Annotated in this window: 46 protein-coding genes, 1 tRNA gene and 2 rRNA genes (1 of these 49 only partly in view); 28 read left to right on the top strand and 21 right to left on the bottom strand. The window is 71.8% G+C overall.

Annotation, left to right across the window (positions count from 1 at the left end; translation table 11 throughout):
• From EES41_RS26615 to EES41_RS26625, 3 genes are all read left to right on the top strand, one after another.
• Nucleotides 1-3,075: ribosomal RNA gene (locus EES41_RS26615) — 23S ribosomal RNA — on the top strand; it begins 48 nt to the left of the window's first position.
• Between the two features lie 73 nt (nucleotides 3,076-3,148).
• Nucleotides 3,149-3,265, top strand: a 5S ribosomal RNA gene (rrf, locus tag EES41_RS26620).
• Nucleotides 3,266-3,270: 5 nt separating this feature from the next.
• Nucleotides 3,271-3,346: transfer RNA gene (locus EES41_RS26625), tRNA-Thr, on the top strand.
• Nucleotides 3,347-3,389: 43 nt separating this feature from the next.
• On the opposite strand, the gene EES41_RS26630 is transcribed toward EES41_RS26625, so the two are convergent.
• Nucleotides 3,390-3,902, bottom strand: a complete 513-nt coding sequence (locus EES41_RS26630; RefSeq protein ID WP_123080609.1) for a DinB family protein — start codon at nucleotides 3,900-3,902, stop codon at nucleotides 3,390-3,392.
• 51 nt (nucleotides 3,903-3,953) lie between these two features.
• Nucleotides 3,954-6,473 carry a SpoIIE family protein phosphatase gene (locus EES41_RS26635; RefSeq protein ID WP_174261744.1) on the bottom strand — a complete coding sequence of 840 codons (2,520 nt, stop codon included), beginning with the start codon at nucleotides 6,471-6,473 and terminating at the stop codon, nucleotides 3,954-3,956.
• Nucleotides 6,474-6,733: 260 nt separating this feature from the next.
• On the opposite strand from EES41_RS26635, the gene EES41_RS26640 reads away from it, so the two are divergent.
• From EES41_RS26640 to EES41_RS43175, 9 genes are all read left to right on the top strand, one after another.
• Entirely contained in the window at nucleotides 6,734-12,268 is a 5,535-nt protein-coding gene (locus tag EES41_RS26640; RefSeq protein WP_174261745.1) for a HAMP domain-containing protein, read from the top strand.
• A gap of 274 nt (nucleotides 12,269-12,542) precedes the next feature.
• Complete coding sequence (locus tag EES41_RS26645; protein ID WP_123080611.1) at nucleotides 12,543-13,226, top strand: two-component system response regulator; 684 nt, start codon at nucleotides 12,543-12,545, stop codon at nucleotides 13,224-13,226.
• A gap of 111 nt (nucleotides 13,227-13,337) precedes the next feature.
• Entirely contained in the window at nucleotides 13,338-16,184 is a 2,847-nt protein-coding gene (locus EES41_RS26650; RefSeq protein ID WP_123082710.1) for a DNA translocase FtsK, read from the top strand.
• Nucleotides 16,185-16,401: 217 nt separating this feature from the next.
• Nucleotides 16,402-17,292, top strand: coding sequence for a helix-turn-helix domain-containing protein (locus tag EES41_RS26655; RefSeq protein ID WP_123080612.1), 891 nt, complete (start codon nucleotides 16,402-16,404; stop codon nucleotides 17,290-17,292).
• 126 nt (nucleotides 17,293-17,418) lie between these two features.
• A complete protein-coding gene (gene rimO / locus EES41_RS26660; protein WP_123080613.1) occupies nucleotides 17,419-18,906 on the top strand; it encodes a 30S ribosomal protein S12 methylthiotransferase RimO in 1,488 nt (495 codons plus the stop codon).
• The gene (gene pgsA / locus EES41_RS26665; RefSeq protein ID WP_008737758.1) at nucleotides 18,903-19,559 is read left to right on the top strand and encodes a CDP-diacylglycerol--glycerol-3-phosphate 3-phosphatidyltransferase; all 657 of its coding nucleotides are present in this window, start codon (nucleotides 18,903-18,905) and stop codon (nucleotides 19,557-19,559) included. The genes rimO and pgsA overlap by 4 nt, the downstream gene beginning before the upstream one ends.
• A 44-nt stretch (nucleotides 19,560-19,603) precedes the next feature.
• Nucleotides 19,604-20,125 (top strand): CinA family protein, encoded by a 522-nt coding sequence (locus tag EES41_RS26670; RefSeq protein ID WP_174261746.1) that lies wholly within the window; start codon nucleotides 19,604-19,606, stop codon nucleotides 20,123-20,125.
• Between the two features lie 109 nt (nucleotides 20,126-20,234).
• Entirely contained in the window at nucleotides 20,235-20,618 is a 384-nt protein-coding gene (locus EES41_RS26675) for a helix-turn-helix domain-containing protein (protein ID WP_037791103.1), read from the top strand.
• Nucleotides 20,619-20,759: 141 nt separating this feature from the next.
• Complete coding sequence (locus EES41_RS43175; RefSeq protein ID WP_123080615.1) at nucleotides 20,760-21,017, top strand: hypothetical protein; 258 nt, start codon at nucleotides 20,760-20,762, stop codon at nucleotides 21,015-21,017.
• On the opposite strand, the gene EES41_RS26685 is transcribed toward EES41_RS43175, so the two are convergent.
• From EES41_RS26685 to EES41_RS26700, 4 genes are all read right to left on the bottom strand, one after another.
• Nucleotides 20,965-21,729, bottom strand: a complete 765-nt coding sequence (locus tag EES41_RS26685) for an SDR family NAD(P)-dependent oxidoreductase (RefSeq protein WP_174261747.1) — start codon at nucleotides 21,727-21,729, stop codon at nucleotides 20,965-20,967. The genes EES41_RS43175 and EES41_RS26685 overlap by 53 nt on opposite strands.
• Nucleotides 21,730-21,761: 32 nt before the next feature.
• Entirely contained in the window at nucleotides 21,762-22,601 is an 840-nt protein-coding gene (locus EES41_RS26690) for a DNA-formamidopyrimidine glycosylase family protein (RefSeq protein WP_123080617.1), read from the bottom strand.
• A gap of 120 nt (nucleotides 22,602-22,721) precedes the next feature.
• Nucleotides 22,722-23,432: a hypothetical protein gene (locus EES41_RS26695; RefSeq protein WP_164495952.1), complete on the bottom strand. Its 711-nt coding sequence runs from the start codon at nucleotides 23,430-23,432 to the stop codon at nucleotides 22,722-22,724.
• 179 nt (nucleotides 23,433-23,611) lie between these two features.
• Nucleotides 23,612-28,201 (bottom strand): ATP-dependent helicase, encoded by a 4,590-nt coding sequence (locus tag EES41_RS26700; RefSeq protein WP_123080619.1) that lies wholly within the window; start codon nucleotides 28,199-28,201, stop codon nucleotides 23,612-23,614.
• Between the two features lie 80 nt (nucleotides 28,202-28,281).
• On the opposite strand from EES41_RS26700, the gene EES41_RS26705 reads away from it, so the two are divergent.
• From EES41_RS26705 to EES41_RS26715, 3 genes are all read left to right on the top strand, one after another.
• A complete protein-coding gene (locus EES41_RS26705) occupies nucleotides 28,282-29,115 on the top strand; it encodes an AraC family transcriptional regulator (protein WP_123080620.1) in 834 nt (277 codons plus the stop codon).
• Between the two features lie 122 nt (nucleotides 29,116-29,237).
• A complete protein-coding gene (locus EES41_RS26710) occupies nucleotides 29,238-29,936 on the top strand; it encodes an AzlC family ABC transporter permease (protein WP_123080621.1) in 699 nt (232 codons plus the stop codon).
• Nucleotides 29,933-30,241 carry an AzlD domain-containing protein gene (locus EES41_RS26715; protein ID WP_123080622.1) on the top strand — a complete coding sequence of 103 codons (309 nt, stop codon included), beginning with the start codon at nucleotides 29,933-29,935 and terminating at the stop codon, nucleotides 30,239-30,241. Before EES41_RS26710 ends, EES41_RS26715 begins: the two co-directional genes overlap by 4 nt.
• On the opposite strand, the gene EES41_RS26720 is transcribed toward EES41_RS26715, so the two are convergent.
• Nucleotides 30,210-31,163, bottom strand: a complete 954-nt coding sequence (locus EES41_RS26720; RefSeq protein ID WP_123080623.1) for a hypothetical protein — start codon at nucleotides 31,161-31,163, stop codon at nucleotides 30,210-30,212. The two genes, EES41_RS26715 and EES41_RS26720, sit on opposite strands and share 32 nt — an antisense overlap.
• 81 nt (nucleotides 31,164-31,244) lie before the next feature.
• Between EES41_RS26720 and EES41_RS26725 the strand changes: the two genes are divergently transcribed.
• Nucleotides 31,245-31,439: a DUF3046 domain-containing protein gene (locus EES41_RS26725; RefSeq protein WP_030154244.1), complete on the top strand. Its 195-nt coding sequence runs from the start codon at nucleotides 31,245-31,247 to the stop codon at nucleotides 31,437-31,439.
• 257 nt (nucleotides 31,440-31,696) lie between these two features.
• Nucleotides 31,697-32,797: an AI-2E family transporter gene (locus EES41_RS26730; RefSeq protein ID WP_174261844.1), complete on the top strand. Its 1,101-nt coding sequence runs from the start codon at nucleotides 31,697-31,699 to the stop codon at nucleotides 32,795-32,797.
• On the opposite strand, the gene EES41_RS26735 is transcribed toward EES41_RS26730, so the two are convergent.
• On the bottom strand, nucleotides 32,748-33,509 hold the full coding sequence (locus EES41_RS26735; RefSeq protein WP_174261748.1) for a Clp protease N-terminal domain-containing protein: 762 nt from the start codon (nucleotides 33,507-33,509) through the stop codon (nucleotides 32,748-32,750). The two genes, EES41_RS26730 and EES41_RS26735, sit on opposite strands and share 50 nt — an antisense overlap.
• A 297-nt stretch (nucleotides 33,510-33,806) precedes the next feature.
• Here EES41_RS26735 and recA point away from each other — a divergent pair, with 297 nt between their 5' ends.
• Nucleotides 33,807-34,916 carry a recombinase RecA gene (gene recA / locus EES41_RS26745; protein ID WP_037798238.1) on the top strand — a complete coding sequence of 370 codons (1,110 nt, stop codon included), beginning with the start codon at nucleotides 33,807-33,809 and terminating at the stop codon, nucleotides 34,914-34,916.
• A gap of 3 nt (nucleotides 34,917-34,919) precedes the next feature.
• Nucleotides 34,920-35,531 carry a recombination regulator RecX gene (recX, locus tag EES41_RS26750; protein ID WP_123080625.1) on the top strand — a complete coding sequence of 204 codons (612 nt, stop codon included), beginning with the start codon at nucleotides 34,920-34,922 and terminating at the stop codon, nucleotides 35,529-35,531.
• Nucleotides 35,532-35,573: 42 nt separating this feature from the next.
• Here the strand turns inward: recX and EES41_RS26755 are convergent, their stop codons facing one another.
• The 8 genes from EES41_RS26755 to EES41_RS26785 form a co-directional block, all read right to left on the bottom strand.
• A complete protein-coding gene (locus tag EES41_RS26755; RefSeq protein ID WP_123080626.1) occupies nucleotides 35,574-35,969 on the bottom strand; it encodes a rhodanese-like domain-containing protein in 396 nt (131 codons plus the stop codon).
• Nucleotides 35,966-36,493, bottom strand: a complete 528-nt coding sequence (locus tag EES41_RS26760; protein ID WP_123080627.1) for a cysteine dioxygenase — start codon at nucleotides 36,491-36,493, stop codon at nucleotides 35,966-35,968. The genes EES41_RS26755 and EES41_RS26760 overlap by 4 nt, the downstream gene beginning before the upstream one ends.
• Nucleotides 36,494-36,575: 82 nt before the next feature.
• The gene (locus EES41_RS44250) at nucleotides 36,576-36,662 is read right to left on the bottom strand and encodes a putative leader peptide (RefSeq protein ID WP_311318651.1); all 87 of its coding nucleotides are present in this window, start codon (nucleotides 36,660-36,662) and stop codon (nucleotides 36,576-36,578) included.
• 40 nt (nucleotides 36,663-36,702) lie between these two features.
• Entirely contained in the window at nucleotides 36,703-38,352 is a 1,650-nt protein-coding gene (locus EES41_RS26765; RefSeq protein WP_123080628.1) for an NAD(P)/FAD-dependent oxidoreductase, read from the bottom strand.
• A gap of 164 nt (nucleotides 38,353-38,516) precedes the next feature.
• The gene (locus EES41_RS26770) at nucleotides 38,517-39,410 is read right to left on the bottom strand and encodes an amino acid ABC transporter permease (protein WP_123080629.1); all 894 of its coding nucleotides are present in this window, start codon (nucleotides 39,408-39,410) and stop codon (nucleotides 38,517-38,519) included.
• On the bottom strand, nucleotides 39,407-40,081 hold the full coding sequence (locus tag EES41_RS26775; RefSeq protein WP_123080630.1) for an amino acid ABC transporter permease: 675 nt from the start codon (nucleotides 40,079-40,081) through the stop codon (nucleotides 39,407-39,409). Before EES41_RS26775 ends, EES41_RS26770 begins: the two co-directional genes overlap by 4 nt.
• 83 nt (nucleotides 40,082-40,164) lie before the next feature.
• Nucleotides 40,165-41,016, bottom strand: a complete 852-nt coding sequence (locus tag EES41_RS26780; RefSeq protein WP_123080631.1) for a glutamate ABC transporter substrate-binding protein — start codon at nucleotides 41,014-41,016, stop codon at nucleotides 40,165-40,167.
• Between the two features lie 118 nt (nucleotides 41,017-41,134).
• Nucleotides 41,135-41,920 carry an amino acid ABC transporter ATP-binding protein gene (locus tag EES41_RS26785; RefSeq protein WP_123080632.1) on the bottom strand — a complete coding sequence of 262 codons (786 nt, stop codon included), beginning with the start codon at nucleotides 41,918-41,920 and terminating at the stop codon, nucleotides 41,135-41,137.
• 340 nt (nucleotides 41,921-42,260) lie between these two features.
• On the opposite strand from EES41_RS26785, the gene EES41_RS26790 reads away from it, so the two are divergent.
• Together EES41_RS26790 and EES41_RS26795 are read left to right on the top strand one after the other, a co-directional pair.
• Nucleotides 42,261-42,983, top strand: coding sequence for a response regulator transcription factor (locus EES41_RS26790; RefSeq protein WP_123080633.1), 723 nt, complete (start codon nucleotides 42,261-42,263; stop codon nucleotides 42,981-42,983).
• An 11-nt stretch (nucleotides 42,984-42,994) separates the two neighbouring features.
• On the top strand, nucleotides 42,995-44,407 hold the full coding sequence (locus tag EES41_RS26795) for a HAMP domain-containing sensor histidine kinase (protein ID WP_123080634.1): 1,413 nt from the start codon (nucleotides 42,995-42,997) through the stop codon (nucleotides 44,405-44,407).
• Between the two features lie 22 nt (nucleotides 44,408-44,429).
• Here EES41_RS26795 and EES41_RS26800 read toward each other — a convergent pair whose 3' ends face one another.
• Nucleotides 44,430-46,604: an endo-beta-N-acetylglucosaminidase gene (locus EES41_RS26800; protein ID WP_254211573.1), complete on the bottom strand. Its 2,175-nt coding sequence runs from the start codon at nucleotides 46,602-46,604 to the stop codon at nucleotides 44,430-44,432.
• Between the two features lie 35 nt (nucleotides 46,605-46,639).
• A complete protein-coding gene (locus tag EES41_RS26805) occupies nucleotides 46,640-47,905 on the bottom strand; it encodes a glycosyl hydrolase (protein ID WP_123080635.1) in 1,266 nt (421 codons plus the stop codon).
• A gap of 387 nt (nucleotides 47,906-48,292) precedes the next feature.
• Here EES41_RS26805 and EES41_RS26810 point away from each other — a divergent pair, with 387 nt between their 5' ends.
• Together EES41_RS26810 and EES41_RS26815 are read left to right on the top strand one after the other, a co-directional pair.
• A complete protein-coding gene (locus EES41_RS26810) occupies nucleotides 48,293-49,321 on the top strand; it encodes a LacI family DNA-binding transcriptional regulator (protein ID WP_123080636.1) in 1,029 nt (342 codons plus the stop codon).
• Nucleotides 49,322-49,348: 27 nt separating this feature from the next.
• On the top strand, nucleotides 49,349-50,335 hold the full coding sequence (locus tag EES41_RS26815) for an ROK family protein (protein WP_254211574.1): 987 nt from the start codon (nucleotides 49,349-49,351) through the stop codon (nucleotides 50,333-50,335).
• Between the two features lie 43 nt (nucleotides 50,336-50,378).
• Here EES41_RS26815 and EES41_RS26820 read toward each other — a convergent pair whose 3' ends face one another.
• Entirely contained in the window at nucleotides 50,379-51,377 is a 999-nt protein-coding gene (locus EES41_RS26820; protein ID WP_123080637.1) for a TAXI family TRAP transporter solute-binding subunit, read from the bottom strand.
• An 82-nt stretch (nucleotides 51,378-51,459) separates the two neighbouring features.
• On the opposite strand from EES41_RS26820, the gene miaB reads away from it, so the two are divergent.
• Nucleotides 51,460-52,980, top strand: coding sequence for a tRNA (N6-isopentenyl adenosine(37)-C2)-methylthiotransferase MiaB (gene miaB / locus EES41_RS26825; protein WP_123080638.1), 1,521 nt, complete (start codon nucleotides 51,460-51,462; stop codon nucleotides 52,978-52,980).
• Between the two features lie 324 nt (nucleotides 52,981-53,304).
• Nucleotides 53,305-54,012, top strand: a complete 708-nt coding sequence (locus EES41_RS26830; protein WP_123080639.1) for a class III extradiol dioxygenase subunit B-like domain-containing protein — start codon at nucleotides 53,305-53,307, stop codon at nucleotides 54,010-54,012.
• A gap of 124 nt (nucleotides 54,013-54,136) precedes the next feature.
• Here EES41_RS26830 and EES41_RS26835 read toward each other — a convergent pair whose 3' ends face one another.
• Both EES41_RS26835 and EES41_RS26840 read right to left on the bottom strand, forming a co-directional pair.
• Nucleotides 54,137-54,382 (bottom strand): antitoxin, encoded by a 246-nt coding sequence (locus tag EES41_RS26835; RefSeq protein WP_123080640.1) that lies wholly within the window; start codon nucleotides 54,380-54,382, stop codon nucleotides 54,137-54,139.
• A 23-nt stretch (nucleotides 54,383-54,405) separates the two neighbouring features.
• Nucleotides 54,406-54,612 carry a hypothetical protein gene (locus EES41_RS26840; RefSeq protein WP_123080641.1) on the bottom strand — a complete coding sequence of 69 codons (207 nt, stop codon included), beginning with the start codon at nucleotides 54,610-54,612 and terminating at the stop codon, nucleotides 54,406-54,408.
• Nucleotides 54,613-54,820: 208 nt separating this feature from the next.
• On the opposite strand from EES41_RS26840, the gene miaA reads away from it, so the two are divergent.
• The 3 genes from miaA (at nucleotide 54,821) to dapF (ending at nucleotide 57,419) form a co-directional block, all read left to right on the top strand.
• The gene (gene miaA / locus EES41_RS26845) at nucleotides 54,821-55,759 is read left to right on the top strand and encodes a tRNA (adenosine(37)-N6)-dimethylallyltransferase MiaA (protein ID WP_123080642.1); all 939 of its coding nucleotides are present in this window, start codon (nucleotides 54,821-54,823) and stop codon (nucleotides 55,757-55,759) included.
• A 110-nt stretch (nucleotides 55,760-55,869) separates the two neighbouring features.
• Nucleotides 55,870-56,439, top strand: coding sequence for a hypothetical protein (locus tag EES41_RS26850; protein ID WP_123080643.1), 570 nt, complete (start codon nucleotides 55,870-55,872; stop codon nucleotides 56,437-56,439).
• Between the two features lie 104 nt (nucleotides 56,440-56,543).
• Nucleotides 56,544-57,419 (top strand): diaminopimelate epimerase, encoded by an 876-nt coding sequence (gene dapF / locus EES41_RS26855; protein ID WP_123080644.1) that lies wholly within the window; start codon nucleotides 56,544-56,546, stop codon nucleotides 57,417-57,419.
• The last annotated feature ends 68 nt before the right edge of the window (nucleotides 57,420-57,487 follow it).

Consider the following 57,487-nt stretch of genomic DNA (forward strand, 5'->3'; position numbering starts at 1 on the left):
ATGAAGGACGTGAGAGGCCGCGATAGGCCCCGGGGAGCTGCCAACTGAGCTTTGATCCGGGGGTGTCCGAATGGGGAAACCCGGCAGTCGTCATGGGCTGTCACCCACTGCTGAACACATAGGCAGTGTGGAGGGAACGAGGGGAAGTGAAACATCTCAGTACCCTCAGGAAGAGAAAACAACCGTGATTCCGGGAGTAGTGGCGAGCGAAACCGGATGAGGCCAAACCGTATGCGTGTGATACCCGGCAGGGGTTGCGCATGCGGGGTTGTGGGAATTCTTTTGATCGGTCTGCCGGCCGGTCGGCGAGTCAGAAACCGTTGATGTAGTCGAAGGACATGCGAAAGGTCCGGCGTAGAGGGTAAGACCCCCGTAGACGAAACATCAGCGGCTTGCTTAAGAATCTCCCAAGTAGCACGGGGCCCGAGAAATCCCGTGTGAATCTGGCGGGACCACCCGCTAAGCCTAAATATTCCCTGGTGACCGATAGCGGATAGTACCGTGAGGGAATGGTGAAAAGTACCGCGGGAGCGGAGTGAAATAGTACCTGAAACCGTGTGCCTACAAGCCGTGGGAGCGTCGCCGTTGTTCTTCGGAACAACGGTCGTGACTGCGTGCCTTTTGAAGAATGAGCCTGCGAGTTAGCGGTGTGTAGCGAGGTTAACCCGTGTGGGGAAGCCGTAGCGAAAGCGAGTCCGAATAGGGCGATTGAGTTGCACGCTCTAGACCCGAAGCGGAGTGATCTAGCCATGGGCAGGTTGAAGCGGAGGTAAGACTTCGTGGAGGACCGAACCCACCAGGGTTGAAAACCTGGGGGATGACCTGTGGTTAGGGGTGAAAGGCCAATCAAACTCCGTGATAGCTGGTTCTCCCCGAAATGCATTTAGGTGCAGCGTCACGTGTTTCTTGCCGGAGGTAGAGCACTGGATAGGCGATGGGCCCTACCGGGTTACTGACCTTAGCCAAACTCCGAATGCCGGTAAGTGAGAGCGTGGCAGTGAGACTGTGGGGGATAAGCTCCATGGTCGAGAGGGAAACAGCCCAGAGCATCGACTAAGGCCCCTAAGCGTACGCTAAGTGGGAAAGGATGTGGAGTCGCAGAGACAACCAGGAGGTTGGCTTAGAAGCAGCCACCCTTGAAAGAGTGCGTAATAGCTCACTGGTCAAGTGATTCCGCGCCGACAATGTAGCGGGGCTCAAGCGTACCGCCGAAGTCGTGTCATTGCAGCAATAGGGCCAACGCCCGCTGTGATGGGTAGGGGAGCGTCGTGTGCCGGGTGAAGCAGCAGCGGAAGCTAGTTGTGGACGGTTCACGAGTGAGAATGCAGGCATGAGTAGCGATACACACGTGAGAAACGTGTGCGCCGATTGACTAAGGGTTCCTGGGTCAAGCTGATCTGCCCAGGGTAAGTCGGGACCTAAGGCGAGGCCGACAGGCGTAGTCGATGGACAACCGGTTGATATTCCGGTACCCGCTTTGAAACGCCCAATATCGAATCAGGCGATGCTAAGTCCGTGAAGCCGTTCCGGACCCTTCGGGGAAAGGAAAGTGGTGGAGCCGACGAACCAGACTTGTAGTAGGTAAGCGATGGGGTGACGCAGGAAGGTAGTCCAGCCCGGGCGGTGGTAGTCCCGGGGTAAGGGTGTAGGCCGAGGGGTAGGCAAATCCGTCCCTCATTAAGGCTGAGACCTGATGCCGAGCCGATTGTGGTGAAGTGGATGATCCTATGCTGTCGAGAAAAGCCTCTAGCGAGTTTCATGGCGGCCCGTACCCTAAACCGACTCAGGTGGTCAGGTAGAGAATACCGAGGCGTTCGGGTGAACTATGGTTAAGGAACTCGGCAAAATGCCCCCGTAACTTCGGGAGAAGGGGGGCCATCACTGGTGATCGGATTTACTCCGTGAGCTGGGGGTGGCCGCAGAGACCAGCGAGAAGCGACTGTTTACTAAAAACACAGGTCCGTGCGAAGCCGTAAGGCGATGTATACGGACTGACGCCTGCCCGGTGCTGGAACGTTAAGGGGACCGGTTAGTGCGCTTTCGGGCGTGCGAAGCTGAGAACTTAAGCGCCAGTAAACGGCGGTGGTAACTATAACCATCCTAAGGTAGCGAAATTCCTTGTCGGGTAAGTTCCGACCTGCACGAATGGCGTAACGACTTCTCGACTGTCTCAACCATAGGCCCGGTGAAATTGCACTACGAGTAAAGATGCTCGTTTCGCGCAGCAGGACGGAAAGACCCCGGGACCTTTACTACAGTTTGATATTGGTGTTCGGTTCGGCTTGTGTAGGATAGGTGGGAGACTTTGAAGCGGCCACGCCAGTGGTTGTGGAGTCGTCGTTGAAATACCACTCTGGTCGTGCTGGATGTCTAACCTCGGTCCGTGATCCGGATCAGGGACAGTGTCTGATGGGTAGTTTAACTGGGGCGGTTGCCTCCCAAAGGGTAACGGAGGCGCCCAAAGGTTCCCTCAGCCTGGTTGGCAATCAGGTGTTGAGTGTAAGTGCACAAGGGAGCTTGACTGTGAGACCGACGGGTCGAGCAGGGACGAAAGTCGGGACTAGTGATCCGGCGGTGGCTTGTGGAAGCGCCGTCGCTCAACGGATAAAAGGTACCCCGGGGATAACAGGCTGATCTTCCCCAAGAGTCCATATCGACGGGATGGTTTGGCACCTCGATGTCGGCTCGTCGCATCCTGGGGCTGGAGTCGGTCCCAAGGGTTGGGCTGTTCGCCCATTAAAGCGGTACGCGAGCTGGGTTTAGAACGTCGTGAGACAGTTCGGTCCCTATCCGCTGTGCGCGTAGGAATATTGAGAAGGGCTGTCCCTAGTACGAGAGGACCGGGACGGACGAACCTCTGGTGTGCCAGTTGTCCTGCCAAGGGCATGGCTGGTTGGCTACGTTCGGGAGGGATAACCGCTGAAAGCATCTAAGCGGGAAGCCTGCTTCAAGATGAGTATTCCCACCTCCTTGAGAGGGTAAGGCTCCCAGTAGACGACTGGGTTGATAGGCCAGATGTGGAAGCCCGGTAACGGGTGGAGCTGACTGGTACTAATAGGCCGAGGGCTTGTCCTCAGTTGCTCGCGTCCACTGTGTTAGTTCTGAAGTAACGACCGTGTTGTCATCCGGTTGGTTAACTTCATAGTGTTTCGGTGGTCATAGCGTTAGGGAAACGCCCGGTTACATTCCGAACCCGGAAGCTAAGCCTTTCAGCGCCGATGGTACTGCAGGGGGGACCCTGTGGGAGAGTAGGACGCCGCCGAACAACCCGCCCTTTTAGCTCAGTCGGTAGAGCGTCTCCATGGTAAGGAGAAGGTCAACGGTTCGATTCCGTTAAAGGGCTCCAACAAAGAAGGCCCCCGCCATCAGGCGGGGGCCTTTTTGCGTTTCTAGAAGTAACCGGTCTCGCCGTCGAGGAGTTCGCGGATCGTGTCGAGGTGGCCGGCGTGCCGGGCGGTCTCTTCCAGCATGTGGAGCAGGATCCAGCGCAGTGAGGCCGCCCCGGGCTTGAAGTCGGGGTTGAGGCCGGTCCGGTCCAGGTCGTGGGCGGCGCTGACCTCGTTGGAGATCGCGCACTGGGCCCCGTACTCCTCCAGGAGCTGGGCCAGGGGGACGCCGTCGACCTTGAAGTCGCGGTCCTCCTCGTCGCCGAACTGGGGGTTCTCAAGGGCCCCCCGGTTCAGGAAGAGGACCTGGAACCAGCAGTGTTCCGTCCAGCGCATATGGGAGACGAGCCCGGCGACGGTCATCAGAGGGGAGCCGGGGAGGACGGCCCGGTGGGCGTCCTCTTCGGAGATCCCCTCGCATTTCCACTGGATGATCGACCGTTGGAGGTCGAGCCAGCCGATGAGCTGAGTACGTTCGTCCGCCGTGAAATCCGGGCGGTTGCGGGGTATGGGCATGAACGCCGAGGTTAGTTCGGGGACGTGCCCCACCGCACCGGGTTTTCGGGGTCAGTCGCCCTCTCGCTGCTGCGGGACGCGCAAGGCGAGGATGGCCATGTCGTCCGAGGCCGGTTCGGCCGCGAAGCGTTCCACGGCGCGCAGGACGCGGGCGGCGACGGCGCCCGCGGTGAGCCCGGTGCACGTCGTGAGGACCTCGGCGAGGCCGTCGTCGCCGAGCATGCGGGTGCCCTCGCGGCGTTCCGTCACCCCGTCCGTGACGCACAGGAGGACGTCGCCCGCGTCCAGGGTCACGGTCTGCTCGTAGAGGTCGAGGTCTTCGATCACACCCAGCAGGGGCTGCGGGTCGGCCGCGGGGACCACCTCGCCGTTCGGGCGCAGGCGCAGCGGGAGCGGGTGGCCGGCGCAGACGACCTTCATCAGGGCGCTGCCGTCCGGCTGGGGGTGGAGTTCCCCGTACAGGAGGGTGAGGAAGCGGCTGCGGGCGCCCTCGTCGAGGATGGCCGCGTTCAGGCGCTCCAGGACCGCGGGGCCGCCCAGGCCCTCGCGGGCCAGGAGGCGCAGGGCGTGGCGGGCGAGGCCGGTGACGGCGGCCGCCTCGGGGCCCGTACCGCAGACGTCGCCGATGGCGAAGCCGTACGCGCCGTCGCGGATCGGGAAGACGTCGTAGAAGTCACCGCCGACCTCGTTGCCCTCGCCGGCCGCGCGGTAGATGACCTCGACCTCCATGCCGGGGATGGCGGGGGAGCCGGGCGGGAGGAGGCTGCGCTGGAGGGAGCGGCTGATGGCGGTGCGCTCGGAGTAGAGACGGGCGTTGTCCAGGGCGAGGGCGGCCCGGCGGGAGAGGTCCTCGGCGAGTTCGAGGATCTCCTGGCGGAAGTGCTCCTCGGAGGGCTTGCCGAGGGTGAGGAGGCCGATGACGCGGTTGCGGGCCAGCAAGGGCAGGATCACGGTCTCGCCGCCGACGGCGAGGGCGGTCTCGTGCCAGGGGCGGGCGCCGGCCTCGCGGACCGGCTCCGGCGGGCTGACCCGGGAGAGGAGCTCCTTGAGGCCGTCGATGCGCTCCTCGTCCTCGTGCAGCACGTAGGAGAGGAAGGGGTCGGAGGACTGGTCGGCGATCGTGTAGACGGCGCACCAGGTCGCGAGGGTGGGGACGGTCATCTGGGCCATGAGTGCCAGGGTCTGGTCCCGGTCGAGGGTGCCGGCGAGCAGGTCGGAGGCTTCGACGAGGAAGGAGAGGGAGCCGCGGCGCAGTCGTTCCAGCTCGCCGAGGCGGGCGGATTCGACGGCGAGGGCGATGCGGTCGGCGGCGAACTGGAGGCGCAGGGCCTCCTCGTTGGAGTAGCGGCCGGGAACTTCGGCGGCGACTCCGAGCGAGCCGGTGAGGCGGCCCTCGACCTTGAGGGGGACGGTGATGACGGAGCGCATGCCGGTGGACTCCAGGAGCGGTACGGCTCCGGGGACGGCGGCGAGGTCGTCGTGGACGGCGGGCATCCGGGCGGAGCCGTAGCGGTTCGTGCCGGCTTCGACGGGGACGCGGGCGAAGCGCTGGCGGGTGGAGGGCAGGCCGGTGGTGGCGCGTACCTCCAGCTCCGTCTCGTCGTCGGTGGCCAGCAGGAGGAAGGCGGCGTCGGCTTCGAGCATGTCGCGGGCCCGCTCGACGGTGCGCTGGAGCAGCCCGTCGAGGTCGTCGGGGGCGGGGGAGCCGATGAACACCTCGAAGGGGTCCGCGGGGCGGGGCTCGCTGAGCGGGTCGGAGACGGGCACGCGTACGGGGGTCTGGAGGAGGGCACGCTCGTCGTCGTGGACGAGGAGGCAGACGATCGACGGTTCGCCGTGGGCGTCGCGGACCCGCAGGTGGGAGGCGTAGACGGGGATGACGCGGCCGTCGGCGCCGCGGATGCCGTAGCTGCCCTCCCAGCGGGACAGCCGCAGGGCCTCGGCGATCCCGGTGCCGGTGCCGGGGGTCTGCGGCCAGGCGGCGAGTTCGGCGAGGGGCCGGCCGACGACCTTCTCGGCGGCGTAGCCGAAGACGTGCTCGGCGTCCTCGTTCCAGGCGGACACGCAGTCGCCGGCGTCGACCTGGAGGACGGCGACGCGGACGCGGCTGTCGGCGAGCGGGAGGAGCTGGTCCGGGACGACGGGACCGGCGGACCGGGTACCGACCGGTCGGTCGGGCAGGTCGATGCGGAACCAGACGTGTTTGTGCGTGGCCGTGTACTCGACGCCCCAGCGGGTCGCGAGGGCGGCGCAGAGCATCAGGCCCCGGCCGCTCTCCCGGTCGGGGTCGGCGTACGGGCGCTCGCCGGGGTGCCGCAGCGGGAGTTCGCGCTCGGGGTACCGGTCGGCGACCTCGACGCGGACGCCGTCCTCGGCGCGCAGGCACAGCACCTCGGCCCGGGTTCCGGCGTGGACCACGGCGTTGGTGACCAGCTCGCTCGTGAGGACCACCGCGTCGTCGACGATGTCGGCGAAGCCCCAGCCTTGGAGGGTGTCGCGGACGAACGCGCGCGCGGCGGCGACCGACCGCCCGAGAGGGTCGAAACTGGCAGCCGCCCGAGCCGTGATCACAAATCTCCTTCGATGCGGTTGGACATCGGATGCCAGGTTACTTACCTTCGCGGTCGGCGTGGTGCGGTCGTCGGGGATTCCACCCGAGGGGCACGACGGGTGTGCGATGGTGCCGAAGTGTTATGGCCGGGTTCGGCCAGGATGAAACACTGGGCAGGCTTGCAGTGCCGGGCCGTGGAGTGTCGGGCCTTGGAGTGGTGTCCGGTCCTCGTGACCGGAAGTCCGGTGGAACAACGGTCGACCCTTTCGGGAGGGACACGGTGGAGTCTGGCGCAGCGGTGCGGCGTACGGGGACGCGCCCCAAGGGCGGGCGTTCCCGGCGGAACGGCACGACGGAAGTCGATACGGCCGCTCTGAACCGGCTGCTCGCGGCCCTGGTGTCGATGCGGGACGGGAATTTCCGCAAGCGGCTGACGGTGTCCGGCGACGGCGTGATGGCGGAGATCGCCGCCGTCTACAACGAGGTCGCCGACCGCAATCTCCACTTGACCGGTGAGCTGTCCCGGGTCCGGCGGATGGTGGGCCGGGAGGGCAAGCTGAGCGAGCGGCTGGAGACGGGGGCCTGCGAGGGTTCCTGGGCGGCCGCGATCGACGCCTCGAACCAGCTGGTGGACGATCTGGCCCGGCCGGTGTCCGAGGTGGGCCGCGTCCTGTCGGCGGTGGCCGAGGGCGACCTGGACCAGCGGATGGACCTGCGGACGCAGACGGCCGACGGGGCCGGGCATCCGCTGCGCGGGGAGTTCCTCAAGGTCGGCCGGACGGTCAACAACCTCGTCGACCAGCTCTCCGCGTTCACCGACGAGGTGACGCGGGTCGCACTGGAGGTCGGTACCGAGGGCAAGCTCGGCGGTCAGGCGCAGGTGCGCGGAATGTCGGGCTCCTGGAAGGACCTGACCGACTCCGTCAACACCATGGCGTACCGCCTCACCGCTCAGGTGCGTGACATCGCTCTCGTCACGACGGCGGTCGCGAAGGGCGATCTGTCGCGCAAGGTCACGGTGCACGTGGCCGGCGAGATGCTCCAGCTGAAGAACACCGTGAACACGATGGTGGACCAGCTGTCGTCGTTCTCCTCCGAGGTGACGAGGGTCGCCCGCGAGGTGGGTACGGAGGGCGAGCTCGGCGGCCAGGCGAAGGTGCCCGGGGTCGCGGGCGTGTGGAAGGACCTGACCGACTCCGTCAACACCATGGCGGGGAACCTCACCGCCCAGGTGCGCGGGATCGCGCAGGTGACGACGGCCGTCGCCAACGGCGACCTGTCGCAGAAGGTGCGGGTCAGCGCGCGCGGCGAGGTGGCGCAACTGGCCGAAACGATCAATCAGATGACCGAGACCCTGCGGACCTTCGCGGACGAGGTCACGCGCGTGGCCAGCGAGGTCGGGGCCAAGGGAACCCTCGGTGGCCAGGCACAGGTGCCGGGCGCGGCGGGGACGTGGAAGGACCTCACCGACTCGGTGAACACGGTCTTCCGCAACCTCACCACGCAGGTGCGGGACATCGCGACCGTGACGACGGCGGTGGCCAACGGGGACCTCTCGCAGAAGGTCACCGTCGATGTGGCCGGCGAGATGCTGGAGCTGAAGAACACCGTCAACACGATGGTGGACCAGCTCCAGTCCTTCGGCGCCGAGGTGACGCGGGTGGCCCGCGAGGTCGGCGTCGAGGGCGAGCTGGGCGGCCAGGCACAGGTGCCGGGCGCCGCCGGTACGTGGAAGGACCTCACCGACTCGGTGAACACCGCCTTCCGCAACCTCACCGGGCAGGTCCGCAACATCGCGCAGGTGACGACGGCGGTGGCCAACGGCGACCTGTCGCAGAAGGTCACCGTGGACGTCTCCGGCGAGATGCTCCAGCTGAAGAACACCGTGAACACGATGGTGGACCAGCTGTCCTCGTTCGCCGACCAGGTCACGCGGATGGCCCGGGACGTGGGTACGGAGGGCCGCCTCGGCGGCCAGGCACGGGTGGAGGGGGTCTCGGGCACCTGGAAGGAGCTCACCGACTCCGTCAACTTCATGGCCGGCAACCTGACCTCCCAGGTGCGCCAGATCGCCCAGGTGACCACGGCGGTGGCCCGCGGTGACCTGTCCCAGAAGATCGACGTGGACGCGCGCGGCGAGATCCTGGAGCTGAAGAACACCATCAACACGATGGTCGACCAGCTCTCCGCCTTCGCCGAGCAGGTGACCCGGGTGGCCCGGGACGTGGGTACGGAGGGCCGGCTCGGCGGTCAGGCGCAGGTCCCCGGCGTGGCCGGGGTGTGGCGCGACCTGACCGACTCGGTGAACGGCATGGCCGGGAACCTGACCTCGCAGGTCCGCAACATCGCGCAGGTCGCGACCGCGGTGGCCCGCGGCGACCTGTCCCAGAAGATCGACGTGGACGCGCGCGGCGAGATCCTGGAGCTGAAGAACACCCTCAACACCATGGTCGACCAGCTCTCGAACTTCGCGGAGCAGGTGACCCGCGTCGCCCGCGAGGTGGGCACCGAGGGCATCCTGGGCGGTCAGGCGGAGGTGAAGGGTGTCTCCGGCACCTGGAAGGACCTCACCCAGTCCGTCAACTTCATGGCGAACAACCTGACCTCGCAGGTGCGCAACATCGCCGAGGTGACGACGGCGGTCGCGATGGGCGACCTCTCGAAGAAGATCACCGTCGACGCCAAGGGCGAGATCCTCGAACTCGTCACGACCGTCAACACGATGGTCGACCAGCTGTCTTCGTTCGCGGAGCAGGTGACGAGGGTGGCCCGCGAGGTGGGTTCCGAGGGCATCCTCGGCGGTCAGGCGCGGGTGCGCGGGGTGACCGGCATCTGGAAGGACCTGACCGACAACGTCAACCTGATGGCCAACAACCTGACGTCGCAGGTGCGCAACATCTCGCAGGTCTCGGCGGCGGTCGCCAACGGTGATCTGACGAAGAAGGTCACGGTCGAGGCGCGCGGCGAGGTCGCCCAGCTCGCCGACACCGTCAACACGATGGTCAAGACCCTGTCCTCGTTCGCCGACGAGGTGACGCGGGTGGCCCGCGAGGTGGGCACGGAGGGCCGGCTCGGCGGTCAGGCGCACGTGCCGGGGGTGTCGGGGACGTGGAAGGACCTCACCGACTCGGTGAACTTCATGGCCTCCAACCTCACCGGCCAGGTGCGGCAGATCGCCATGGTCACGACCGCCATCGCCAAGGGCGACATGACCAAGAAGATCGACATCGACGCCCGCGGCGAGATCCTGGAGCTCAAGACCACCATCAACACGATGGTCGACCAGCTGTCCTCGTTCGCCGACCAGGTGACGCGGGTGGCCCGCGAGGTGGGTACGGAGGGCATCCTGGGCGGCCAGGCCCGCGTCCGTGACGTGGACGGCACCTGGCGGGACCTCACGGAGTCCGTGAACGAGATGGCCGGGAACCTCACCCGGCAGGTGCGGGCCATCGCGGCCGTCGCCACGGCCGTGACCCGGGGCGATCTGAGCCTGAAGGTCGACGTGGACGCCGCGGGCGAGATCCAGGTCCTCCAGGACAACATCAACACGATGATCGTCAACCTGCGCGACACCACCTTGGCCAACAAGGAGCAGGACTGGCTCAAGGGCAACCTGGCCCGGATCTCCGCCCTGATGCAGGGCCGCCGGGAGCTGGACGACGTGGCCTCGCTGATCATGAGCGAGCTGACCCCGGTGGTCTCCGCGCAGCACGGCGCCTTCTACCTCGCCCTGCCCGCGGGCGGCAGTCCCGAGATCGGGACGGACGGCGGCGCGGACGGCTCGTACGAGCTGCGGATGCGCGGCAGTTACGCGTACGCCGGCACCCAGATGCCCACGTCGTTCCGGCCGGGGGAGGGGCTGATCGGGACGGTCGCCGAGGAGAAGCGGACGATCCTCGTCGAGAACACCCCGCCCGGCTACCTGAAGATCTCCTCGGGGCTGGGCGAGGCCCCGCCGGCGCACGTGATCGTGCTGCCGGTGCTGTTCGAGGGCACGGTCCTCGGGGTCATCGAGCTGGCGTCGTTCACGCCGTTCACGCAGATCCAGAAGGACTTCCTCAGCCAGATCGCCGAGATGATCGGTACGAGCGTCAACACCATCTCCGTCAACTCCAGGACGGAGCTGCTGCTCAAGCAGTCGCAGGAGATGACCGAGCAGCTGCGCGAGCGCTCCGACGAGCTGGAGAACCGGCAGAAGGCGCTCCAGGCCGCCAACGCGGAACTGGAGGAGAAGGCCGAGCTGCTGGCCCAGCAGAACCGGGACATCGAGGTGAAGAACACCGAGATCGAGGAGGCCCGGCAGGTCCTGGAGGAGCGCGCCGAGCAGCTCGCGGTCTCGATGCGCTACAAGTCCGAGTTCCTGGCGAACATGTCGCACGAGCTGCGCACGCCGCTGAACTCGCTGCTGATCCTGGCCAAGCTGCTCGCCGACAACGCCGACGAGAACCTGTCGCCGAAGCAGGTGGAGTTCGCCGAGACCATCCACGGCGCGGGCTCGGACCTGCTCCAGCTGATCAACGACATCCTCGACCTGTCGAAGGTCGAGGCCGGGAAGATGGACGTCTCGCCGACCCGGATCGCTCTGGTCCAGCTCGTGGACTACGTGGAGGCGACCTTCCGGCCGCTGACCGCGGAGAAGGGGCTGGACTTCTCGGTACGGGTCTCCCCGGAGCTCCCGGCGACCCTGCACACCGACGAGCAGCGGCTGCTCCAGGTGCTGCGCAACCTGCTGTCGAACGCGGTGAAGTTCACCGACACCGGTGCGGTGGAGCTGGTGATCCGGCCCGCCGGTACGGACGTGCCGCCGGCGATCCGGGAGCAGCTGCTGGAGGCCGGTTCGCTGCGGGAGGCGGACGGGGACCTGATCGCCTTCTCGGTGACCGACACCGGCATCGGGATCGCGGCGAGCAAGATGCTGGTGATCTTCGAGGCGTTCAAGCAGGCCGACGGGACCACCAGCCGCAAGTACGGCGGTACGGGCCTCGGGCTGTCGATCAGCCGGGAGATCGCCCGGCTGCTGGGCGGGGAGATCCACGCGGCCAGTGAGCCGGGCCGCGGGTCCACCTTCACGCTGTACCTGCCGCTGCACCCGAGCGAGCTGCCTCCGCAGGGGTACGCGCCGCCGACGCCCGGTGGCGGGCGCGGCGAGCTGTACCGCAGGCCCGCCGAGGAGGCGCGGCCCGTGCTGCCGGCGGCCCCGGCGGCGCCGGTGTCCGTACCGCCCGCGCAGGCCCGGCCGGCGCTGCCCGCGACCCCGGCCCACGATCCGGTGGGTCAGGGGCTGGGCGGAGCCGCCGCGCTGTTCCGGCGGCGGCGCAAGTCGCTGAGTGACGCGGAGGCGCGGACGGCGGTGCCGGGGCAGTCGATGACGCACGGCCCCGAGGACGGCTGGGGCGGGGCGGACGAGGAACTGCCGGTGTCGCCGCGGACGTACGACTTCCACGGCGAGAAGGTCCTGATCGTGGACGACGACGTGCGCAACGTCTTCGCGCTGACCAGTGTGCTGGAGCAGCACGGACTGGCGGTGCTGTACGCGGAGAACGGCCGGGAGGGCATCGAAGTCCTGGAGCAGCACGACGATGTGACGGTCGTGCTGATGGACATCATGATGCCGGAGATGGACGGGTACGCGACGACCTCGGCGATCCGGCGGATGCCGCAGTTCGCGGGGCTGCCGATCATCGCGCTGACGGCGAAGGCGATGAAGGGGGACCGGGAGAAGGCCATCGATTCCGGTGCCTCCGACTACGTCACCAAGCCGGTCGAACCCGACTATCTGCTGTCGGTGATGGAGCAGTGGATGCGCGGAAAGTGATCACCGGGCGTCGGCGCGGGTGTCATTCGCTGACGCAGTGTGGCGGGTGCGGTGTGGGAGTGCTGGATTCGGGGAACCTTCTGCACCCCCACACCGTTTCCGTTTCGTGCACAGTGACATCCTGGTGACAGGGTGTGGCGATCTCGGGACTGGGGCTACGATGACCGGCACAAGGACGGACGGCGCAAGGATGCCGTCCTCTGGGGCGGGGCCCGGCGCACAGGCCGGAGCCAGGAGCCGGGGAGGCCCCATGCCGGGGCGAGGAGGACAGGGCATGGTGCAGAAGGCCAAGATCCTCCTGGTCGACGACCGGCCGGAGAATCTGCTGGCGCTGGAGGCCATCCTCTCCGCGCTCGATCAGACACTGGTCCGGGCGTCGTCAGGGGAGGAAGCGCTCAAGGCGCTGCTGACGGACGATTTCGCGGTCATCCTGCTGGATGTGCAGATGCCGGGAATGGACGGATTCGAGACCGCCGCGCACATCAAGCGGCGGGAGCGGACCCGGGACATCCCGATCATCTTCCTCACCGCGATCAACCACGGTCCCCACCACACCTTCCGCGGCTACGCGGCGGGCGCGGTGGACTACATCTCCAAGCCCTTCGACCCGTGGGTGCTGCGGGCGAAGGTCTCGGTGTTCGTCGAGCTGTACACGAAGAACTGCCAACTGCGGGAGCAGGCCGCGCTGCTGCGGCTCCAGCTGGAGGGCGGCGGTTCCACCGGTGTCGAGGGCAGCAAGGAGACGGCCGGACTGCTGGCGGAGCTCTCCGCGCGGCTCGCGGCGGTCGAGGAGCAGGCCGAGGCGCTGACCAAGCAGCTCGGCGAGGATTCGGCCGACGCGGCGGTGGTGGCGACCGCAGCCCATCTGGAGCGCAAGCTGACCGGACTGCGGCGGGCGCTGGACGCGCTGGAGCCCGGGACCGGCGGGGGCGCTCCGGTGCTGCCCGCACAGGGCTGAGCGTCCCGCCGGTCTGGCGGTCCGTCAAAGAGGCCGCCAGTACGGCGACACGAACGGGTGAAGGGGTGGGCACGCGTGTCCACCGGCGTGGACACCGGTAATCTCGGGCCCATGGCCTCAAGTACGTCCGGCAAGGGTTCCCAGAGCACCGCGGGTACCGCGAAGGGCCGCACCGGCCGTACGACGGCGCCGGCGAAGAAGGCGGCTCCGGCGCGCAAGCCTCCCGCGAAGAAGGCGGCTGCCGCCAGGCGCGCCCCGGTCAGGAAGGTCGCGGCCAAGCCCGCGCCGTCCCCGACCGGGGGAGTCGTACGGCTGGTGCGGGCCTGCTGGCTCGGGCTCGCGCACGCGGTCGGAGCGGTGTTCCGCGGGATCGGCAACGGTGCCAGGAACCTGGACCCCGCCCACCGCAAGGACGGCGTCGCGCTGCTGCTGCTGGCGCTCGCGCTGATCGTCGCCGCCGGAACCTGGTCGAACCTGAACGGGCCCGTGGGCGATCTGGTCACGATGCTGATCACCGGCGCCTTCGGACGACTGGACCTGCTCGTCCCGATCCTGCTCGGCGTCATGGCGGTCCGTTTCATCCGCCACCCCGAGCAGACCGACGCCAACGGGCGCATCGGCATCGGCCTGTCCGCGCTCGCCATCGGCGTCCTCGGTCTCGTCCACATCGCCTGCGGGGCGCCCGGCCGGGACGAGGGCACGACCGCCATGCAGAACGCGGGCGGGCTCATCGGCTGGGGCGCCTCGAAGCCGCTGATCTTCACGATGGGCGCGCCGCTGGCCGTGCCCATGCTGGTGCTGCTCACGGTCTTCGGGCTGCTGGTGGTCACCGCCACCCCGGTCAACGCGATTCCGCAGCGGCTGCGGGGGCTCGGCATCCGGCTGGGTGTGATCGCGCCGAACGAGTACGACGCCTACGACGCGTACGACGAGGAGGGCGCGGCGGCCGAGGGCGGTCCGGGGCGCCGGGTCCGGCCGGGCCGGCACGACCCCGAGCAGTGGCGGGCCCGGTCCGGGGCCGCCGGGGACGCGGCCGGGGATCCGGCCGATCCCGTCGACGCCGCCGAGCAGGAGGCGCTCGCCCGGCGCCGGCGCCCCCGGCGCGGCGCCGGCAGCCCCGCGCTGGGCCGGGAGATGGACGCCGTCGACGTGGCCGCCGCGGCCGCCGCCGCGCTGGACGGGGCGGTGTACGGCGGCATGCCGCCCTCCGCGCTGGTCGCCGACCTCACCCAGGGGATCTCCGCCGCCGAGCACGAGGGCGCGGAGCTGACCACCGCGGTGCCGCCCGCGCGCGAGGCCCCGGCCCCGCCGGCGGCTGCCGCCTCCGCCTCCGTGGAGGCCTCCCCGGCCGCCGAGGCCGCGGCGCCGCCGCACGACAGCACCGCCGCGGCCTCCGGGACGCTGGCCGTGCCGGATCTGACCAAGGCCCCGCAGCGCAACGAGTCCCTGCCGCCGCGCGCCGAGCAGCTCCAGCTGCGCGGGGACATCACGTACGCCCTGCCCTCGCTGGACCTGCTGGAGCGCGGCGGCCCCGGCAAGACCCGCAGCGCCGCCAACGACGCGGTGGTGGCCTCGCTGACCAACGTGTTCACCGAGTTCAAGGTCGACGCGCAGGTCACCGGCTTCACCCGGGGTCCGACGGTCACCCGCTACGAGGTCACCCTCGGCGCGGCGGTGAAGGTCGAGCGGATCACGGCGCTCGCGAAGAACATCGCCTACGCCGTGGCCTCCCCGGACGTCCGGATCATCAGCCCCATCCCGGGCAAGTCGGCGGTCGGCATCGAGATCCCGAACACCGACCGCGAGATGGTCAACCTGGGTGACGTGCTGCGCCTCGCGGACGCCGCCGAGGACGACCACCCGATGCTGGTCGCGCTCGGCAAGGACGTCGAGGGCGGCTACGTGATGGCCAACCTCGCGAAGATGCCGCACGTGCTCGTCGCCGGCGCCACCGGCTCCGGCAAGTCCTCCTGCATCAACTGCCTGATCACCTCGGTGATGGTGCGGGCCACCCCGGAGGACGTCCGGATGGTGCTGGTGGACCCCAAGCGCGTCGAGCTGACCGCGTACGAGGGCATCCCGCACCTGATCACCCCGATCATCACCAACCCCAAGCGGGCCGCCGAGGCGCTCCAGTGGGTCGTGCGCGAGATGGACCTGCGCTACGACGACCTGGCGGCCTTCGGCTACCGGCACATCGACGACTTCAACCAGGCGATCCGGGACGGCAAGATCAAACTGCCGCCGGGCAGCGAGCGGGAGCTGAGCCCGTACCCGTACCTGCTGGTGATCGTCGACGAGCTCGCCGACCTGATGATGGTGGCCCCGCGCGACGTCGAGGACTCGATCGTCCGGATCACCCAGCTGGCGCGGGCGGCCGGCATCCACCTGGTGCTCGCCACCCAGCGGCCCTCGGTGGACGTGGTGACCGGACTGATCAAGGCGAACGTGCCCTCGCGGCTCGCGTTCGCGACCTCCTCGCTCGCCGACAGCCGGGTCATCCTCGACCAGCCCGGCGCCGAGAAGCTCATCGGCAAGGGCGACGGCCTGTTCCTGCCGATGGGGGCGAACAAGCCGGTCCGCCTCCAGGGCGCCTTCGTCACCGAGGACGAGATCGCCGGGATCGTCCAGCACTGCAAGGACCAGATGGCGCCCGTCTTCCGGGACGACGTCACCGTCGGGCAGAAGCAGAAGAAGGAGATCGACGAGGAGATCGGCGACGACCTGGACCTGCTGTGCCAGGCGGCGGAGCTGGTGGTCACCACCCAGTTCGGCTCCACCTCGATGCTCCAGCGCAAGCTGCGCGTCGGCTTCGCCAAGGCCGGCCGGCTGATGGACCTGATGGAGTCGCGTGCCATCGTCGGCCCGAGCGAGGGTTCGAAGGCACGCGACGTACTGGTGAAACCGGACGAGCTGGACGGGGTGCTCGCGGTCATCCGGGGAGAGACCCAACCGTAATTCGCGGGCGGGCAACCGTTTCCCTTGGGCCCGCGTCAAGTTGAGGAAGGTGGCGCCGCCGTGCGCGGTGCCGGGCCGCCGCAGCTCCCGGACTTCCCACGCTGTTCGGATCACCATTCGAATGGCGTAGGAAGTCCACCCTCCGGTTGCTCCACCCTTTCGTCACCCCCCTAGACTGGACTTCCAGCAGGTGGCTACACGCTCGAAAGGCGCCCTCGTGTCCATCGGCAATGCCAACTCCCCCGAAGAAGAGCGGCCTTCGACCGACGACCGGTCCGAGGACCGCACCGTCGAACCTTCCGTCGAAGGCCCGTCCATCGGGACGGCCCTCAAGAAGGCCCGCATCGCCGCCGGGCTCACCGTCGACGAGGTCAGTTCCACCACCCGCGTGCGCATCCCGATCGTGCACGCGATCGAAGAGGACGACTTCACGCGGTGCGGCGGCGACGTCTACGCCCGCGGTCACATCCGTACCCTCGCCCGCGCCGTCCACCTCGATCCGGCCCCTCTGATCGACAGCTACGACGCGGCCCACGGCGGCCGGCCGGCGCCCACCCCCGCCGCGCCGATGTTCGAAGCCGAGCGCATCCGACCCGAACGGCAGCGGCCCAACTGGACCGCGGCCATGGTCGCCGCCATCGTCGCCGTGATCGGCTTCGTCGGCTTCACCGCCTTCAACGGCGGCGACACCGGCAAGCGGCCGGTGGCGGAAGGTTCCGCCTCCCCCAAGCCCGCGCCCAAGCAGACCGCGGGCAAGCCCGCCGCCCAGCCCCAGATCCCGCAGGCGCCCAAGCCGGAGCCCTCGGACAGCGCCATCGCCGCCGCGCCCAAGGACCTCGTCACGGTCGTCCTGACGGCCCACGACGGCGAGAGCTGGATCTCCGCGAAGGACCACAGCGGCCGACTGCTGTTCGACGGCACCCTCCAGGTGGGTGAGTCGAAGACCTTCACCGACAAGGAGTCCATCGACCTCGTCCTCGGTGACGCGGGCGCCGTCAACCTGTTCGTGAACGGCAAGGAGATCAAGGACGATTTCCGGTCGGGCCAGGTGGAACGCCTCACATACACCAAGGACGATCCGCGGCAGGGCCAGGCCCAGGCGGGCTGACGCCGCCCCGGCCAAGGGCTGAACAGGTAATTCCGGATCTCCGGGGTGCGGCGCCGCACCCCGGAGATCTTGCTGTAGTGGGACGTGCGGCGGGGGCCCGCGCCGGGACGAAGTAGTCTTGAGTCCATGCCCGAACGCCGTACCGTCGCCCTTGTCACTCTTGGCTGCGCCCGTAACGAGGTGGACTCGGAGGAGCTCGCAGGCCGCTTGGCGGCGGATGGCTGGGAGCTCGTCGAGGACGCCGCCGACGCGGACGTAGCCGTCGTCAACACCTGTGGCTTCGTCGAAGCCGCCAAGAAGGACTCCGTAGACGCCCTCCTGGAAGCCAACGATCTCAAGGATCACGGCAAGACCCAGGCCGTGGTGGCCGTCGGCTGTATGGCCGAGCGCTACGGCAAGGAACTCGCCGAAGCGCTCCCCGAGGCCGACGGCGTGCTCGGCTTCGACGACTACGCCGACATCTCCGACCGCCTTCAGACCATCCTCAACGGCGGCATCCACGCCTCCCACACCCCGCGCGACCGGCGCAAGCTGCTGCCGATCAGCCCGGCCGCCCGCCAGGACGCCGAGGTGGCCCTGCCCGGCCACGCGCAGGAGCCCGAAGCCGCCCCCGCCGACCTCCCCGAGGGCCTCGCGCCCGCCTCCGGGCCGCGCGCGCCGCTGCGCCGCCGCCTGGACAAGAGCCCGGTCGCCTCGGTCAAGCTCGCCTCCGGCTGCGACCGGCGCTGCTCCTTCTGCGCCATCCCGTCCTTCCGCGGCTCGTTCATCTCGCGCCGCCCCAGCGACGTGCTGGGCGAGACGCGCTGGCTCGCCGAGCAGGGCGTCAAGGAGATCATGCTGGTCTCCGAGAACAACACCTCGTACGGCAAGGACCTCGGCGACATCCGTCTGCTGGAGACCCTGCTGCCCGAGCTGGCCGAGGTGGACGGCATCGAGCGCGTCCGCGTCAGCTACCTCCAGCCGGCCGAGATGCGGCCCGGCCTGATCGACGTACTCACCTCGACCCCCAAGGTCGTCCCGTACTTCGACCTGTCCTTCCAGCACTCCGCTCCCGACGTGCTGCGCGCCATGCGCCGCTTCGGTGACACGGACCGCTTCCTGGAACTGCTGGACACCATCCGCGGCAAGGCCCCGCAGGCCGGCGTCCGCTCCAACTTCATCGTCGGCTTCCCCGGCGAGAAGGAGTCGGACTTCAAGGAGCTGGAGCGCTTCCTCACCCACGCCCGGCTCGACGCCATCGGCGTCTTCGGCTACTCGGACGAGGACGGCACCGAGGCCGTCACCTACGAGGGCAAGCTGGACGAGGACACCATCGCCGAGCGCCTGGCGCACATGCAGCGGCTCGCCGAGGAGCTCACCTCGCAGCGCGCGGAGGAGCGGATCGGGGAGACCCTGGAGGTCCTCGTCGAGTCGGTGGAATCGGTGGACGAAGACGCCGAGGGTGCTTACGGGCGCGCCGCCCACCAGGCTCCCGAGACCGACGGCCAGGTCGTCTTCACCGACAGCACGGGCCTGGTCCCCGGGCGTATCGTCACGGCGAAGGTGGTCGGCACGCTGGGTGTGGACCTGGTGGCCGAGCCCCTGGGCGCGGATCTTGAGGAGGCGGCCGGATGACCGGAGTCCCGGCATCTGCGGCGGGCGGGACCGGCCGCCGGCCCGTGCCCGGCGCGAAGCTCGGGGCTGCGGCCGTCAATCAGGCCAGCCTGTGGAACATCGCCAACATCCTGACGATGGTCCGGCTCGTGCTCGTGCCGGGATTCGTCCTGCTGCTGCTCGCCAACGGGGGCTATGACCCCGTCTGGCGGGCGTGGGCGTGGGCGGCGTTCGCCGTCGCCATGATCACGGACATCTTCGACGGGCACCTCGCCCGGACGTACAACCTGGTCACGGACTTCGGCAAGATCGCCGACCCCATCGCCGACAAGGCGATCATGGGGTCGGCTTTGATCGTTCTCTCCTGGCTCGGGGACCTGCCCTGGTGGGTCACCGGGGTGATCCTCGGACGGGAACTCGGGATCACGCTGATGCGTTTCTGGGTCATCCGGTACGGGGTGATTCCGGCCAGCCGGGGCGGCAAGATGAAGACCCTGGCCCAGGGCACTGCGGTGGGCATGTACGTGCTGGCTCTGACCGGGGCGCTGGCGACCATGCGTTTCTGGGTGATGGCCGTCGCCGTCGTGCTGACCGTGGTCACCGGTTTGGACTACATCCGCCAGGCCGTCGTCCTGCGCCGCCAAGGCATCGCCGCGGAGCGGGCCGCACGGTGACGCGGGGGGCGGGGGATCCGCCGGCCGGTGAAACGGGCGGTGCTGTGGGGGCCGGTCGCGCGGGAGTGGCCGCGGACGTGCTGCGCCTGCTCGCGGAGAGTGACCAGACCCTCGCCGTCGCGGAGTCGTTGACCGGCGGCCTGGTGGCCGCCGAGCTCACCGAGGTGCCCGGCGCCTCCCGCTCCTTCCGCGGCTCCGTCACGGCGTACGCGACGGAGCTCAAGGACCGGGTCCTCGGGGTGGACGCCGAGCTGCTGGCGACGCACGGCGCGGTGAACGCGCAGGTGGCCGAGGAGATGGCGGCCGGGGTGCGGCGCGCGCTGGGAGCCTCGTGGGGGATCGCCACCACCGGAGTGGCCGGTCCGGACCCGCAGGACGGGCAGCCGGTGGGCACGGTTTTCATCGCCGTCGCGGGTCCGGTGAGCAGGAAAACGGTCCGGCTGCGGTTGAACGGCTCCCGTGGGGAAATTCGTAGGGAGAGTGCACGGACAGTGCTCGCACTCCTGTCGAGCGAACTCCGCGAGAATCTGCGGGGGCAGGATACGGAACAGAACGGGGGGATTTGATGTTTGCAGCCCTGAGTGAACACGACATCGCTCCCCGCACGGCCGCGGCGCGAGGCGGTACGGTGGGGCGTGAAGGTTACGGCTACACGGTCAGAGGAGGGAGCCACCGATGATTCTGCTCCGTCGCCTGCTGGGTGACGTGCTGCGTCGGCAGCGCCAGCGCCAGGGCCGTACTCTGCGCGAAGTCTCCTCGTCCGCCCGAGTTTCGCTCGGCTATCTCTCCGAGGTGGAGCGGGGGCAGAAGGAGGCATCCTCCGAGCTGCTCTCCGCGATCTGCGACGCGTTGGACGTACGGATGTCCGAGCTGATGCGGGAAGTCAGCGACGAGCTGTCGCTGGCCGAGCTGGCACAGTCGGCCGCGGCGAGCGAACCGGTCCCGGCGCCGGTCCGCCCGATGCTCAATTCGGTCTCCGTGACTTCGGTCACGGGTGGACCGCCGGAACGGGTGACCATCAAGGCGCCCGTGGAAGCGGTGAATGTCGTAGCCGCGTGAGCGTGAGTGTGCGCTGAGGTGTGGCCGGAGCCCCGGTCGGTGCGTGATGCACCGGCCGGGGCTCCCGGCCGTTTCGGGTGCGGGCGCGCGGGGGGTGCGGGAGGATGGGGCCGTCCGGGTCCCCGCTCCTGGGAGGCGGCCGTGCGGCGGTCACTACGCATACCTGCGGCTTCGGCCTTCGCCGTGGCCGTGGGCGCGCTCTGGTGGTGGGCCGTGCTGCGGCTGGCCTTCGCGCCAACGGATGCCGGGCCCGTGGAGGGCGCGGTGGCCGTGGGCGGCTGGGGGCTGGGGCTGCTGCCGGTGCACTGCGTGCCCGGTCCGGTCCGCCGGGCCCGGCGGGAGGCCGCTACCAGGGCATCGACACTCCTCCGTTCGGGCGAAGAATCTGTCCGGTCATGAAGGACGAGGCGTCCGAGGCGAGATAGAGGACGGCCTGCGCGATGTCCTCGGGCTCGCCGACGCGGCGCAGCGGGGACATCCGGACCATCGCGGCCTCGGTCTGCTCCCGGACCTCGGGGGAGTGCCGGCCGGTCATCGGGGTGCGGATCCAGCCGGGGGCGACGGCGTTGACGCGGATGCCGTGCGGGCCGGTCTCGGTGGCGAGGGTCTTGGTCAGCTGGACCACGGCCGCCTTCGCGGCGCTGTAGCAGAGCAGGCCGGGCTGGGCGGCGTCCACGGCGCCGGACGCCATCGTGACGATCGCGCCGGGGCGGCCGGCGGCGATCATGGCGCGGGCCGCTTCCTGGCAGGTGCGCAGGACCCCTTTGAAGTTGATGTCGAGGACCCGGTCGAGGTCCTCGTCGGTGGTCTCCAGGACGGTGCTGGTGTGCATGACGCCGGCGATGGCGGCGGCGATGTCGAGGGGGCCGGCGGCCCGGACGGCGGCCCGGATCGCGGTGCGGTCGGTGACGTCGAGGGGATGGGCGGTGGCGCTGCCGCCGGCCTTGGCGATGAGGGCCGCCATCTCGGTCAGGCCCCGCTCGTCGCGGTCCGCGCAGTGCACGGCCGCGCCCGCCTCGGCGAGGAGCAGGGCGGTGGCGCGGCCGATGCCGCTGGCGGCGCCGGTGACCAGGGCGGTGCGGCCGGTGAGGTCGTACGCGGGTATGGGCATGCCGGGACGGTACGACCGGAGCTGACGGAGCGTCAACTGTCGGGCGGAGGCCGCCCGTGACACCCGGCCTGCGGTGTGGGCCCGGCCTGCGGCGCGGGCCCCGACTGGCAGTGGGGGCACCAGTACGTCGGGCGGTCCTCCTGCGGGGCCTCGCGCACCGGGGTTCCGCAGCGCAGGCAGGGCCGGCGGGCGCGCCCGTAGACGAACAGGTCCTGGCCGGGGCGGTGGATGCCGGTGGTGTTGCGCCGGCGGTCCTTGTTGGCGGCGAGCAGCCGCCGCGCGGCCCCGGCCAGCCGGGGGACGTCGGCCTCGGGGAGCGCGCCGACGGGGGTCCAGGGGGTCACCTGGGCGAGGAAGCAGAGCTCGGACTTGTAGATGTTGCCGATGCCGGCCAGGTTGCGCTGGTCCAGGAGGGCCTCGCCGAGCGGCCGCTCCGGGGCGGCCAGCAGGCGGGCGGTGGCCAGGGCCGGGTCCCAGTCCGGGCCGAGGAGGTCGGGGCCGAGGTGGCCGACGACGCGGTCCTCGTCGCGGGTGCGCAGGAGTTCGAGGACCGGGAGGCGGTAGCCGACGGCGGTGTGGGTGGCGGTGCCCAGCACGGCGCGGATCTCGTAGTCGGGGCCGCCGCGCCACTTCTCCCCGGCGGCGAAGACGTGCCAGGCGCCGTCCATCCGGAGGTGGCTGTGCAGGGTGAGGCCGCCCTCGACGCGGGTGAGGAGGTGTTTGCCCCGGGGGGTGACGTCGAGGGTGGTGCGGCCGGTGAGGTCGACGGTGGCGAGCCGGGGGACGCGCAGGTCGCTGCGCAGCAGTTCCCGGCCCGCCAGGGCGGCGTGCAGGCGGGCGGCCGCGCGCCAGATGCTGTCACCTTCGGGCATGGACCCATTGTGACCCCGGGGAACGGCGCGGGCCCCTGCGACGGTGTGCCGTCGCAGGGGCCCGGTCAACGGGAGCGGCGTCGGCCGGTGGGCCCGCCCGCCGCTTCCCGCCGCTTCCCGTTACTTCCAGTAGAGGCTCTTGCTGTCGTTCAGGCTGTTGTACGGGTCGCCCCAGTACTCGGCGCCGACGACCTTGGTCTGCGCCGACGGGGCCAGGGCGATCGCGCAGTTGGTCTGCGTCTTGCCGCCCGTGAAGCCGCTCGGCAGCGCGTCGTCCTTGCACTTCTCGAACTTGCCGATGACCGAGACGCCCTGCGCCTCGCTGCCGTCGGGGAGCAGGCCCTTGATGTGGCCGACGGAGGCGAACTCCAGGTTAGTGGTGCCGGCGTTCTTGACCGTGTAGCGGATGTAGTAGGGGACCATCCCCTTCACCTTGTCGCCGAGCTTGAGCGAATCCAGGTCGGCGGCCTGGCCCTGCTCGACCGCGGTGACGGTGAGGGCGATGGTGCCCTTGGTGTCCGAGCCGTAGGAGAACGGGACCGTGGCGGCCTCGCCGATCTTGAAGGTCTGGCCCGGCTTCGCCGCTCCGGCCGGCGCCCCGCCGGGGGCCGCGCCGTCCGCGCCGCCGCTCGTACCCGCGCTCGCGCCCGCGCTCGGGGCGGCCGGGGTGCCGGGCTGGTCCGAGGACTGGGAGGGCTGCGCCGCCGGGGAGCCGCTCTGTGCCGGGCCCGCCTCCTCGTTGCCGTTCTTGCAGCCCGTCAGGGACAGGGCGGCGGCCGCCGTCAGGCCGATGACGCCGAGCGTGGTGCGCTTCATACGGATGGTGCTCACTATCTCTCCCCCATGAATGTGCATCGTCAATTCAATGCCTGCGTGGAACTTGATAGTCCACAACTGGGGGTTCCGGCCAGGTCGGATGGGGTCACGCGGTCCTTCGTGACGCGCTCAGTACATAAGCGCAACGTAAGTGGAACAGTCGGCACCGCTCCGGTGTGCGGGGCGGGCGGCCGTCAGGAACGCATCCGCAGCCCCCGGGGCGTCGCGTGGAAACCCGCCGATTCCAGGGCCCGCCCCAGCGGCGAGGTCAGCGCCGGCGCGGCGTTGACCCGCTCCACCGTGAGGTCCGGGACGGTGCCCGCGCGGGAGGCCGAGGCCAGCGCCGCCATGGCCGCCGCCAGGCGCGGATCCTCCGCCGGCGGCCACGCCAACAGGGTCTTGCCGCCGCGCTCCAGATAGAGCGTCAGCTCACCGTCGACCAGCACCACCAGGGAGCCCGCCTTGCGGCCCGGCTTGTGGGTCGCGCCCGTCGGCGGCTCCGGCCAGGGCAGCGCCGCGCCGTACGCGTTCGCCGGGTCGGCGGCCGCCAGGACCACGGCCGCCAGCGGGGGCGGGTTCCGCTCGGCCGCCCGGAGCCGGTCCACCGCGCCGTCCATCGCGAACTGCGCGGCGCCCAGGCCCTCGACGACGTAGCCGCGCCGGGCCTGGCCGCTGTCCTCGAAGGCCGACAGCACCCGGTACACCGCGCTGAAACCGCCCTCGACGCCCTCCGCCGCGACCGCGCCCCGGGTGACCACCCCGTGCCGGTCCAGGAGCGTACGGGCCAGCGCGTGCGCCCGGTGCGTCGGATCCGGGGCATGGGCCGGGAGCAGCGACCAGCGCCCGGTCACCGTCGGCGGCCCGGTCCGGGAGACGGTCGCGCTGAGCGTGCCGTACCGGCCGCGCGGGATCGTCCGCCGGGCCCGGTGGGCGGTCGCCCCCGCCGTACGGCCGGAGCCCAGCAGGGAGCGGAGCGGGGCCAGCGTGTCGTTCGTCAGCCGCCCCGACCAGGCCAGGTCCCAGACGGCCGAGGCCAGCTCCGGATCGGTGACCTCCGGATGGCGCGCGCGGGCCGCCTCCGTGAGCTGGCGGAAGAACAGCCCGTACCCCCCGGAGAGGGTGTCGAGCACGGTCTGGTGGAGGCCGGTCAGCTCCAGCGGGTGCGGCGGCGGCAGCAGCAGCGGGGCCGCCTCCGCCAGATAGAGGGAGATCCAGCCGTCCTTGCCCGGCAGGGCCCCCGCGCCGGCCCAGACGACCTCGCCGGTGGTGGTGAGCTCGTCCAGCAGGGCCGGGGAGTACCCCGCGACCCGGGACGGGAGGATCAGCCGCTCCAGCGCCGAGGCCGGCACCGGGGCGCCCTGGAGCTGCTCGATCGCGCGGGCCAGCCCGTCGATCCCGCGCAGGGCGCCGCCCAGGTGCTGCCACTGCGGGAGGAAGGTCGCCAGGGAAGCCGGTGGGACCGGCTCCAGCTCCTGCCGCAGCGCGGCCAGCGAGCGCCGCCGCAGCCGGCGCAGCACCGTCGCGTCACACCACTCCTGGCCGATGCCCGCCGGGTGGAACTCGCCCTGGACCACGCGGCCGGCCGCCGCCAGCCGGTGCAGGGCGCCCTCGGTGACCGCCCCGCCCAGCCCGAAGCGGGCCGCCACGACGGCCGTGGTGAACGGCCCGTGCGTCCTGGCGTAGCGGGCCAGCAGATCGCCGAGGGGGTCCTTGACCGGCTCGGTGAACGCCTCCGGGACCCCCACCGGGAGCGCGGTGCCCAGAGCGTCGCGCAGCCGGCCCGCGTCCTCGATCGCCGCCCAGTGCTCCACGCCGCCGATCCGGACGCCGATCGCCCGGCGGGCCGCCGACAGCTCGACGGCCCAGGCCGGCTCCGCCCCGCGCGCGGCCAGCTCGGCCTCCGTCAACGGGCCCAGCAGCCGCAGCAGATCGGCCACCGACTCGGGGTCCTTGGCCCGCCGGTCCTCGGTCAGCCACTGGAGCTCCCGCTCCAGCTCCTCCAGCACCTGCGCGTCCAGCAGCTCGCGCAGCTCCGCCTGGCCGAGCAGCTCGGCCAGCAGCCGGGAGTCCAGCGACAGCGCGGCCGCCCTGCGCTCGGCGAGCGGCGAGTCGCCCTCGTAGAGGAACTGGGCGACGTACCCGAACAGGAGCGAGCGGGCGAAGGGGGACGGCTCGGCGGTGGTCACCTCGACCAGCCGGACCCGGCGCGCCTCGACGTCCCCCATCAGCTCGGTCAGCCCGGGCACGTCGAAGACGTCCTGGAGGCATTCCCGTACGGCCTCCAGCACGATCGGGAACGAACCGAACTCCGACGCCACCTGGAGCAGCTGGGACGCCCGCTGGCGCTGCTGCCACAGCGGGGTGCGCTTGCCGGGGCTGCGGCGCGGCAGCAGCAGGGCGCGGGCCGCGCACTCGCGGAACCGGGAGGCGAACAGGGCCGAGCCGCCCACCTGGTCGGTGACGATCCGCTCGATCTCGCCCTGCTCGAAGGCGACGTCCGCCGCGCCCAGCGGAGCCTGCCCGTCATCGAACTCGAACCCCCCGGTGTGCGCGGGGTCGTGGTCGAGGAGGTCCATGCTCAGCAGGTCCGCGTCCGGCAGGCGCAGCACGATCCCGTCATCGGCGTGCATCACCTGGGCGTCCATCCCGTACCGCTCGGCGAGACGGGCGCCGAGGGCCAGCGCCCACGGGGCGTGCACCTGCGCGCCGAAGGGGGAGTGGACCACGACCCGCCAGTCGCCCAGCTCGTCACGGAACCGCTCGACCACGATGGTCCGGTCGTCCGGGACGTGGCCGCACGCCTCGCGCTGCTCCGCCAGGTACGCCAGCACGTTCTCCGCGGCCCAGGCGTCCAGCCCGGCCGCCAGCAGCCGCAGCCGGGCGTCCTCGTCGGTGAGGCCGCCGAGCTCGCGCAGGAACGCGCCGACCGCGCGCCCCAGTTCGAGCGGACGGCCCAGCTGGTCGCCCTTCCAGAACGGCAGCCGCCCCGGCACGCCGGGCGCGGGGGAGACCAGCACGCGGTCCCGGGTGATGTCCTCGATCCGCCAGGAGGTGGTGCCCAGGGTGAACACGTCCCCGACGCGGGACTCGTAGACCATCTCCTCGTCGAGCTCGCCGACCCGGCCGCCGCCCTTCTTCGGATCCGCGCCGGCCAGGAACACCCCGAACAGCCCGCGGTCCGGGATGGTGCCGCCGGAGGTCACCGCGAGCCGCTGGGCCCCCGGCCGGCCCGTCACCGTACCGGCCACCCGGTCCCACACCACGCGCGGTCTGAGCTCCGCGAACGCGTCCGACGGATAGCGGCCGGCCAGCATGTCCAGCACCGCGGTGAACGCCGAATCGGGCAGCGCCGCGAAGGGCGCCGCCCGCCGCACCAGGGCCAGCAGGTCGTCCAGCTGCCAGGTGTCCATCGCCGTCATCGCCACCAGCTGCTGGGCCAGCACGTCCAGCGGGTTGGAGGGGACGCGCAGGGACTCGATCGACCCCGTCCGCATCCGCTCCGTGACCACCGCGGCCTGCACCAGGTCACCCCGGTACTTGGGGAACACCACCCCCGTGGACACCGCGCCGACCTGGTGCCCCGCCCGGCCGACGCGCTGCAGCCCCGAAGCCACCGAGGGCGGCGACTCCACCTGCACCACCAGGTCCACGGCGCCCATGTCGATGCCCAGCTCCAGGCTGGAGGTGGCCACCACCGCGGGCAGCCGGCCCGCCTTCAGGTCCTCCTCCACCAGCGCCCGCTGCTCCTTGGACACCGAGCCGTGGTGCGCACGGGCCAGCAGCGGCGGGGCACCCTGCGCGGCGCCCGACTGGGCCATGATCTCGGCCGGCGGGGACCCCTCCGGCAGCTTCTCGCCCATCGCCCGCTCGTACGCGATCTCGTTGAGCCGGTTGCACAGCCGCTCCGCCAGCCGCCGCGAGTTGGCGAACACGATCGTCGAGCGGTGGGCCTGCACCAGATCGGCGATCCGCTCCTCCACATGCGGCCAGATCGACGGCTTGTCCCCGCCCTCCCGGCCCTCGGTCGCGGGCGAGCCGCCCAATTCGCCCATGTCCTCGACCGGGACGACCACCGAGAGGTCGAACTCCTTCGTCGACGGCGGCTGGACGATCTCCACCTTGCCGCGCGGCGCGAGGTACCGGGCCACCTCCTCCACCGGCCGGACCGTTGCCGACAGGCCGATCCGCCGCGCCGGACGCGGCAGCAGCTCGTCCAACCGCTCCAGCGACAGCGCCAGGTGCGCCCCGCGCTTCGTCCCCGCGACCGCGTGCACCTCGTCCAGGATCACCGTCTCGACCCCGGCCAGCGCCTCGCGCGCGGCCGAGGTCAGCATCAGGAACAGCGACTCCGGCGTGGTGATCAGGATGTCCGGCGGCCGCGTCGACAGCGCCCGCCGCTCGGCCGGCGGGGTGTCCCCCGACCGGATCCCGACCCGGATCTCCGGCTCGGGCAGCCCCAGCCGCACGGACTCCTGACGGATCCCGGTCAGCGGGCTGCGCAGGTTCCGCTCCACGTCGACGGCGAGGGCCTTCAGCGGCGACACGTACAGCACCCGGCAGCGCTTCTTCGGATCGGCCGGCGGCGGGGTCGACGCCAGCCGGTCCAGGGCGGCGAGGAACGCCGCCAGGGTCTTGCCGGAACCGGTGGGCGCGACCACCAGCACGTCCGCCCCCTCCCCGATGGCCCGCCAGGCACCCTCCTGCGCGGAGGTGGGCGTACGGAAAGCCCCCGTGAACCACGAGCGGGTCGCGGGGGAGAACGAATCGAGCGCGGCAGTGGCCATGCCCCCATCGTGCACCCGGCCACTGACACCGGGCCGGACCTGCGCGAACACGCCCCCGGCCCGGGGCGCAGAATGGGGGAATGGGTGAGGAGGAGGGCCGCAAGGAGTGGGCGCGCCACTGGCAGTACGCGGAACTGCCCGGGCTGGACCTGCTGCGGGCCCACTACGTACGCCACACCTTCCCCCGCCACGCGCACGACGGGTACGTCATCGCGGCCGTCACCGGAGGCATCGAGCAGATCGGCCTGCCCGGCGGCACCCGGCGCGCCGGGCCCGGCAGCGTGGTCCTGATCAACCCCGAGGTGCCCCACAGTGCCCGCGCCGGGGTGCCCGAGGGCTGGGCGTACGCCACCCTCTACCCCTCCCGGGCGCTGATCACCGAGGTCGCCGCCGAGATCGGCACCCTGCGCGGGACCCCCGGATTCACCACCGACATGGTCACCGACCCGCAGACCTCCCAGGTGATCGCCGAGGTGCACCGGGCCGCCGAGGCCGGGAACGCGCTGGCCGCCGACACCCTGCTGCGCGGCGCGGTCGCGCGGATGCTCAGCCGGCACGCCGGCCCGCTGCCGGCCCGTACGGTACGCCGCGCGGGCGCCGCCGACGCCGAACGGGCCCGGGCCGTCCTGGCCGGCCGGATGAGCGACCCGCCCTCCCTGGAACAGCTCGCGGCGGAGCTCGGCACCGGCCCGTTCGCACTGCTGCGCGCCTTCCGCGAGCGGTACGGGATGCCGCCGCACACCTGGCTCACCGACGCCCGGGTCCGCCAGGCGCGCCGGCTGCTCGACGCGGGGACCCCGCCCGCCGAGGCCGCCGTCGCCGTCGGGTTCACCGACCAGCCCCACCTGAACCGGCACTTCACCCGGATCGTGGGCGTGCCGCCGGGCGCCTACCGGCGGGGCCGGGCCGGCTGACCCGCGGCCGCGGCCGCGGCCGGAGCCGAGCCGGAGCCGGATCGCGCCGACCCGCGCGCGCAAGAACGTACAAGACCGGCCCGGCCCGCCCCGCATACGTTCGCGGGGTGGGAGAACATCAGATGGTGATGCAGGAGACGCCCGAGGGGGCCGTCGGGCGGCCCCGCGCCGCCGTCGTACGGGACGCGCTCGGGGTCGGGGTGGCCGTCGGGCTGTCCGGATTCGCGTTCGGCGTGACCGCCGCCGGGGCCGGGATCAGCACGCTGCAAGCCTGTGTGCTGAGCCTGCTGGTGTTCACCGGAGCCTCGCAGTTCGCGCTGGTCGGGGCACTGGCCGCGGGCGGCAACCCGTTCACCGCGGCCGCCGGCGCCTTCTTCCTCGGCACCCGCAACGCCTTCTACGGGCTGCGGCTGTCCCAGCTGCTCGCGCTGCCCCGGGCCGTCCGGCCCCTCGCCGCGCACTGGGTCATCGACGAGACCACCGCCGTCGCCCTGGCCCAGCCCGACCGGAAGTCGGCCCGCCTCGGCTTCACCGTGACCGGGCTGACCCTCTACGTCCTGTGGAACCTCACCACCCTGCTCGGGGCGCTCGGCGCCGAAGCCATCGGGGACACCGATGCCTGGGGCCTCGACGCCGCCGGACCCGCCGTCTTCCTCGCGCTGCTCGCACCGATGCTGAAGACCTCCACCGAGCGGGCCGTCGCCGCGCTCGCCCTGGTCCTCGGACTGGGTCTGCTGCCGGTGCTGCCCGCCGGGGTGCCCGTGCTCGTCGCCGCGCTCGCCGCCCCCGCGGTGCTCTGGATGAAGGGACGCCGACCGTGAACGTCTGGATCGCCATCGGGATCACCGTCGTCGGCTGCTACGCCGTCAAGCTCGCCGGGCTGCTCGTGCCCGCCGGGGCCCTGGAGCGGCCGACGGTGCGCAAGCTCGCCGGGCTGCTGCCCGTCGCGCTGCTCGCCGCGCTCACCGCGCAGCAGACCTTCAGCACCGGGGACGCGCTCGTGATCGACGCCCGCGCCGTCGGGCTGGCCGCCGCCGCGGTGGCGCTGCTGCTGCGGGCCCCCTTCCTCGTCGTCGTCGCGGCCGCCGTCCTCGTCACCGCGGGGGTGCGGGCGCTGGGCGGTTAGCCCCGGCCGGCAGGCACCCGTACGCCCGCAGGGTCAGCAGCGCCTCCAGCGTGGCGATCGGCCGGCGCTCCAGCGAGCTGCCCGGCGCCCGGTCCCGGCGCGGCACCGGCCAGCCGCCGTCCGGGCGCTGCTGCGCGGCCAGGAAGGCCAGCGCCCGGGCCATCTCCTCGTCGGTGAACCAGCCGCGGGCCAGCGACTCCGGCCGACGGGCGAAGTCGTACGCGAACAACTGCTCGCCCGGCGCGTACCCGGGGAACACCGGGTACCGCGCGCGCCGCCCCGGGTCCAGCACGGCGAGGCCCCGCTCGCGCACCAGCCGCCCCAGCCGGTCCGCGGCCGCCGCGGCGCGGGCCCGGTCGGGGACGCCGTCGAGGAAGGCCACCGCGCTCTGGACCTCGTACGGATGTGAGTGGCGCAGGCCCTCGACCCGGTCCCAGCAGAACTCCGTGGCCCGGAACAGCCACGCGTGCCAGACCCGGTTGCGGTGCAGCACCCCGACGACCGGGCCCGTCGCCAGCAGCTCGCCCGGCGGTGCGTCCCCCACCGGGGGGTGCGGGGCCGGGAAGACCACCGGGAGCGCCCCGTCCGGGGCCGAGACGCGGGTCAGGTGACCGCAGAGCCGCTCGATCCGCTGCCCGGCGCAGCGGCCGAGGCTGTCGAGGACCCGTAAGGCGTGCGCGGTGTGCAGGGGCCGGCTCAGCGGACCGCGCAGGTCCGGGTCGAGCGCGTGCCCGTACCCGCCGTCGCCGCCCAGGTAGGCGCCGAGGGCCGCGTCCACCGGATCGGCGTCCCCGCCGAGGAAATGGAACGCGAACCGCCGCTGCTCCAGCACACGGGCCGTGAGCCAGATGAACTGCTCGGCGCGGGCCAGCACGGCCCCGCCGGTCGGCGGGCTCAGCGCGGAAGCTTCGTCTCCAGGCATGCGGGAAACCGTAGGACGCCGGGGCGCGGCCAGGTGGTGGGAACGGGGCCGGTGCACTCTCCGGAGCGGGATACTGGGGGCATGCGGTTGACGATTTTCTGGGAACGGATGGCCGAGCACTTCGGCGCGGGCTACGCGGATTCCTTCGCGCGCGACCACGTCATGACGGAGCTCGGCGGCCGGACCGTCCACCAGGCGCTGGACGCGGGCTGGGAGGCCAAGGACGTCTGGCGCGCGGTGTGCTCCGCGATGGACGTGCCGGCCTCGCTGCGCTGACGGCCCGCACCGCACCGGGCGCCTCTTGCGGGTGGCGGGTGGCGGTTGGCGGGTGGGACAGACTGGGGTGCGTGGCAGCGACTGAAGACACGACCGACCAGGCAGACGACGCGGCGGGGGCGGGCGGGGGAGCCCGGGTGGGTCCGCCCCGCCAGGAGACCGCCGGGAGACCCGGGCCCGCCGGGGCACCCGAGCCCGCGGGGGTCCTCGGGCCCCCGGAACCGCCCGACCGGGGCGGCGCCCCGACGGCGGCCCGGATGCCGCGCTGGCTGCCGCGCGCGGTGATCCTCGTCCTGGCCCTCTACGCCTGCTTCCAGCTCGGCAGCTGGGCGTTCCACCAGCTCATCGGGCTGCTGATCAACATACTGATCGCGTTCTTCCTCGCCCTCGCGATCGAGCCGGCCGTGGCCAGGATGGCGGCCCGCGGCATGCGGCGCGGGCTCGCCACCTTCGTGGTGTTCCTCGGGGTGTTCGCCGCGAGCGCCGGTTTCGTCTTCCTGCTCGGCTCGATGCTCGCCGGGCAGATCGTCGACATGGTGGGGGGCTTCCCCGGCTATCTCGACTCGGTGATCAGATGGATCAACGAGACCTTCCACACCAAGCTGTCCCGGCTGGAGATCCAGGACAGCCTGCTGCACTCGGACTGGCTGCAGAAGTACGTGCAGAACAGCGCCACCGGCGTGCTCGACGTGTCCGCCACCGTGCTCGGCGGGCTCTTCAAGCTGCTGACGATCGGCCTGTTCTCCTTCTACTTCGCCGCCGACGGGCCGCGGCTGCGGCGCGCGCTGTGCTCCGTCCTGCCGCCCGCGAAGCAGTCCGAGGTGCTGCGCGCCTGGGAGATCGCCGTCACCAAGACGGGCGGGTACCTCTACTCGCGCGGGCTGATGGCGCTGATCTCCGGCATCGCGCACTACGTGGTGTTCGTCGTCCTCAAGGTGCCGTACGCGCCCGCGCTCGCGGTGTGGGTGGGGATGGTCTCCCAGTTCATCCCCACCATCGGCACCTATCTGGCGGGCGCGCTTCCGATGCTGATCGCGTTCCCGCACTCGCCCTGGTACGCGCTGTACGTGCTCGGCTTCGTGGTGGTCTACCAGCAGTTCGAGAACTACGTCCTGCAGCCGAAGCTGACCGCGAGGACGGTCGACATCCACCCGGCGGTGGCCTTCGGGTCCGTCATCGCGGGCACCGCCCTGCTGGGCGCGGTCGGGGCGCTGATCGCGATCCCGGCCGTCGCCACGCTGCAGGCGTTCCTCGGCGCGTACGTGAAGCGGTACGAGCTGACGGAACGGGCGGCCGGGGCCCCGTCGGCTACTTCTCCCGGTCGGTTTCGGCGAGGAAGGCTGCCAGGGCCTCGGTGACGGTCGCCTCGACGGCGGCCTTGTCCACGCCGAGGCCGCTGAAGACGCCCTCGCCGTTCTCCAGTTCGAGGAGGGCGAGCAGGATGTGCTCGGTGCCGACGTAGTTGTGGCCGAGGCGCAGGGCCTCGCGGAAGGTGAGCTCCAGGGCCTTCTTGGCGGAGGCGTCGAAGGGGACGAGGGCGGGAAGCTCCTCCTCGGCGGCCGGGGGCAGGGCGGCGGTCGCGACGGCGCGCAGGTCGTCCGCCGAGACCTGCTGGGCCCGCAGGGCGAGCGCGGCGAGGCCCTCCGGCTCGGCGAGCAGGCCGAGGACGAGGTGCTCGGTGCGGATCTCGGTGTTGCGGGCGGCGCGGGCCTCGTTCTGCGCGGTGACGACGACGTTGCGGGCGCGGGGGGTGAAGCGGCCGAAGCCCTGGCCGGCGTCCATGCCGCCCTCGCCCTCCTTGTCGGCCTTGGGGACGAAGCGCTTCTGGGCGGCCTGGCGGGTGACGCCCATGCTGCGGCCGATGTCGGTCCAGGAGGCGCCGGAGCGGCGGGCCTGGTCGACGAAGTGGCCGATGAGGTGGTCGGCCACGTCGCCGAGGGACTCGGCGACGACGACGGCGCCGCTGAGCTGCTCCAGGGTGTCGGTGTGGATCTTCTTGATGGCCTCGATCAGGTCGTCGAGGCGTACCGGGTTGGTCATGCGAACGGGTTCCACCGAAGGGTTCGTCATGGGTGCAACCGTAGGTTGACAGTCAGGGAGGTGTCAACCCTGGGTTGTCAGTCGGGTGGGGTGCGGGCCCGGTGTGGGGTCCGGCGTGGGGTCCGGCGTGGGGTCCGGCGTGGGGTCCGGCGTGGGGCCTGACGAGGGGCCCGGTGTGGGGTCTGACGTGGCGCGCTTGACAGGGAAATCGAACATCTATTCTCATGAGTTATCCACAGCCGAAGCGGGCGTGGAAGCGCATTGTCAGTGGCAGGCGTTAGCGTCAATGGCGTGAAGCGATCGACTCAAGCAAATCGGGTGGAACCCATGGCAGGCACCGACCGTGAGAAGGCTCTCGACGCCGCTCTCGCACAGATTGAACGGCAATTCGGCAAGGGTGCGGTCATGCGCCTCGGCGACAAGCCGAACGACCCCATCGAGGTCATCCCCACCGGGTCGACCGCGCTGGACATCGCCCTCGGCGTCGGCGGGCTGCCCCGCGGCCGTGTGATCGAGGTGTACGGCCCGGAGTCCTCCGGTAAGACGACCCTGACCCTGCACGCCGTGGCCAACGCGCAGAAGGCCGGCGGCACCGTCGCCTTCGTGGATGCCGAGCACGCGCTCGACCCCGAGTACGCGAAGGCCCTCGGCGTCGACACCGACAACCTCATCCTGTCGCAGCCGGACACCGGCGAGCAGGCGCTGGAGATCGTGGACATGCTCGTCCGCTCCGGCGCGCTCGACCTGATCGTCATCGACTCCGTCGCGGCGCTCGTGCCGCGCGCGGAGATCGAGGGCGAGATGGGCGACTCGCACGTCGGCCTCCAGGCCCGACTGATGAGCCAGGCGCTCCGCAAGATCACCGGTGCGCTCAACCAGTCCAAGACCACCGCGATCTTCATCAACCAGCTCCGCGAGAAGATCGGCGTGATGTTCGGCTCGCCGGAGACCACGACCGGTGGCCGCGCGCTGAAGTTCTACGCCTCCGTGCGCCTGGACATCCGCCGCATCGAGACCCTCAAGGACGGTACGGACGCGGTCGGCAACCGCACCCGGGTCAAGGTCGTCAAGAACAAGGTCGCGCCGCCGTTCAAGCAGGCCGAGTTCGACATCCTCTACGGCCAGGGCATCAGCCGCGAGGGCGGCCTGATCGACATGGGCGTGGAGCACGGCTTCGTGCGCAAGGCCGGCGCCTGGTACACGTACGAGGGCGACCAGCTTGGCCAGGGCAAGGAGAACGCCCGCAACTTCCTCAAGGACAACCCCGACCTCGCCAACGAGATCGAGCGGAAGATCAAGGAGAAGCTGGGCGTGGGTGTCCGCAAGGACGCCGCCGCCGACGAGGCGGGCGCCACCGCGCCGGCCGATGCCGCGGCCGTGCCCGCCCCGGCGACGAAGGCCAAGACGACGGCCAAGGCCGCCGTGGCCAAGAGCTGATCCGTGCGGGAGCAGGAAAGGGGCGGCGCCGGCGGCCGTCGGGGCCGTCGCGAAGGCGGCGACCGTGAGGACCGTCGCGAAGGCGGCCGCGAGGGCCGCCAGGAGCTGCCGCCCCAGACTCCCGAGGAGCAGGCGCGGGCGATCTGCCTGCGCCTGCTCACGGGGATGCCGCGTACCCGGCGGCAGCTCGCGGACGCCCTGGAGAAGCGGGGCATCCCCGAGGAGGTGTCACAGGCCGTCCTCTCCCGGTACGAGGAGGTCGGCCTGATCGACGACGCCGCCTTCGCCGGGGCCTGGGTCGAATCCCGGCACCGTGGCAGGGGCCTCGCGCGCCGGGCGCTCGCGCAGGAGCTGCGCACCAAGGGGGTGCACGCCACCCTCGTACAGGAGGCGCTGGAACAGCTGGACTCCGAGCAGGAGGAAGAGACCGCGCGGGAACTCGTGGAGCGCAAGCTCCGCTCGACCCGGGGCCTGGAGCGGGACAAGAGGCTGCGGCGCCTCGCCGGGATGCTCGCGCGCAAGGGATACCCGGAGGGCATGGCCCTGCGGGTGGTCCGGCGCGCGCTGGAGGAGGAAGGCGAGGACGCCGACGAGTTGGGGTACCCGGGCTTCTGAGGGAAGGCCGGGCGCCCCGCTCCGGCCGGGGCGGGAGCCGTATCAGGGCGGGGGCGCCACCGGGAGGCCGGCGGACTTCCAGGACTGGTAGCCGCCTTCCAGGTCCGTCGCGTGGCGCAGGCCCAGCGCGTGGAGGGACGCCGCCGCCAGGGTGGAGGCATAGCCCTCGTTGCAGATGACGATCACCCGGAGGTCGTGGCCCGTGGCCTGCGGGACGCGGTGGGAGCCCTGGGGGTCCAGGCGCCATTCGAGTTCGTTGCGCTCGATCACCAGCGCACCCGGGATCAGGCCGTCCCGCTCGCGCAGAGCCTGGTAGCGGATGTCCACCAACAGCGCACCGCCCAGCGAGGCGGCGTACGCGGCCCGCGCGTCGACGCGGGCGTACGTTTCGCGGACCCGCTCGATGAGGGCGTCGATGCCGGTCGGGGCGGCGCTCACTGCCAGTCCGCCGGACGCTCGACGTGCTCCAGGGTGAGCGCGGGGCCGCTGCGGCTGAAGCGACGGATGAGCGGGAGCGGCGGGTAGTAGGCGTGCACGGAGACGGCGTGCTCGGCCGGGGACTCGTTGAGCACCTCGTGCACGTGGTGCTCGGGGAACGCGCGGCCCGTGCCCTCCGGCAGCGCCCGCTCCCGGTCCACGTCGGCGGCGAGCACCAGGCTCCGCCAGCCCTCCGCGGGCAGTCGTACGGTCAGCGAGTGCTCGGTGAGCCGCCCCCGGGCGGTGGCGAACGCGCCCCGCGATTCGGCGTGGTCGTGCCAGCCGGTGCCGGTGCCCGGCGGCCAGCCGATCAGCCAGGCCTCGCTCCCGCCCGGCCCGTCGAGCCGCATCCACGTACGGCCCTCCGGGTCGAGGGGCAGCGAGTCCACGATCTCGGGGTCCGCGGCGGTGCGCAGGGCGAAGGAGAGGAGTTCGGCGGCAGTGGGGCCCGCCGAGACACGGGTGGGCGCGGGGACAACAGACATGGAATGACCGTCCTGGGGGTTCGCGAACATGCGCGCGGGCCCGGCAGGGGCAGGGCACGGGGCGCGCGGAGGAGAAGGCGAATCAGCAGGAAGGGCGACACACGCAGCCCGCGTAGCGGAGCAGGTCCATGTGGACCCTCCGCCACAGGCGTACGTCGTTGCCGGTCATGTCCGCGAGTGAAGCACGAGACGCGGGACGGGTCAATCGATCAAGTGGTGGGCCTGCCCGAAGGAGTACTCGAAGGAGTGCCCGAAGGAGCGCCCGAAGGAGTGGTCGGAGGCGTGGGCGAAGGAGCGGCCGGCGCGAGGGCGGGGGTCCGGGACGCGGCGGAGTCCGGGGCGCCCGCGCGGACGCTGTCCGCCGCCTCGTAGAGCTCCGCCGGCCGTACTCCCGCGAAGGTGGCCGCCAGGTGCCCGTCCGGCCGTACGAGGAGCACGGTGTGGGCGGGGGCCCCCGGGTAGCTGTCCGCGACCAGGAGCTCCGCGCGGACCGGAAGCGCGCTGACCGCCGCCGCCAGCCGAGGCATCAGCCCGGCGCCCAGCCAGTGCCGCCGGTCCCAGACCCCGGTGCCCGGGGCGACGAGGAGCACCAGCAGCCGGCCCCGCCCCAGCAGATCGCGCAGCGGCACCGTGGCCCCGTCGGGCGCGGTCACCGCGACGTTCTCCACCGGGCCGCCCGGCTCGGTGGCGGTCGGTACCTCGCGCACCGCGACCGGCGGCCCGTACGTCGGAGCCGCGCCCAGCGGGCCGCGCCCCAAGTGGCCGTCGGTGAGCAGGGACTCCGCGGAGCGCGCGGCCCCGGGAAGGTAGGTCCGCAGCCCGCTGCCGCCGCGCAGGGCCGGCATCGCCTGGTCGGCGGCGCGCAGCCGGGCCGCGACCGCCCTGCGGCGCTCGTCCTCGTACCCGTCGAGCAGCGCCTCCGAGGCCCCCTGGTGCCAGGCCACCGCCAGCCTCCAGGCCAGGTTCTCGGCGTCCCGCAGCCCCTCCTCGACGCCCTGGGTGCCGAGCGCGCCCAGCAGGTGCGCCGCGTCGCCGGCGAGGAAGGCACGGCCGTCGCGCCAGCGCCGGGCGAGCCGGTGGTGCAGGGTGTGGACCCCGGTGTCGATCAGGTCGTACGGGGGAGTCGTGCCCCCGCACCACGCCGCCAGGGTGTCCCGGATGAGGGTGACCAGCGCCTCGGGGGTGACGAGCTCCCCGCGCGGCGGAAGCAGCCAGTCCAGCCGCCACACCCCGTCGGGCAGCGGCCGCGCGGTGACCTCGTCGGGGGCGCGGCGGTACAGCAGCGCCTCGCCGGGCCAGGGCAGTTCGGTGCGCAGCGCGGCCACGGCGTGGCGTTCCACGGCGGTGCGGCCGGGGAAGCGGATGCCGATCAGCTTGCGCACGGTGGAGCGGGCGCCGTCGCAGCCGACCAGGTAACTCCCGCGCCACCAGGTGGTCGCGGCGCCCTTGGTGTGCGCGGTGACCCCCCGGCCGTCCTGTTCCAGGGAGTCCAGCTTGCTGTCGGCGACCAGCTGGACGAGGGGGTGCGCGGCGGCGGCGTCCCGCAGCCCGCGCGTGAGGGCGTGCTGCGGCAGGTGCAGCGGCGCCGGGTGGTCCTCGAAGGTGACGCGCTGGGTGTCGCGGCCGCGCCGCAGGGTGCGCCAGGCCGCGTAGTACGCGCCCTCGTCGCGCAGCGTCGTACAGCCCAGCCGGTGGGCCATCGCCGCGGTGTCGGAGTGCAGGACGACGGTTCGGGCGGGCCGGGACTCCTCCTTGCCGGGGCCTTCGTCGAGCACGACGCAGGGCACGCCCGAGCCGGCCAGGGCCAGGGACAGGGAGAGTCCGACGGGCCCCGCGCCGACGACGATCACCGGGTCCATGACGCGGCTCCCGATGTCCGGTATGTGATCACAGGTGGTATGCAACCCACTGGAGGTGCCTGCGTCAAGTGACGCCGGTCGCGACAACGCCGTGTGGTGCGGCGGAAGAGTTCCGCCGCACCACACGTGCCACGCCAGTGTACTGACCGAGTGTCAGTAACCCGTCAGGGTGCCTTGCCCACGCCGGCCGCGCCGCCCGCGTCGACTTCGGCCACGTCGCCCTCGACGACCGCGCCGGTGCCCTTCTTCGAGCTGCGCAGGGTCCGCTCCAGCCAGGACGCGAAGGTGGTGAGCGCGAAGTTCACCGCGATGTAGATCAGCGCGATCACGATGAGTGTCGGGATGGTGTTGCTGTAGTTGGCCGAGATCTGCCGGTTCATCGACAGCAGTTCGCCGAAGCCCAGGAGCGCGCCACCGATGGCGGTGTCCTTGAGGATCACCACGAGCTGGCTCACCAGCGCCGGCAGCATCGCCGTGACGGCCTGCGGGAGCAGGACGTACGTCATGACCTGGCCCTTGCGCATGCCGATCGCCTTGGCAGCGTCGGTCTGGCCGCGCGGCAGCGTCAGGATGCCGGCCCGGACGATCTCGGCGATGACCGCCGCGTTGTAGAGGACCAGGCCCGTGACGACGGCGTACAGCGGGCGCAGCTCGGAGCTGACGCCCGAGAACTGCACGTACAGCGCGTAGCTGAACAGCATCAGCATCAGGACCGGGATGGCGCGGAAGAACTCGACGACCGCACCGACGGGGACGCGTATCCAGGCGTGGTCGGACAGCCGGGCGATGCCGAGGAGCGCGCCCAGCGGCAGCGCGATCACCATGGCGATCAGGCCGGCCTTGAGGGTCTCGCCGAGGCCCGGGAGGAGGAACGTCGTCCAGACCTGGCTGTCGGTGACGAACGGGCTCCACTTGTCGGCGTCGAGCTGGTTCTTGTCGGCCATGACGCTCAGCACCCACCACAGGGCCAGGCCGAACACCACGACGAAGACGCCCGAGTAGACCCAGTTGCGGGCCTTGGCCTTGGGGCCGGGGGTGTCGTACAGAACGGAACTCATCGCTTCACCGCCACTCGCTTGGACACCCAGCCCAGCAGGAGGCCGGTGGGCAGGGTCAGCACGACGAAGCCGAGGGCGAAGACCCCGAAGACGGCGAAGAGCGCGTCCGCCTCGTTCTCGATCATTTCCTTCATCAGCAGGGCCGCTTCGGCCACGCCGATGGTCGCCGCCACCGTGGTGTTCTTGGTGAGGGCGATCAGTACGTTCGCGAGCGGTGCGATGACCGCCCGGAAGGCCTGGGGGAGCACGATCAGCCGGAGCACCTGGAAGAAGCTCAGCCCGAGCGCGCGGGCGGCTTCGGCCTGGCCGACGGGCACCGTGTTGATGCCCGAGCGCAGTGCCTCACAGACGAAGGTGCCGGTGTAGGCGATGAAGCCGAGCACCGCGAGGCGGAAGCCGATCTCCTTGAAGTTGCTGCCGCCGAGCGTGACGCCCAAGGTCTGGTTCAGGCCCAGCGAGCAGCCGATGATCAGCACGGTCAGCGGGATGTTGCGTACGAGGTTGACGTACGCGGTGGCGAAGCCCCGCATCAGCGGAACGGGGCCGACCCGCATCCCGGCCAGGACCGTGCCCCAGACGAGGGAGCCGACCGCCGAGTAGAGGGTGAGCTGAACCGTCACCCAGAAGGCTCCGAGCACGTCGTACTGCCCGGAATTAAGAAAATCGAACACGATGCCCTGCGCTCTCCCCAGGATGGCCGGTGAGGTGCGCCGTCGCCCGCGGCAGGCGGATGGCGGCGCACCTCACCGAAGAATCAGCTGCCTTCGGTGATCTGCGGGGCCGGCTCCGCCTTGTAGTTCGCGGGGCCGAAGTTCGTGTCCACGGCCTTCTGCCAGGAACCGTCCGCGACCATCTTCTTCAGTGCGGCGTTGACCTTGGTCTGGAGGTCCTTGTCGCCCTTCTTCAGGCCGATGCCGTAGGGCTCGTCGCTCAGGTTCAGGCCGACCAGCTTGAACTTGCCCTTGTTCTTCTCCTGCGCGGCGAAGCCGGCGAGGATCGAGTTGTCCGTGGTCAGCGCGTCGATGGACTCGTTCTCCAGGCCGGTGAGGCACTCGGAGTAGCCCGGAAGCTGCTGGAGGTCGGCGTCGGGGGCCAGCTTGGTCTTGATGTTCTGCGCGGAGGTGGAGCCGGTGACCGAGCAGAGCTTCTTCTTGTTGAGGTCCTCGGCCTTGGTGATCGAGGTGTCTCCGGCGCGGACCAGCAGGTCCTGGTGGGCCACGAAGTACGGGCCGGCGAAGTCGACCTTCGCCTTGCGCTTGTCGTTGATCGTGTAGGTCGCGACGACCAGCTTCACGTCACCGTTCGCGATCAGGTTCTCGCGCTCGGCGCTGACGGCCTGCTTGAACTCGATCTGGTTGGGCTGGTAGCCGAGCTCCTTGGCCACGTACGTCGCCACGTCGACGTCGAAGCCCGTGAACTTGCCGTCCGGGTTCTTGAGGCCCAGGCCCGGCTGGTCGAACTTGATGCCGATGACGATCTTGTCCTTCTTGGCGCCACCGGAAGCGCCGCTGTCACTGGCCTTGTCGCTGCTGCCGCCGCACGCGGTGGCCGTCAGGGCGAGGACGACGGACACGGCCGCGGCCGCACCGGCCTTGAAAAGCTTCATGGTGAACTTCCCTCGGATGAGACGTAGTTGAAGGCTGAGCGGCAAGTGCGACAGGTGCGCCGCCGACCGCGTCGTTTCGGCAGTGATCCGCCAACGGACTCACTACCAGACGAAACCGTCAGTGGTGCAGGATCTTCGACAGGAAGTCCTTGGCGCGGTCACTGCGCGGGTTGCTGAAGAACTGCTCGGGCGTGGCCTCTTCGACGATCTTTCCGTCGGCCATGAAGACGACCCGGTTGGCCGCCGAGCGGGCGAAGCCCATCTCGTGCGTGACGACCACCATCGTCATGCCCTCCCGGGCGAGCTGCTGCATGACCTCCAGCACCTCGTTGATCATCTCGGGGTCGAGCGCCGAAGTCGGCTCGTCGAAGAGCATCACCTTCGGGTCCATGGCCAGCGCGCGGGCGATCGCCACGCGCTGCTGCTGGCCGCCCGAGAGCTGCGCCGGGTACTTCTCGGCCTGCGAGCCGACGCCCACCCGGTCCAGCAGTGCCTGCGCCTTCGCGTGGGCGGTCGCCTGGTCCGTCTTGCGGACCTTCAGCTGGCCCAGCATGACGTTCTGGAGCACCGTCTTGTGCGCGAACAGGTTGAACGACTGGAAGACCATGCCGACATCGGCACGCAGCCGGGCCAGTTCCCTGCCCTCGGAGGGCAGTTCCTTGCCGTCGACCGTGATGGTCCCCGAATCGATGGTCTCCAGCCGGTTGATGGTCCGGCACAGCGTGGACTTGCCCGATCCCGAGGGACCGATCACCACGACGACCTCACCGCGGGCAATGCTCAGATCGATGTCCTGAAGCACGTGCAGCGCGCCGAAGTGCTTGTTGACGTTGCTCAGCACGACCAGGTCGTCCGCGGCACCGGCCGCGTCCTGCACGTCCTTGGTCACTGATACTCCGCTCATCGGCTTCTTGCTCCGTCCTCCTCGGTTGGGAGGACAGTAGTGAGAGGGCGAGCACAGCGTCATCACATCTGAGGGAGAATTGAGCATAACGATACGGCCTCGCCCGGATACGCTCCGTGGGCGGGCCCGCCGCGGAGCCGCCCGGGTCGTACCGGGTGCGTAACGGAAGGCGCGCCGGGGCGGAACCCCCCTTGACGTGGGACTCTCCATCGGCGTGGATGCAGGGTGGCCTGTGAACGGAACGTAAACGGGCCGGAACGACGCACTCGCGGATCCCGGGGACCTCGAAGATCCGCAGACCTCGAAGAAGACTCGAAGAAGACCACGGAAGGGTGCCGCAGTGAGACTGCTGCTCGTCGAGGACGACGACCACGTCGCCGCCGCCCTGTCCGCGATCCTCGCCCGGCACGGCTTCCGGGTGACCCACGCCCGCAACGGCGAGGAAGCGCTCCAGGCCCTGCTGCCCGCCGACGCACCGCCCTTCGGGGTCGTCCTCCTGGACCTCGGCCTGCCCGACCAGGACGGCTACGAGGTGTGCGGCAAGATCCGCAAGCGCACCAGCACGCCGGTCATCATGGTGACCGCCCGGGCCGACGTGCGCTCCCGGATCCACGGCCTGAACATGGGCGCCGACGACTACGTGGTCAAGCCCTACGACACCGGTGAGCTCCTCGCCCGGATCCACGCCGTCGCCCGGCGCACCGGCGGCTCCGAGAACACCGCCACCGCCACCGCCGGCGCCGCCGGGACCGGCGGCGAACCCGGCGTGGTCCGGCTCGGGCCCGTCAGCATCGAGCTGCCCACCCGCCGCGTCAGCGTGGACGGGGCGGACGTACCCCTGACCCGCAAGGAATTCGACCTGCTGGCCCTGCTCGCGCAGCGCCCCGGCGTGGTCTTCCGCCGCGAGCAGATCATCAGCGAGGTGTGGCGCACCAGCTGGGAGGGCACCGGCCGGACCCTGGAGGTCCACGTCGCCTCGCTGCGCTCCAAGCTGCGCATGCCGGCGCTCATCGAGACCGTCCGCGGGGTGGGCTACCGGCTCGTCACCCCCGCCGCCTCCTAGCGGGCCCCGCCGTGCGCGCCCGCCTGCTGCCCCTGCTCGTCATCCTGATGGCGGGCGTCCTGGTCGCGCTCGGATTCCCGCTCGCCGTCGCGCTCGCCGCCGGCCAGCAGCAGCGGGTCGTCGTCGACCGGATCGACGACAGCGCCCGCTTCGCCGCGCTCGCCCAGTTCGTCATCGACGCCGAGAGCTCCGGCTCCTCCGGGGCCGACGGGCGCCGCCAGACCCTCCAGCTCGAACTCGCCCGCTACCAGGAGCTGTACGGGATCCGGGTGGGCATCTTCTACCGCGACGACAACGCCATGGCCCGGTCCCCCGGCTGGTGGGAGCTGCCCGCCTCCGGGGAGGGCCGGCAGGCCTTCGAGCAGGCCCTCGCCGGACGCCGCAGCCACGACCCCGCCCAGGTGTGGCCCTGGGAGACGCACGGCAAGCTCCTCGTCGCCTCCCCGGTCGTCCTCGACGGGGACGTGGTCGCCGTCGTCGCCACCGAATCACCCACCGATCAGATGCGCGACCACATCCTGCGGGGCTGGCTGCTCATCGCCGGGGGACTCGCCGCCGCGATGCTCCTCGCCTTCGGCGCGGCCCTGCGGCTCACCACCTGGGTCCTCAAGCCCGTCCAGACCCTGGACGCCGCCGCCCACGGCATCGCCACCGGGCGGATGAACTCCCGCGTCGCGGCCGCCGGCGGGCCGCCGGAACTCCGAAGCCTGGCCCGCTCGTTCAACGAGATGGCCGACAACGTCGAAGAGGTACTGGAGCAGCAGCGGGCGTTCGTCGCCGACGCCTCCCACCAGCTGCGCAACCCGCTCGCCGCGCTGCTCCTGCGCATCGAGCTGCTCGCCCTCGAACTCCCCGAGGGCAACGAGGAGATCGCCTCCGTGCGTACGGAGGGCAAGCGCCTGGCCCAGGTCCTCGACGACCTGCTCGGCCTGGCGCTCGCCGAGCACGCCTCCGCCGAGATCAGCCTCACCGACATCGGGGCCCTGACCACCGAGCGGGTGGCCGCCTGGCGGCCGTTCGCCGAGGAGAAGGGCGTACGGCTCACCGGGACGGGCCGGGCCGCCGTCACCGGCTGGGCCGACCCCATCGCGCTGTCCAGCGCGCTCGACGCCGTCATCGACAACGCCCTGAAGTTCACCCCCGGAGGGGAGGAGGTCGAGGTGTCGGTCTCCGGCGAAGGACCCTCCGTCCTCGTCGTCGTCGCCGACCGGGGGCCCGGTCTGACCGAGGAGGAGCTCCAGCGCGTCGGCGACCGCTTCTGGCGCAGCGGCCGCCACCAGAACATCAAGGGCTCCGGACTCGGCCTGTCCATCTCCCGCGCGCTGCTCGCCGCGGGCGGCGGATCCCTCTCCTACGAGAAGAACCCGCCGCACGGGCTGCGGGTGACGGTCTCGGTGCCGCGCACCGACCCGCACTCCGTCTGAGCCACGTCGGGTCCCGGGGCCGTCAGGTCCAGGCGAGGGTGGTGGCGGACGGGCCGGACAGCGCGTACAGCTCGTCCACCGCGCGGACCTCGAAGACGGCCGCGCGCTCCCCGGCGGCGCGTTCCACGGCGGGCAGGTGGAGCGCCGCGCCGCAGGTGCCGCCGAGGAAGCGGCGGGTGCCGTCGGGCAGGACGCGGGACACCTCGTAGTGGCGGACGGGCCCGGGCGAGCGCTGCCAGGCCAGCCGCAGCGAGGCCCTGCCGTCCGCCTGGGCCGAGGCGGTCACCGTCAGGGCACCCGGCGAGGCCGGTCGCCGCCGCGTGGTCGTGTCGTGCAACGACAGGGCTCCGAGCCGCCACGACACCGGTGCGTTCCCGCCCGGGGTGATCCGTACGGCCAGGCCGTACGCGGTCGTGCCCGGCGGGGAGGAGATCCGGACCCGGGAGGTCCGCCAGCCCGCGCCGCCGACGGTCTCCGCCTTCCGCCAGGTGTACGGGACCGGCCCGCCCGGGGCGGACGGCTCGCGGGTGGCGACGCCGACCTCCACGCCCACGGCGCCCGCCTCGCTCGCGTGGACCAGCTCCAAGACGGTGGTCGCCGGCAGCGGGATCCGGGTGCCGTGCAGCCCGACGACGGCCGGGGCGGTGAGCCGGCCCGCCACCAGCAGGCTGGAGCCGCCGCGCCAGGCCCGCGCGAAGTCCAGGGTGACGGCGGGGCGTTCCCCGGCCGTGTCCACCGCCCAGCGGCGGCCCGGCAGCCGGTCCTGGAGCCCGAGGTGGTTCCACGGGGCCTCGGAGGTGACCTCCCCGCCCTCGTACCAGCGCTCGCCGTGCCCGGTGTTGAACGCGCAGGCGAACGGCAGCGCGGTGACGGTCGAACGGTCGGCGACGGCGGTCGCGGGCGCCCGCCAGAGGGCCCCCGGCGCGGGGCGCGCCGGGTCCAGGGACTCGCCCGTCCAGAACCGGTCGTCGGCGCGGTGGAAGGCGCCCGGGGAGCGGTCGGTGAGGTGGTTGCGGGTCCACTCGGGGCGGTAGAAGCCGTAGCCGACGACGTGGTCGCGGTCGCGCGGAATGATGGCGTCCCAACGAACCCCGGAGTCCCAGCCGTTGGACTCGGTGTCCACGGCCGCCCACAGCTCGTACCGGCTCCGGCCGAGGCGCCCGGCGAGCGCGCCGGAGGCGGCCAGCGACTGCGGCGTCCAGCGGAAGTCCACGAACACGCTGTCCGCGACCCGGCCCGCCCGGTCCTCGAAGAACTCCTGGTTCAGCGAGTTCAGCGCGCCCTGCCAGCCGACCCGGCCGGTGCTGTTCATGGCGTCGTACCAGGTGATGCGCAGCCCGTGCGGGGCGCCGGCCGTCCGCAGGGCGCGCAGGAACTCCCGCATCCGGGTGGCCAGAGCGCTGTCCCCGCCGTCCGTCTCGGCGTTGACGAACCAGCCGTCGAACCCGTACGTCCGCGCGACCTGTACGAGTTTCTCGGCGACCGGGAACCGGCCCAGGGCGTCCCGCTGGACCAGGTCCCGGGTCCAGCGCAGGTCCCCGCCGTACGCGACGGGGGGCAGGAAGACGTTGCCGAGCACCGGGACCCCGTTGCGGTGCGCGGCGTCCACCACGGGGGCGTTCGGGGCGAGCACGATGCCCTCGCCGGCGGAGCCGCCCCAGAACACCAGCTCGTCGAGGTACGCCCAGTGCGTGAGCGCGTAGTAGTCGGCGGTCGGGGAACCCTGGGAGGGGTTCCGCGCGGTCGGCGCGAAGGAGACCAGCGAGGAGATCCTGGCCTGCCCGGCGCGGGCGCCGGGGTGCGCCGGAACGGGCGTGAAGCGCGGCGCGAGGGGGACGGTCGCGGTGTTGTGGGCGAGGTCGGGGTCGGACTCCGGGCTCCAGTCCACAAGGGAGCGCCACACGATGCCCGGGTCGGGAGCGCCGCCGGGGAGGGAGCCGGGGAACCAGTAGGAGGCGTACGGGGCCAGGTCGGGCGGGGTGGGCACGGCGGCCGCCGGGTCCGCGCCCGCCGGGGCCGCCGCCGCCCCGGCTCCGGTCGCGCCGAGCAGCGCGGCGGCGCCCGCCCCGGCCCCGGCGGCGAGCACCCCGCGCCGGGTCGGCGGCGTCACGGCCGCGGCGGGAGCCGGAGCCGTCGCGCGGGGCGGGCGTATCGAGCGGGCGGTGCGAGGGTCGGCGCCGTGGCCGGTCTCGGACATGCGGGCTCCTCGGTGAGGGGGGCGGGAGTGCGGGGTCAGGTGACGTCGGGCACGCGCAGCACCTCGGTGATGCCGCGCGCCGACAGGTGCGCGGGGTCCTCGGCGAGTTCGGCCAGCACCACCGCCGGGCGGATCCCCCGGCCGGTCAGCGCCGCCCAGGCCTCGAAGAACGCCCCGCCCGGGGCGCACACCGAGCGCCGGGGCGCCGCGTCCGCCCCGCCGACGTCGACGGCGAGCGCGGTGGACCGTACGGCGGGGCGGTGCTCCCGGCCGCGCCACTGCCCGGCGACGCGGGCGACGGCCGCGCCGGCCGGCTTGACCGCGCGGTCGTTGGTGAGCAGGCCGAGCCCGTACTCCAGCTCGGGGAAGTCCGCGAGCTCCCGCGACACGTCGTGCGAGCACCACCAGGTCACGCCCCACAGGTCCGGGCAGTCCAGGGCGCCGGCCAGGGTGGCCCGGGTGAACTCGGCGGCGTGTTCCGCCGGGATCAGCGGCGCGGGCGCCCCGACCTCCTGGAGCCACACCGGGCGGTGCGGGTCGAGCGCCCAGGCCTTGGAGAGCTCGATCAGGTACGCGGCGTGGTGCTCGGTCGCGGTCCCGGTGCGGCCGTGGCGCTGGGCGGTGCCGTTGAACACCCAGGAGTGCACGGCGGTCGCGGCGCCGAGCCGGGCCGCCTGGGCGACGGTGAAGGGGTGGCCGTCCCGGTACCAGGCGGCGTCGTACGCGGCGTGCAGGTGGAACCGCCCCGGGGCGCCCTTCTCGCAGGCGGCGAGCATCCGTTCGAGCCACCGGCCGGCCTGGGCGCGGGTGATCCGGTCCGGGGAGGGGTGCGGGGCGTCGGAGAACTGGTTGACCTCGTTGCCGACCGTCATGCCGAGGAAGTTCGGCCGGTCCGCGAGGGCGGCGGCGAGCGTGCGCAGGTACTCCTCCTGGCCCGCGATCACCTCCGGGTCGCCGAAGATGTTCCGGCGGTGCCAGGTCGTGGTCCAGGCGGGCAGGAAGTCGAAGCTCGACAGGTGCCCCTGCAGCCCGTCCACGGCGACGTCGAGGCCGCGTTCGGCGGCGGCGTCGGCCAGCGCCACGAGCTGTTCGACGGCGCGCGGCCGGATCAGCGTGCGGTTCGGCTGGAACAGCGGCCACAACGGGAAGACCCGGACGTGGTCCAGGCCGAGCGCGGCGACCGAGTCGAGGTCGGCCCGCACCTCGTCGAGGTCGAAGTCGAGCCAGTGGTGGAACCAGCCGCGGGTCGGCGTGTAGTTGGCGCCGAAGCGGAGCGGATGAGGGGAGCCTTCGTCGAGCATGTGGCGTCCTGGAGTTCTGGAGTTCTGGGACTCTGGGGAATTCGCCGGGTGACGCACAACCTGCCGGGTGCCAGGGGTTAAGTCAACAGGGCCTCCAGCGACGGAACTTATGCGCTTCAGTCCAGTTGACAGAAGGGCTCGGGCCCTCTCAAGCTGGGCGAGCTAATGCGGTTTAGTTTCTCCGGAGCGAGAAAATGTTCGGAATGGGACAGCGGTATTTGGCCCCGGCCGCCCGGACCCGTCGCGGCGCCGGCCGGGGCGGGATGCCTCCCCGCCCCCTCAACACCCCTCCGGGGAGCTGCCCGACGGCGGTCGAGGCGGTCCGCGATGGCGGGATCGCGTACGGTCCCGCCATCGCAGTCCGCGTCACCGAGGGATGAGGCAGGCATGGCCCGCAGACCCACCATCAAGGACATCGCCCGGCAGGCCGGAGTGTCGCAGAGCGCCGTCTCCTTCGCGCTCAACGACCGCCCGGGCGTCTCCCCGGACACCCGCGCCCGGATCCGCCGGGTCGCCGAGGAACTCGGCTGGCAGCCCAACAGCGCCGCCCGCGCCCTGTCCGGGGAACGCTCCGGCGCGGTCGGCCTCGTCCTCGCCCGGCCCGCGCACACCCTCGGCGTCGAGTCCTTCTTCCTCCAGCTCGTCTCCGGCATACAGGAGGTGCTCGCGGCCGGCCGGATCGCCCTGCTCTTCCAGGTGGTGGAGGACATCGACGCCGAGTGCGCGGTCTACCGGCGCTGGTGGGCCGAACGCCGCGTGGACGGGGTCCTCGTCGTCGACCCGCGTACGCGGGACCCGCGCCCGGCGCTGCTCGAACAACTGGCGCTGCCCGCCGTACTGGTCGGCGGGGCGGGCGGCGGCGCGCACTCCTCGGTCTGGGCCGACGACGCCCGGGCCATGACCCGAATCCTCGAACACCTCCACGCGCTGGGCCACCGCCGGATCACCCACATCGCCGGCCTGCCCGGCCTCGCCCACACCGCCCGCCGGATGGACTCGCTGCGCACCGAGGCCGCGCGCCTCGGCCTCGGCCCCGACCGGGTGCGCTCGGTCGTCACCGACTACTCCGACGCGGAGGGCGCCGCGGCCACCCGCCGGGTCCTCGCCGAGCCCGCGCCGCCCACCGCCCTGGTCTACGACAACGACGTGATGGCGGTGGCCGGGAGCGCCGTCGCCGCCGAACTGGCCATCCCCGTGCCGGACCGGCTCTCCATCGTGGCCTGGGACGACTCCGCGCTCTGCCGGGTCACCCACCCCCGGCTCACCGCCCTCGTCCGGGACACCGCCGCGTTCGGCCGGCTCGCCGCCGAGGAACTGCTCGCCGTCCTCGCCGGGGGCCCGCCCCGGCTCCGGGAGGCCGAGCGGCCCCGGCTGGAACCCCGCGAGAGTACGGCGCCGCCGACGGCCGCATACTGAATCCCGACCCCTCCCTGGAGCGCCACCGTGACCACTCCCACCTCCGCCGTCCCCGGCTCCCGCGGCCCCGTCGCGGCCCCGGGCCTGACGGCGGCGATCGACATCGGCGGTACGAAGGTCGCGGGCGCGCTGGTGCACCCCGACGGCACGATGACCGCCACCACCCGCCGCCCCACCCCCCGGGACGCGGACGGAGACGGGGTCTTCGCCGCCGTCGCGGAGGTCGTCGCGGAGCTGGCGCGCTCGCCGCTGTGGCCCTCGGTTCTCCGCTGCGGGGTCGGCAGCGCCGGGCCCGTGGACACCTCGCGCGGCACGGTGAGTCCCGTCAACATCGGCGCCTGGCGGGACTTCCCGGTGCAGGAGCGGGTCACGGCGGAACTGGCCCGGCACGGCGTCGAGGTCCCGACGGTCCTGGCCGGCGACGGCGTGGCGATGACCGCGGCCGAACACTGGCTCGGCGCGGCCCGGGGCCACGCGAACGCCCTGTGCATGGTGGTCTCCACCGGCGTCGGCGGCGGACTGATCCTGAACAACCAGCTCCACCCCGGCCCCACCGGCAACGCGGGCCACATCGGGCACATCAGCGTCGCCTTCGACGGGGAGCGGTGCGTCTGCGGCGGACACGGCTGCGTCGAGTCCCTCGCCTCGGGCACCGCCATCGCCCGCTGGGCCCTCGCCCAGGGCTGGACCCCCGACGGGGACCCCACGGCGGCGGGCGTCGCCGCGGCCGCCGCGGCCGGGGACCCGGTCGCGCTGGCCGCATTCGACCGCGCGGGCCGCGCGCTGGCCGCCGCCATCGCGGCCACCGCGACCCTGGTCGAAACGGACATCGCCGTCATCGGGGGCGGGGTCGCGGCCTCGGGGGACATCCTGTTCGGTCCGATCCGGGCGCACCTGGCCTCGTACGCCACGCTGTCCTTCGTGCGCGACGTCCAAGTCGTACCGGCCCTGCTCGGCACCCACGCGGGGCTGATCGGCGCGGCCGCGGCCGCCCTGAGCCTGCTGCCGGGCTAGGCCGCCGCTCTCGGCGTGGCCGTCCCTCTCGGCGTGGCCGTCCCTACGGCTTGACGGAGCGGTAGTACCGCCCGGCGCCCTCGTGCAGGTCCAGTGGGTCCGTGTAGATCGCCGTCCGCAGGTCCACCAGCTGCGCGGCGTGCACCTCGTGCCCGATGCGGTCCCGGCTCGCGATCACCGTGCGGGTGAACTGCTCCGTCAGCTTCGCGTCCGTCCTGGCCGTGGTGACCAGCAGGTTCGGCACGGCCAGCGTGGACACCGGGGACGTGTTGCGCGCCCGCGCGTACGCGTCCTGCGGCATCACCGCCGCCCGGTAGTACCGGGCCGGGCTGCCCCCGGCCTGCAAGGGCTCCACCAGGTCGCCCAGCTGTACGAGCCGGATGTCGAACCGCTCCGACAGCTCCTTCACCGCGTTCGTCGGAAGCCCGCCGGACCAGAAGAACGCGTCGATCCGGCCCGCCTCCAGCTCCGCGGGCATCGTGTCGATCCCTATGGACACCGGGGTGATGTCCCGCACCGGGTTCACCTTCGCCGCCGCCAGCAGCCGGTCCGCTATGAGGCGCACCCCGGAGCCGTTCTGGCCGACCGCGACCCGCTTGCCCTTGAGGTCCCGCGTCGACTGCACCGGCGATCCCGCCGGGACCACGAGCTGCACGTAGTCGTCGTAGAGCCGCGCGCAGCCGCGCAGCGACTCCGCGCCCGGCTTGCCGTCGGCCCGGTACTTGGCGACCGCGTCCGCCGTCGCCACCGTGAAGTCAGCCTGCCCGGCGGACACCCGCTGCAGGTTCTGCTGCGAGCCCTCGCTCGTCTCCAGCCGGACCTTCACCCCGGGCATGTCCGTCGCGAGCGCCTGCTTGAGCAGCTCGCCGTAGAGGTGGTAGACGCCGGAACGGACCCCCGTGCTGAAGGTGAGATCGCCGCTCGGCTCCGGCTCCGCGAAGGGCTTCAGCCACCACAGCAGCAGCCCGAGCAGCGCCAGCACGACGCCCAGCCCCTGGAGGGCGCGGCGCCTGCTGATCCGCCGGGGCGTGAGGAGGTGCATGCCCGCGATCCTGCCAGCCCCCCGCCGTCCTGTCACGACGGGCCCGGGACCCGCCGCTCCCGGTACCGCCTACCCTTGTCGCATGACCAGCAGCAGCGACCGGAGCACGGCAGTGGATGTCAAGGGAACTTACGAGGTGCGCACCTACGGGTGCCAGATGAACGTGCACGACTCCGAGCGGCTGTCCGGTCTGCTGGAGGGCGCGGGCTACACGCGCGCGCCCGAGGGCTCCGACGGCGACGCCGACGTGGTGGTGTTCAACACCTGCGCCGTCCGTGAGAACGCCGACAACAAGCTGTACGGCAACCTCGGCCGCCTCGCCCCGATGAAGACCAAGCGCCCCGGCATGCAGATCGCCGTCGGCGGCTGCCTCGCGCAGAAGGACCGCGACACGATCGTGAAGCGGGCCCCCTGGGTCGACGTCGTCTTCGGCACGCACAACATCGGCAAGCTGCCGGTCCTGCTGGAGCGCGCCCGCGTCCAGGAGGAGGCGCAGGTCGAGATCGCCGAGTCGCTGGAGGCCTTCCCCTCCACGCTCCCGACCCGCCGCGAGTCCGCCTACGCCGCCTGGGTCTCGATCTCCGTCGGCTGCAACAACACGTGCACCTTCTGCATCGTCCCGGCGCTGCGCGGCAAGGAGGAGGACCGCCGTCCCGGCGACATCCTCGCCGAGGTGGAGGCCCTGGTCGCCGAGGGCGTCTCCGAGATCACCCTGCTCGGCCAGAACGTGAACGCGTACGGCTCCGACCTGGGCGACCGCGAGGCCTTCTCGAAGCTGCTGCGCGCCTGCGGCCAGATCGAGGGCCTGGAGCGGGTCCGCTTCACCTCCCCGCACCCGCGCGACTTCACGGACGACGTGATCGCGGCGATGGCCGAGACCCCGAACGTGATGCCGCAGCTGCACATGCCGCTGCAGTCGGGATCGGACCCCATCCTGCGCGCGATGCGCCGCTCGTACCGGCAGGAGCGCTTCCTCGGCATCATCGAGAAGGTCCGCGCCGCCATTCCGCACGCCGCGATCTCCACCGACATCATCGTGGGCTTCCCCGGTGAGACGGAGGAGGACTTCCAGCAGACGATGCACACGGTGCGCGAGGCGCGCTTCGCGAACGCGTTCACCTTCCAGTACTCCAAGCGCCCCGGCACCCCGGCCGCGGACATGGAGGGGCAGATCCCGAAGGAGGTCGTCCAGGACCGCTACATGCGGCTGGTCGCGCTCCAGGAGGAGATCTCCTGGGAGGAGAACAAGAAGCAGGTCGGCCGCACCCTGGAGGTCATGGTCGCGGAGGGCGAGGGCCGCAAGGACGGCGCCACGGACCGCCTCTCGGGGCGTGCCCCCGACAACCGCCTCGTGCACTTCACCAAGCCGGACGAGGAGGTCCGCCCGGGCGACGTGGTCACCGTCGACATCACCTACGCGGCCCCGCACCACCTGCTGGCCGAGGGCCCGACGCAGTCCGTACGCCGTACCCGCGCGGGCGACGCGTGGGAGAAGCGCAACGCCGCCCCGCCGCAGCCGGCGGGCGTCATGCTCGGCATTCCCACCCTCGGCGTCCCGGCCCCCCTGCCCCCGACCACCTCGGGCTGCGCCGTCCCCTCCTGACGCGGCCCTGCCCGGCCCCGTCCGGCGTTCGAGGCGCGGGGCCCGGGGCCCGGAGCCCCAGGCCCGCCCGGCGCCCCGGGACCGGGCTCCGGGCAGCGCCCGGCAAACGGCGGCTTACGGGCGGGGCGGGGATCGGGCCTGCGCGGCGGTAAACGCGGCGGCACGTGCTGGACAAGGCGGCGGCGAGCCACCGCCAAACACGGCGGCGCCAAACGCGGGGCAAGGCGACGCCGAGCGCGCGGGCCCGCGCGGCGGCACGGTGTCGAGACCGGGCGGCAGGCCCTCCGCCTCCCGTTCCGGCCGGCGACGGCTAGGCTGCGGATCATGCTCGTAGCCGCCGCCGTCTGCCCCGCCCCGCCGCTGCTCGTACCGGAGGTCGCCGCCGGGGCCGCCGCCGAGCTCGCGGACGCCCGTACCGCCTGCTCCGACGCGCTCGCCGTCCTCGCCGCCTCCCGCCCCGACCGCCTAGTCGTGGTCGGCGCCGCCGGGGCGGACCACGCCGGCCCCTACCCCCAGGGCGCCCGCGGCACCTTCCGCGGCTTCGGGGTGCCCGCCGACGTACGGCTCGGCGAAGGTGAGGAGGGCCCGCGCCTGCTGCCCACCTCGCTCGCCGTCGCCGCCTGGCTGCTCGCCCGCGCGCGCTGGGGCGCCGCCCCCGTCGAGGGCCTCGGTGTCGCCGAGCCCCTGGAGGCCGACGCCTGCCTGCGCGCCGGCCGGGAACTCGCCGCCTGCGACGACCGCGTCGCCCTCCTCGTCATGGGCGACGGCAGCGCCTGCCGCACCGTGAAGGCCCCCGGGTACCTCGACGAGCGCGCCACCGCCTTCGACGCCGAGGCGGCCCGCGCCCTCGGCGCGGCCGACACCGCCGCCCTCGCGGCCCTCGACCCCGGGCTCGCCCGGGAGCTCAAGGCCGCCGGACGGGCCCCCTGGCAGGTGCTCGCGGGCGCCGCCGAGGGCGCGGGCCTCGACGGCCGGCTGCTGTACGACGAGGCCCCGTACGGGGTCGGTTACTTCGTCGCCACCTGGTCCTGAAACCTCGCCCGGGCGGCCGCTGAACGCCGCCGCCGCACGCCGCCCCTGAAGGCCGTCACAGCGCCTCCGGGCACACGGAAGGGGCGCGAGGGCGTCCCGCCCCCGCGCCCCGTCCGGGACCGCGTCAGGAAGCCGTCGGCGGCGTCTGCCCGCCGGGGCCGTCCTTGTGCGCGATCTTGCCCAGGGCGTCCTTCGCCTTGCTCGTACCGGTCTCGATCCGGCCGTGGTACTTGCCCTTGGTCTTGGAGTCCACGACCTGGGCCACCTTGTCCAGATTCTGGCCGATCCTGCCCTCGTGCTGCTGCGCGAGGTCGCCGACCTTGTCCTTCGCCGGCGCGAGCTTGGCCTTCAGATTGTCCAGCAGACCCATGGGTCACCTTCCAGTGGCGGTGGCTACGTGCGGGCGCCCTCGCCGGTCTCGCTGTCCGCTGCGGCCTCCGCCGACTGCTGCTTCGGAATCTCCACGGCCTCCGCCGCCGGAGCCCCCTCCTCAGCCGTCCCGGCCTCTGCCCCCTCGGACGTGGCCGTCAGATCCTCGACCGCGACCTCCTCGGTCGAAGCCTGGTCCTTACGGCCAAAAAACCGGCCAAAAACGCCCATGTCTGCTCCTATAACGCTGCTCGTGTGAGTGAAGTTCCGCCCGGTTCGAACCGGCTTGCGCCAGTGCTCGCGCCGGGCCCGCGCCGGACGCTCGCCCGGACGGAACCACGCCAGGGCAACGACCCCGCCCGGGCCCCGTCACGTAACTCGATCGGGTACACGGCGGTATCTGGCCAGGGGTGCGCGAGGGGTTTGCGAGACTGGGGCGGTGAGGAAAGCAGCCCCCGCCCCGCGGGTCATCGCCGTCGTCGGTCCCACCGCGGCCGGAAAGTCCGACCTGGGCGTCGCCCTGGCCCGCCATTTCGACGGCGAGGTCGTCAACGCCGACTCCATGCAGCTGTACCGGGGGATGGACATCGGCACCGCCAAGCTGACGGTCGAGGAGCGCGGCGGAGTCCCGCACCACCTCCTCGACGTCTGGGACGTGACCGAGACCGCCAACGTCGCCGAGTACCAGCGGCTGGCCCGCGTCGAGATCGACAAGCTCCTCGCCGAGGGCCGTACGCCGGTGCTCGTCGGCGGATCCGGGCTGTACGTCCGCGGCGCCCTCGACGCCATGGAGTTCCCCGGCACCGATCCCGAGGTCCGGGCCCGGCTGGAGGAAGAGGTCACCCTGCGCGGCCCCGGCGCCCTGCACGCGCGGCTCGCCGCCGCCGACCCCGCCGCCGGGGCGGCCATCCTGCCCAGCAACGGCCGCCGGATCGTCCGCGCCCTGGAGGTCATCGAGATCACAGGGCGGCCGTTCACCGCCAACCTGCCCGGCCACGAGTCGGTCTACGACACCGTCCAGATCGGCGTCGACGTCGGCCGGCCCGAACTCGACGAGCGGATCGCGCGGCGCGTCGACCGGATGTGGGAGGACGGGCTGGTCGACGAGGTCCGCGCCCTGGAGGCGCGGGGGCTGCGTGACGGAATCACCGCCTCCCGCGCCCTCGGCTACCAGCAGGTGCTGTCCGCCCTCGCGGGTGAATGCACCGAGGAGGAAGCCAAGGCCGAGACCGTCCGCGCCACCAAGCGGTTCGCCCGGCGTCAGGACTCCTGGTTCCGCCGCGACCCGCGCGTGCACTGGCTCAGCGGAGCCGTCGCGGACCGCGGGGAACTCCCCGGGCTCGCGCAGTCGTTGGTCGAACGAGCGGTTACAGCCTGATCACGTGATGGCATCGGGACGCCCCGTGCGCCAGTCGGCGCCCCGGGAGCGTGCCATCATCAAACTTCTGAACACGGCGTACGAAGTCCGAGTGGGGAGGGCGCGTGGCTATGGAGGCCGGCCCTCGAAACACTGGGCAGGACGAGACCCGGCGGGAAGCCGACCCGGTGCGACTCGACGGGTCCGACGGCCCCGTCGAGCCCGACGGCCCCGTCGAGCCCGACGGGGCCGTCGCGGCCCTGGCTGGGCCCGACACCCTCGGGCTGCCCGCCGAGCCCGCGCGGCTGAGCCCCGACGGGCCGGACGCGCCGGACCCCGCCGAGGTGGAGGCCGCGTCCGGCCCCGAGTTCGAGGTGGAGCTGCGCCCGCAGCGCCGCCTGCGCATCTGGCAGATCGCCCCCATCGTGCTGCTGGCCCTGGCCGGCTCGCTGATGTTCGCGTTCCCGCTCGCCTTCGAATTCGGTGACGGCGGCGCCGTGGTCGCCATGCTGGGCTTCCTCATCAGCTCCTGCGCGGGCGGTTGGGGCATGATGGCCGCCCGCCGGGTGGGCTACAGCTGGCCCGGGCTGCCGCCCAGGGGATCGGGACGCCGCCCCGACTGGCGCATGGCCGCGCTGTACGCGCTGGCCGCGCTGGCCGTCGTAGCGCTCGCGGTGTACCGCGTGGCGCGGCTGCGCTAGGGCCTGTCTTTCGGATCAGGCCGTAGCCGCCGGCTCCCACCCGTACCCCGTCCGGCCCTCGGACCACCGGGGGCCCGTCGGCCGCGTCTCGGTACGATGGGCTCGTGACGCAGACCAGCCTCTCCTTCCTCAAGGGCCACGGCACCGAGAACGACTTCGTGATCGTCCCGGACCCGGACAACGCCATCGAGCTGCCCGCGACCGCCGTCGCGAAGCTGTGCGACCGGCGGGCCGGCATCGGCGGCGACGGCGTGCTGCACGTCGTACGCTCCGCCGCGCACCCCGAGGCCAAGGCCATGGCCGGCGAGGCCGAATGGTTCATGGACTACCGCAACAGCGACGGCTCCATCGCCGAGATGTGCGGCAACGGCGTCCGCGTCTTCGCCCGCTACCTCCAGTACGCCGGGCACGTCGAGCCCGGCGACCTCGCCATCGCCACCCGGGGCGGCGTCAAGCGCGTCCACCTCGACAAGCGCGGCGACGTGACGGTCTCGATGGGCCGCGCCGAGTTCCCCGAGGGCGAGGTGACCGTCTCCGTCGGCGACCGCTCCTGGCCCGCGCGGAACGTCAACATGGGGAACCCGCACGCGGTGGCGTTCGTTGACAGCCTGGACGATGCCGGAACCCTGTACGACCCGCCCCCGTTCAGTCCGGCCTCCGCCTACCCGGCAGGTGTCAACGTCGAGTTCGTCGCCGACCGCGGCCCGCGGCACGTCGCCATGCGCGTCCACGAGCGCGGCTCCGGCGAGACCCGCTCCTGCGGCACCGGCGCCTGCGCCGTCGCCGTGGCCGCCATCCGTCGCGACGGCGTGGACCCCGCCGAGACCGGCGAACAGGTCACCTACACGGTCGATCTGCCCGGCGGAACCCTGGTCATCACGGAGCACCCCGACGGCCGGATCGACATGACCGGACCCGCCGTCATCGTCGGCTCGGGCGAGTTCGACGCGACCTGGCTCGCCGAAACGGCATTCGTCTGAAGCTTCCCTCTAATGGGTGATCCGTTTCACGCTGAGCGAGAGGTGGACTGCGCCACGTGGTGGGGTCG

The sequence above is a fragment of the Streptomyces sp. ADI95-16 genome, from assembly GCF_003721495.1.
Classification (GTDB): Bacteria; Actinomycetota; Actinomycetes; order Streptomycetales; family Streptomycetaceae; genus Streptomyces; species Streptomyces goshikiensis.

Excerpts from the sequence above, each read along its gene's own strand:
- EES41_RS26630 (WP_123080609.1), bottom strand. The coding sequence starts at position 3,902 with ATGCCCATACCCCGCAACCGCCCGGATTTCACGGCGGACGAACGTACT.
- EES41_RS26645 (WP_123080611.1), top strand. The coding sequence starts at position 12,543 with ATGGTGCAGAAGGCCAAGATCCTCCTGGTCGACGACCGGCCGGAGAAT.
- EES41_RS26650 (WP_123082710.1), top strand. The coding sequence starts at position 13,338 with ATGGCCTCAAGTACGTCCGGCAAGGGTTCCCAGAGCACCGCGGGTACC.
- rimO (WP_123080613.1), top strand. The coding sequence starts at position 17,419 with ATGCCCGAACGCCGTACCGTCGCCCTTGTCACTCTTGGCTGCGCCCGT.
- pgsA (WP_008737758.1), top strand. The coding sequence starts at position 18,903 with ATGACCGGAGTCCCGGCATCTGCGGCGGGCGGGACCGGCCGCCGGCCC.
- EES41_RS26675 (WP_037791103.1), top strand. The coding sequence starts at position 20,235 with ATGATTCTGCTCCGTCGCCTGCTGGGTGACGTGCTGCGTCGGCAGCGC.
- EES41_RS26685 (WP_174261747.1), bottom strand. The coding sequence starts at position 21,729 with ATGCCCATACCCGCGTACGACCTCACCGGCCGCACCGCCCTGGTCACC.
- EES41_RS26690 (WP_123080617.1), bottom strand. The coding sequence starts at position 22,601 with ATGCCCGAAGGTGACAGCATCTGGCGCGCGGCCGCCCGCCTGCACGCC.
- EES41_RS26700 (WP_123080619.1), bottom strand. The coding sequence starts at position 28,201 with ATGGCCACTGCCGCGCTCGATTCGTTCTCCCCCGCGACCCGCTCGTGG.
- EES41_RS26705 (WP_123080620.1), top strand. The coding sequence starts at position 28,282 with ATGGGTGAGGAGGAGGGCCGCAAGGAGTGGGCGCGCCACTGGCAGTAC.
- EES41_RS26710 (WP_123080621.1), top strand. The coding sequence starts at position 29,238 with ATGGTGATGCAGGAGACGCCCGAGGGGGCCGTCGGGCGGCCCCGCGCC.
- EES41_RS26720 (WP_123080623.1), bottom strand. The coding sequence starts at position 31,163 with ATGCCTGGAGACGAAGCTTCCGCGCTGAGCCCGCCGACCGGCGGGGCC.
- EES41_RS26725 (WP_030154244.1), top strand. The coding sequence starts at position 31,245 with ATGCGGTTGACGATTTTCTGGGAACGGATGGCCGAGCACTTCGGCGCG.
- EES41_RS26730 (WP_174261844.1), top strand. The coding sequence starts at position 31,697 with ATGCCGCGCTGGCTGCCGCGCGCGGTGATCCTCGTCCTGGCCCTCTAC.
- EES41_RS26735 (WP_174261748.1), bottom strand. The coding sequence starts at position 33,509 with ATGACGAACCCTTCGGTGGAACCCGTTCGCATGACCAACCCGGTACGC.
- recA (WP_037798238.1), top strand. The coding sequence starts at position 33,807 with ATGGCAGGCACCGACCGTGAGAAGGCTCTCGACGCCGCTCTCGCACAG.
- EES41_RS26760 (WP_123080627.1), bottom strand. The coding sequence starts at position 36,493 with ATGTCTGTTGTCCCCGCGCCCACCCGTGTCTCGGCGGGCCCCACTGCC.
- EES41_RS44250 (WP_311318651.1), bottom strand. The coding sequence starts at position 36,662 with ATGACCGGCAACGACGTACGCCTGTGGCGGAGGGTCCACATGGACCTG.
- EES41_RS26765 (WP_123080628.1), bottom strand. The coding sequence starts at position 38,352 with ATGGACCCGGTGATCGTCGTCGGCGCGGGGCCCGTCGGACTCTCCCTG.
- EES41_RS26770 (WP_123080629.1), bottom strand. The coding sequence starts at position 39,410 with ATGAGTTCCGTTCTGTACGACACCCCCGGCCCCAAGGCCAAGGCCCGC.
- EES41_RS26780 (WP_123080631.1), bottom strand. The coding sequence starts at position 41,016 with ATGAAGCTTTTCAAGGCCGGTGCGGCCGCGGCCGTGTCCGTCGTCCTC.
- EES41_RS26785 (WP_123080632.1), bottom strand. The coding sequence starts at position 41,920 with ATGAGCGGAGTATCAGTGACCAAGGACGTGCAGGACGCGGCCGGTGCC.
- EES41_RS26800 (WP_254211573.1), bottom strand. The coding sequence starts at position 46,604 with ATGTCCGAGACCGGCCACGGCGCCGACCCTCGCACCGCCCGCTCGATA.
- EES41_RS26805 (WP_123080635.1), bottom strand. The coding sequence starts at position 47,905 with ATGCTCGACGAAGGCTCCCCTCATCCGCTCCGCTTCGGCGCCAACTAC.
- EES41_RS26810 (WP_123080636.1), top strand. The coding sequence starts at position 48,293 with ATGGCCCGCAGACCCACCATCAAGGACATCGCCCGGCAGGCCGGAGTG.
- EES41_RS26820 (WP_123080637.1), bottom strand. The coding sequence starts at position 51,377 with ATGCACCTCCTCACGCCCCGGCGGATCAGCAGGCGCCGCGCCCTCCAG.
- miaB (WP_123080638.1), top strand. The coding sequence starts at position 51,460 with ATGACCAGCAGCAGCGACCGGAGCACGGCAGTGGATGTCAAGGGAACT.
- EES41_RS26830 (WP_123080639.1), top strand. The coding sequence starts at position 53,305 with ATGCTCGTAGCCGCCGCCGTCTGCCCCGCCCCGCCGCTGCTCGTACCG.
- EES41_RS26835 (WP_123080640.1), bottom strand. The coding sequence starts at position 54,382 with ATGGGTCTGCTGGACAATCTGAAGGCCAAGCTCGCGCCGGCGAAGGAC.
- EES41_RS26840 (WP_123080641.1), bottom strand. The coding sequence starts at position 54,612 with ATGGGCGTTTTTGGCCGGTTTTTTGGCCGTAAGGACCAGGCTTCGACC.
- EES41_RS26850 (WP_123080643.1), top strand. The coding sequence starts at position 55,870 with ATGGAGGCCGGCCCTCGAAACACTGGGCAGGACGAGACCCGGCGGGAA.